The organism is Pseudonocardia charpentierae (genome assembly GCF_031845345.1).
GTDB lineage: Bacteria > Actinomycetota > Actinomycetes > Mycobacteriales > Pseudonocardiaceae > Pseudonocardia > Pseudonocardia charpentierae.
The window spans coordinates 1-56,374 of the sequence record NZ_JAVREJ010000013.1; the positions used below are offsets into that span (position 1 = coordinate 1).

Here is a 56,374-nt window from a genome sequence, read left to right on the forward strand (position 1 = left end):
TCCCGAGGCCCGGCACGCGCACAAGACCCGCGCCCACCATCAGGACGGCTACAAAGCGCACGTGAAGGTCGAGCCGGACACCGGGCTGATCACCGGGTGCGCGCTCACCCCCGCTTCCGGGCCGGAGTACTCCGACGCCGCGGTTGGCATCGAGCTGCTCGCCGAGGAGGCCGACCCGGTCGAGGTGTTGGGCGATTCGGCCTACGGCACCGGTGAGCTGCTGGCCGCGGCCGCCGACAGCGGCCACACCCCGATCATCAAGCCCTGGCCACTACGCCCGGCCGTGGACGGCGGGTTCACCCTCGACGCGTTCACCATCGATGAGACCGCCGCCACGGTGACCTGCCCGAACCACGTCACACGCCCGATCACCGCAACCCGGGCGGTGAATTTCAAGGCGGCCTGCCGAGACTGCCCGCTACGGGCCCGCTGCACCACCTCCGCCCGCGGCCGCACGCTGCGGCTACATCCCCACGACGCGCTGCAACGCGCACACCGGGCCCGAGCCACCGATCCCGGGTTCCAGGCCGTCTACCGCCAGCACCGGCCCATGGTCGAACGGTCGATCGCCTGGCTGGTCGCCGGACGCAACCGGCGGCTGCGGTTCGTCGGGACCCGGCTCAACGACCTGTGGCTGCACCACCGCGTCGCCGGGCTGAACCTGCGCCGCCTGCTCGCCCTCGGACTGACCCGCAGCGGCGGCTCCTGGGTGCTCGCCCCCACCTGAGACCCGGCCCAGCCGGTGGCTTGACCACCCAGACGCAGCGGCGCACCCTCGAACGCCGCGATGGGCAGGACAAACTCGCTGTCACCCCCGCAAAGGGGCGTTGCCCGTCGTACCGACGTCCCTGAGCGGCCCGCCCAACCCGCAGACCGTTGTTCAGCGGTCTCCCAACCCGCAGACCGTTGTTCAGCGGTCTCCTAGGGCGCCGGCCGCCGCGTCTACCGCTAGATGTTGATCTCGTCGACGTCGTAGGCGTCGTCCGGTTCCCGGGCGTCGTCGTCGGCGTCCGCAGCCGCGCGTCGTGCTGCCCGGGCGGCCGCTTCCTCCGCTTCCCGCTTGGCGTCGTCGGCGTCTCGAGCTGCGACCTCCGCCGCGGCCGCCCGGGCGCGCAGGACTGCCTCCCGCGTGAGGTCCTTTGCTGGCACGCGGTCCCGCGGGGCGGGGTCGCGTTCCGTCGGGTCGAGCGTCGCGGTGTCGCGGATGTCGGCGACGTCGGTCTCCACCCCGGTCGGTTCGTCGAGTGCGTCCGCGCCGGCGGGGCGGCGCCGGCGCGGCTGCTCGTCCGGCTCGTCCGCGGCCTCGGTCGGCTCCGCGTCGACGTCGGCCGGCGCGGCGGTGTCCTCCGCGGTGTCCTCTGTGGTGTCCGGCTCGGCGTCCGGGTCGGTGTCCTCCGCGGCGGCCGGCTCCGGCTCGGCGGCCGGGTCCGTCGCCGACGCCGTGCTGTCCTCCGGGGTGTCCGGCGCGGTGTCCGGTCGGGTGTCTCGGCGGCGCGTGGACCGAGGTGCCCGTGGACGAAGAGCGACGGGTCGGGCTGAACACCACGGTCGGATCCATCGTGACGCCGATAGCAGGTGACTACCGGCACCGCTGGCAGATCCCCGGCGAAGAGGTCGCACGAGCCCATCAGGAGGCCGCTTCCCCGCGGTAGCGGGCGTCGGGGGCCTCGTCGAGGGTCGGGTAACCGGGCAACTGATCCGTCTCTGCACGCAGCGATGCAGCGATGCAGCGTTCACCCAGCTAGCTGGGTGCCGAGACCGGGCTCCCGGCCCATCAGTCGACCGGCGGGGCGATCAGGTCGGCGATCATCTGCAAGGTGGCGGGCACCGCCCCGGTTGTAGGCCCAGACAACTCCTTTGTCCCGCTCGATGAGCCCGGCGTCGGTGAGCACCTTGAGGTAATGGCTGATGGTCGGCCCGAGTGGCTCGGTCGGCGCCGGCCCCCGCCCCCCGGGCGATCGGCGGCGTTCCTTCGCTCGAGGTCGGTGCAATAGTCGGCGAAAACAGCGGCAAGCTTCGCGATCTGTTTGCGGTCGAGCGCGCTCTGCTGGCTTGCGCAAGCTCGCCCATCAGATCGTGGTCGTCTACGTCATACGTTCTGCGACGGACGGATTGATGATCGCCGCGAGTGTGTGCGGATTCGTTGAACCAGTGGACACGCACTGACTGCGCCACCTGCGGGGGGCCTGCTCCTCATGCCGGACGACGAACCGCGCGCAGCCATCGCTCAACGAGGCCCCGCAACGAACGAATCTCCTCGGGAGATTTACGCCCAGCGGTGGCCAACCGCCTCGGCCACACTAACCCCGGTGACAGACGACTGGTCGACCCACGACAGGTCGTCAAACTCACCACGCTTGGCGCCGTCGAGCCATGCGGCGATCTCGTCGGGCGTGAACCGAAGCACCGGGCCGTCAGGGTCCTTTGAGTCCCGTACCTCGATCATCTCGCCGACCCGTCGCATCTGTACGCAGCTCCCCTGTGCATTGCTGACAGAGGCTTTGATCCATTGGCTCACGGGCTCCACTCCTCGATCGACACTGACTTATTGAGCAGGACGTCGAAGACGTGCTCGTACTCTTCGACCTGTGCTGACTGCTCGACGTAGCGGGCGCCCATGCTGAACTCGACGTAGGCGACCGTTGGATCGTCGTTCGAGTCGAAGTCGAGCAAGGCGAAGCTGCCTCTCATCGGGTATGCGCCGACCGACCAGGGCAGGAATCGGATGCTTGCCACCTTGTCTCGTGCCAGCTGACGCATGTGGTCGAGCTGAGCGGCCATGGCGTCGGGCGAGCCGACGACGAGCGAGAGGGCGCCGGCTCCCAGCACGACCGTCAGGTCAGGGTGTCCGTCGAGCACCCGACGCTGGCGGTCCATGCGGAACTGGAGTCGCTGGGCGATGACCTTGGGTTCGAGGGTGTCCTCGGACTCGATGACTGCTCGGGCGTAGTCCTCGGTCTGCAGCAGACCGTGGACAAGCTCGGGGTCGAAGCAGCGCAACCTCGACGCGGACTGCTCCAGACCGACGTAGAGGCCGAACCAGTCGGGCACAATGACGTTCTCGTAGGTCTCCCACCAGTCTTCCTGCTGGGTGCCGGGGGCGAGAGCGGCCAGCGCTTCGGTCGTCTCCGCAGAGGCGCCATACAACCAGCAGAGGGCCCGGACGTCGGCGATCTTGACCGGGCCCTTGCCCCCTTCGATCCGGCTCATCTTCGCCTTGCTGGCGAGTCCGGCGGTGACGACGTCGGCGACGTCCTTGCCTGCGGCGAGTCTGAGCTGGCGCAGCTTGCTCCCGAGCTGTCGCCGGACGACGGCGGAACCTGCTCCGGCCATGACCACCACCCCATCGTTTCACGGTGCAACCGCATGTTCGACCGCGCTTCTGGTGATCATCAGCACGGCAAGTCGGCTCGTTATGAGTGTTTCACGATGAGTTGTTGCACCATGAGCAGCTGCAGGTGAGGGTGGGGCCAAGCGGCACGGCCGATCTAAAGGGGGTCGTCCGTGCCGCTTCCATCACTACGGACGGACTCAAGGGCATGCAGCGGGTAGACGAGCGACAGGCAGCAAGGTCACTGGATGCAGCGGTGCACTTCATCGCCAGTCAGCCGGGCGGCGTTGATCGCATCCTCGCCGAGCACCGGCCCGATGCTCGCGGGCTGTGCCGCGGGTGCACGACTCCGGGAACCGGGCAGCCGCACCTGTCGTGGCCCTGCTCGGTGGCGAAGCTTGCTCAGGCGGCAGCTCGTGTCGCAGTGCTCGATTAGACGGCTCCTCGCTGTGTCAAGTGGATCTTGCATCAGGTTGTAGGGTCGGTCGTGGCGGGTTCGGGAAGGGACTTGTCCGAAGGGCCGGTGGTAGGGGTTGAGCCGGCCGCGCTGGAGTTCGTAGTCGCCCCCTGGCGTCCTCCCGGGCCCGCCCCGTTCTGCTGGTCGGCGTCGCGGATCAGGCACCGGTAGACCACGTCGGACAGCCGCCGCTTGAGGCAGCGCAGGGCTTCTTTGTGGCTCTTCCCGTCGGCTCGTTTGCGCAGGTAGTAGGTGCGGCCCGGGCAGTCGCGTGGAGTTGGGTGATGGCCATGGTGTGCAGGCAGCAGTTGAGCTGGCGGTCCCCGGTGCGGGAGAGTCGGTGGCGCACGACGTCTCCGGAGGACAACTCGATGGGGGCGGTGCCGGTGTAGGAGGCGAACGCGGCGGCGGAGCGGAAGCGGTGCACGTCCCCGACCCGGGCGAGGATCTTCCCGGCGTTCAGGTGACCGATTCCGCGCAGCTCGGTCAGGGTGCTGCGGCTGGCCTGGACAGCGTGGGTGATCTTGGTGTTCGCGACGCTGATGCGCCGGTCGAGGTGGCGTGATCTCGCTCGCGTGGCTGCATCAGGCATGCGCGTATCTCCGCGGCAGCTACGGGAGCAAACAGGGCGACGACCCACGGCGAGGGCGGCAGCCGCGAACCCAGTCGTGAGCACCTCGTTGTGCGGTCGTGCTAACCGCTCGCTAACGAACGGGCGAACACGGGCCGGAACCGGACGTCACCGACATGGCCGCGGACAATAACGGTGCTGCTCAGACGGCATCGACCCGCACCCGCCGACACTGGACAGGTGCGGCGTCGGGGAAGTTCAAGTCCCCCTCGGACACCGTGGGGTTCAACTCTCCCCGGGCTGCCCGGGACCTCCGCCGCCCGGACCCGCCCTCAGCGTCGCCGCAGATGCCGTCCTGACCACGCGGCTCGTCGGCGGGGTTCTCGAACCGCGCCCATTTCCGGCGCTCGCCGAGACCGCCACCCGACCCTCGGAAAGGCGCCCAGCCGATTACCCAACGTCTCTGCGACGACCAGCTCGGGTCGTTGACAACATCTTTCGGGCGCCCAGTTGCGTCCCCGGGTGTGGAGTGAACGACGGGTTGGACGTGGCCTGCTGGGGAACTCGACCCCCATGCCCTCGCTATCGCCCGACGAGCGGGCGTGGCCTGCGGTGCTCAAGGCCGGATGGCTCTGGCAGACCTTCGTGCACTGGCCGTTCCGCTCGGCGACGTGCAGGTGGTCCTTCCCAGGGGGCTGCTGGTGGACGAGTACGACGGCATGGCCTGGGTGAGCCTGACCCCGTTTCTGATGGCGGCCGTGCGACCGGCGGGTGTGGCGATCGAACCCGGCTTTTCGACATTCCCCGAAACGAACCTACGCACCTACGTCCGTCGGCCTGACGGACGCGACGGCATCTGGTTCCTGTCCCTCGAGGTCGGCAGCGCCGCAATGCTGGCGGCCCGCTGCGCCGTGGGCGCCCCCTACCATCTCGGCGACCTCAGCGTGTCCAAAAACCGCGGCACGGTGATCTACGCGGGCACTCGACGCGGCGGTAAGCCGTCCTACCACCTGGTGGTCCGGCCCGGCGATCCGATCCTCCAACCCTCCGACCGCGACATCTGGCTCACCGGCCGATGGCGCGCCTACACCCGCCGGTTCGGAATCCTGTGCGAGACCCCCGTCGAGCATGAGCCGTGGCCACTGGCCGCCGGCGTCGTCGAGGAGTTCACCGAAACGATGGTGACCTCCAGCGGCCTGCCGGCACCCAATGGTGCCCCCCTGGTCCACTTCTCGACCGGAGTCCGCGACGTCCACATCGGGGCCCCACGCCCCCTCTTCCACCGCACATGGCGCTGACACCGGTATGAGGACCGGTCCTCGCCGAGTATCAGAGCCGCACCCGGGCCGGATCAACAATCCGAGGAGCTGTTCATGGTCCTCGGCACAGCCCTGGTTCGGGACGAAGGGCGGGCGCGCTTCCTGCATGGCCGAGACGGGCCGGTCGCTCGTCATGACATGGTTGGCAGGGGCACGCGGATGGGGGTGAGGATCTCGGCGAGCAGGCGCGCCCAGCTCCAGATCTGCCTCATCCCTGAGCAACACTTGCCGTCATTATCCGGGAGTTTTCCGGGACAACGGAGATCAACAAGCACAGAGCGGCAGCGTTTCCGCTGGTAGAGCTCCTCCGACTGGACTCGAACCAGTAACCCTGCGATTAACAGTCGCATGCTCTGCCAATTGAGCTACGGAGGACCGTCAGGTTGCAGGTGGTGACCACCTGCTGGCAGAAAGAACTCTAGCGCACGCCTCTCCGGGCACTGATGCCCCTCCCCCATCCTCGGGCGCCCCTGCCCGGACTGCGGCAGGATGACCCGGGGGTGAACGGATCACCACCATGCTGGGAGGGCTCATGCTCAAGTTCCTGCTGGGAGCCGCCGTCGGCTACGTGCTCGGTGCGAGGGCCGGGCACGAGCGCTACGAGCAGCTCGTCCGCACCTACCAGCGCATCTCGGACCACCCGGCCGTGCAGGGTGCCGCCGGGGTCGTGCGAGCCCGGGTGGACGAGAAGCTCCCCGGGCACGCGCACGCCGAGACGTCGACGAACGGCCACCGCGGCTGAGGCGCCACGGCGAGCCACGGGCACAGCGTTGTGCCCGTGGCTCAGCCCTCGTCCGGATCCAGTGGGGCGGACGCTCCCGATTCCGTCATCGGCAGCGTCGCGCGGAAGACGGTCCGGCCCGGTACGGAGTCCACGCGCAGGTCTCCGTGGTGTCGGTTGACGATCACGCGGAAGCTGACGTCCAGCCCCAGCCCGGTGCCCTGTCCCATGGGCTTGGTGGTGAAGAACGGCTCGAAGATCCGGTTCTTGATCTCGGGCGCGATGCCGGCGCCGGTGTCCTCGAACTCGATCACGACACAGTCGTCCTCGCGGAACGTGCGGATCGTCAACGTCCCGGAGCCGTCCATGGCGTCGCGGGCGTTCTCGATGAGGTTCGTCCACACCTGGTTCAGCTCGGCGGGGTACCCGGGGATCCGGGGCAGGGACTTGTCGCACTCCTTGACCAGCTGGATGCCGCCGAGCTTGGGCTTCAGCATCGTCAGCGTGGCGTACAGGCCCTCGTGGATGTCGAGCCACTGGTGCGGGGCGCGGTCCATCTGCGAGTACTGCTTGGCCGCGTTGACCAGCGAGGAGATCCGGGTCGTCGAGTCGATGATCTCGCCGATCAGGCCCTCGGTCTCGACGGTGTAGGCCAGCCAGCGCAGCGTGCCCTCGAGCGGGCAGTCCGGGCAGGCCGCGAGCACGGCCTCCAGGTCGTCCACCCCGAGGCCGCCCGCCACGAAGATCGGCGCGAGCTGCCAGCCGTCGGAGACGCCGTGGTCGTCGATCCAGTCGGCGAGCTCGTCCTCGGCGTCCGAGGTCTGCAGCGACGTGAGGTCCGGCGCGTGGCGGGCCTTCTCCACGAACTTGTCCTGTGCGAGCACGAGCTTCTTGAGCTGCGAACGGTCCAGCGAGCCGTCAGCGATCATGGCCAGCTTGTGCCGCATGCCGGCCACGCGGTCGCCCAGGTCGTGGGCCGCCCGTCCGGCGGCTGCGGCGGGGTTGTTCAGCTCGTGGGTGAGGCCCGCCGAGAGCTTGCCCAACGCCAGCAACCGCTCCCGCTGCCCGATCACGGCCGCCGTGTTCTGCTGGCCGAGGAACAGTCCCTGCAGCAGGTGCACGGCCATCGGGTACCAGGCACGGAACACCTCGCGGAACTCCCGCGCGCGGACCGCCAGGAACATCGAGTTGGCCGTGGTGCGGACCGTCGCCCCGTAGATCTGCTCGGTCTGGTCGCCGAGGTAGAACTGCACCGCGCCGACGTATGACCCGCGGTAGTCGGTGCGGTTGATCTCCACCTGCTCGGCGCCGACCTGCCGCGACATGACCAGTGCGCCGCGGAGCAGAACGTAGAAACACTCGGCCGGATTGCCCTCGACGACCAGCTCTTCGCCGGCGGGCACGTCGACGACGTCGGAGTGCTCGCACACCCAGCTGAGCTGCTCATCGTCGAGGTGCTCGAACAGGAAGAGCCCGCGCAGCTCCTCAGGCGGGATCCGGCGCTTGGTGGTCTCGGGAACGGTCACTGCTCCTCCAGGTATCGATGGACGAGCGTCACGGCCATCGCACCCTCGCCGACGGCCGACGCCACGCGCTTCACGGACTCCGAGCGCACGTCACCCGCCACGAAAACTCCCGGCACGCTCGACTCCAGGTAGTACGGCTCGCGATCGAGGGGCCACCCTGCGGGCGGCTTGCCCTCGGTCATGAGGTCCGGACCGGTGCGGACGAACCCGCGGGCGTCGCGGACGACCACCCCGTCGAGCCAGTCGGTACGCGGCGCGGCCCCTATGAAGATGAACATCGGGCCGCTCTCGACTGTTTCCTGTTCACCGGTCTCGTTGTTGCGGAGCACGAGCCGCTCCAGGTGGTCGTCGCCCTGGGCCTCGACGACCTCGGTCCGCGTGCGGACGCAGACGTTCTCGATCTCCTCGAGCTGCTTGATCAGGTAATAGGACATCGACGACTCGAGCGACGCGCCGCGGACGAGCAGCGAGACCGACTTGGCGTGCCGGGAGAAGAACACCGCGGCCTGCCCGGCGGAGTTCGCGCCGCCGACGATGTAGACGTCGAGCCCCTTGCAGGTCGGCGCCTCCGTGGCCGCCGAGCCGTAGAAGACGCCGCGGCCGGCGAGGTCGCTGACGCCCGGCGCCTGTAGCGCGCGGTACGACACGCCCGTCGCGAGGACGACGCTGTGGGCCGCGATCTCGGTGCCGTCGCCGAACTTCACGACGCGGGCCGAGCCCCGTGGCTCCAGCCCGACGACGTCGCGGGCGGTGAGCACCTCGGTGCCGAACTTGGCGGCCTGGCGGCGCGCCCGGTCCGTCAGCTGCGCACCGGACACCCCGTCCGGGAACCCGAGGTAGTTCTCGATCCGCGAGCTCTGCCCGGCCTGACCGCCCGTGGCCTGGCGCTCGACGAGCACCGTGCGCAGACCCTCCGACGCCCCGTACACCGCGCTGCCGAGTCCTGCCGGACCACCGCCGATGACGATGAGGTCGTAGAAGTCGGTGGCCGGGGTCGTCGTGAGCCCGACGGCCGTGGCGATCTCCGACTCGGAGGGGGACCTGAGGACGCTGCCGTCCGGAAGAACCAGCACCGGGACGTCGTCCGCGGTGGCCCCGGCGGTGCCGAGCAGCCGCGCGCCGTCCGGCTCCTCGATGTTGTACCAGCGGTAGGGCACGGAGTTGCGGGCCAGGAAGTCGCGGGCCGCGAACGACTCGGCGGACCACCGGTGGCCGAGCACCTTGGTCTCCTCGACCGAGCGGTCGCCGACGGAGCGCCAGGTCTCGATCAGCGCGTCGACCACCGGGTAGAGCTTCTCCTCCGGCGGCTCCCACGGCTTGAGCAGGTAGTGGTCGACGTCGACGACGTTGATGGCGCGGATCGCCGCATCGGTGTCGGCGTAGGCGGTGAGCAGGGCGCGACGGGCGCGCGGGACGATGTCCATCGCCTGCTCGAGGAACTCGACGCCGTTCATCCCGGGCATCCGGTAGTCGGCCAGGATCGCGGCGGTGGGCTCCCCCCGCAGGGTCAGCTCCTTGAGCGCGTCCAGGGCGTCCGCTCCGGACTCGGCACGGACGATGCGGAAGTCACTCCCGTACTTCCGCCGCAGGTCGCGGGCGACGGCGCGGGAGACGCCGGGGTCGTCGTCGACGGTCATCAGGACGGGTCTGGACATGCAACTCCCTCAGGCGCCGGGGGCGGCCCCAACCGGTGTGGTGCGCGGCACTGCGCCGGACGCGCACGGCGCCGCCGTGCCAGGAGAAACGTAGTCCGACGACTGTCGTGGCGCGAGGGCCGCACACCGCGACGCTACGCTGTAATCATCCCCAGGAATCAAGGGGCACGCGGGCGACCGCGAAGATCCGGCGGAACGGGAACCACGTGGTGCCGTCCGCCTGGGCGGGGTAGGCCGCACGCAACCGTGGCGCCAGCTCGGCACGGAATGCCGAGTAGGCGTCGGGGTCCAGCGCGTCGCGCACCGGGCGCAGGGCCGTCGAGCTGATCCACTCCAGCACCGGGTCCGGACCCGTCAGGCGGTGCAGGTAGGTGGTCTCCCAGACGTCGGCCTCCGCGCCGGTGGCGCTGAGCAGCGCGGCGTAGTCCGCCGGCTCGGCCACCGTCTCGTCACCGCGCAGCTCCAGGCCCTGCTCCGCCGCGAGGTTGCGGACCAGGACGTGTGACGGCGCGCCGAAGTTGCCCGGCACCTGCATCGCGAGCTCGGCGCCGGCCGGCAGCGCCGCCACCCACCGCGGCAGCAACTCCCGGTGCGACGGCACCCACTGCAGCACCGCGTTGCTGATCACGACGTCCGTGTCGGGCCCCGGCATCCACTCGGCGACGTCCGCGCGGCGCGCGTTGATCCCCCGCCCCCGGGCGGCCTCGACCATCTCCGCCGAGCTGTCGAGCGCCTCGACGGAGGTGCCGGGCCAGCGGGCGGCCAGCAGGGTGGTGAGGTTCCCCGGCCCGCATCCGAGGTCGACGACGCGGCGCGGGGCGTCGGCGCCGATGCGGGCGAGCAGGTCGTGGAACGGGCGGCCGCGGTGGTCCGCGAAGGCGAGATAGGCCGTCGGGTTCCACGTGGTGCTCATCGACGGCTCCTGTCCCGCGCGCGGCCCGCCGTCACGGCTGCCGCAGTGATCGTGCGACGTCCGCGGCGAGCGCCGCCACCAGCGCCGGGTCCGTGCCCGGGTCCGGGCGCACCTGCAGCACCGTGCCGTCGCGGCCGGCGATCTTGCGCTGCACGAACCAGGCGCCGCCGCCGGGCAGGTCGCGGTGGTGGCGGCTGCGGAAGGAGCCCTCGACGCGGGCGTGCACGACCTCGGGGACCCGGTCCGGCTCCGTCAGCCGGAAGCGGCGGGCCGGACGGTCGGCGAGCAGCACGGCCCTCGGCCCGTCGCCCGAGGCGATCTCCTCGACCTCGTCCGCCTCCACCAGGGCCAACGCGCCGTTGCGCCACGACGCGCGGCTCACCAGGTGCCAGCCCACGCGGCGCACCCCGTCGCCGTCCGGGAACCACAAGCCCCAGGAGGTGACGACGAGATGCCCGCCGTCGGCCGTCGACGCCGTCGCGAGCACCCGCTCCTCGGGCTCCAGCCGGCCCGGGAAGCCGTCGGGCAGGCCGTCGCCATGAAGGAGGCGTCGCAGCGCGTCGCGGAGGGCGCTCACCCCACCGCTCCCATCGCCTTCTCGCGCAGGGCGATCCGGTACTGCTCGAGCGGCACGAGATCGCCGAACAGCTCCAGGTACGCGTCGGCGTCGGCCACCGGGTTCGTGCGCTGCAGCCGCGACTTGATCTCGGCGATCTGCTCGTCGACCAGCGCGAGCCGCAGACCGGCGACGACGCTCGCCACGTACCGGACCTCTTCGGTGTTCTTGCGCGGCAGCTCGAGGGACTCCATGGCCAGCTCGCTGACCAGGCCGCGCACCTCGGGCGGGCACTCGGCGACCACGGCGTCCAGCCACGCCGAGCCCTCCAGCCCGCCGCAGACGCCACCGGCCGCCTGCACCGCGCGGTGCACCTGCACGTAGGCGGGATGGGTGAACGCCTGCTCGGGTAGCTCGTCGTAGCCCGGCCCGGCGATCGCGGGCACCTGCAGCGCCGACTTGAGGGCCTCGCGCTGGCGGTGCAGGCGCGGATCGTCGCGGGGCGGGGCCGTGGTGGTGGGGCGGGCCGGGCGTGACCGCTCGGCGGGCGCCCCGGCCGACTCGCGGACCCGGCGGACGACCGAGAACTCGTCCGGCCACGCCGTCCACCCGGCGAGCCGGCGAGCATACTCGTCGCGCAGCTCCTCGCGCCGGATCTGGGCGACGAGCGGGACGCATCGCTGCAGGGCCGCGACCCTGCCCTCGGCGGAGTCGAGATCGTGCTCGCGCAGGATCGAGCGGATCGCGAACTCGAACAGTGGTTCCCGGCGGGCCACGAGGTCGCGGACGGCGGTGTCGCCCGACTTCAGCCGCAGGTCGCAGGGGTCCTGCCCGTCGGGGGCGACACACACGAAGGTCTGCGCCGCGAAGCTCTGGTCGCCGTCGAACGCCTTCAGTGCGGCGGCCTGGCCCGCGGCGTCGCCGTCGAAGGTGTAGATGACCTCGCCGCGGTCGAACGAGTCGTCGCCCATCAACCGGCGGATCACGCTGACGTGCTCCGTGCCGAAGGCCGTGCCACAGGAGGCGACGGCCGTGGGCACCCCGGCGAGGTGCATGGCCATGACGTCCGTGTAGCCCTCGACGACGACGACCTGGCGGGACTTGGCGATCTCGCGCTTCGCCAGGTCCAACCCGAACAGCACGTGCGTCTTACGGTAGACCGGCGTCTCGGGGGTGTTGAGGTACTTGGCCTCGATGGGGTCGTCGTCGTAGATCCGGCGTCCGCCGAACCCCACGACGTCGCCGCCGAGGTCGCGGATCGGCCACAGCAGGCGCCGGTGGAACCGGTCGATCGGGCCGCGGCGGCCCTCCTTGCTCAGGCCCGCCTTGATCAGCTCGTCCAGGCTGAACCCGGCAGCGAGCAGGTGCTTGGTGAGCGCATCCCAGCTCGCGGGGGCGAACCCGCAGCCGAAGCGCTCGGCGGAGGCGGCGTCGAACCCGCGGGCGGTGAGGAACTGGACCGCGGGCGCGGCCTCGGGGGTGTGCAGCGCGGCCGCGTAGAACTCGGCGGCCTTCTTGTTCGCCTCCAGCAGCCGGGAGCGGGTGCCGCGGTCGCGCTGGACCGAGCTGCCCCCGCCGGTGTAGGTGAGCCGGAAACCGATCTGGTCGGCCAGGCGCTCGACGGCCTCGACGAACCCGATGTGCTCCATCTTCATCACGAAGTCGATGACGCCGCCGCCCTCGGCACAGCCGAAGCAGTGGAAGCTGTTGTGCGAGGGCCGCACGGTGAACGAGGGCGTCTTCTCGTCGTGGAACGGGCAGAGCCCCTTCAGCGAGCCGGCGCCGGCACGGCGCAGCGCGACGTACTCGCCGACGACCTCCTCGATCCGGGTGCGGTCGCGGATCTCGGCAATGTCGCTGTCCCGGATCCGCCCTGCCACGTGGCCGAGTGTAGGCGCGGACACCGACGGTTCCGGGCCCCCCTGGAGTGACGTCTCACGGGGTCAGTGCTTCGGCGAGCACGGTGTCGGCGGCGGCGCGGGAGCCGGAGACGGTGAGGCGGGGGTCGTCGAGGTCGGTGCGGTGCCAGAGCAGCAGGAGCACGGCCTCGGCAGGCCCGGACACGGTCGCGTCGGCCACCGGACAGGGTGCGGTGCCGTCGCCCGCGAGGACCCACCGGCCGCCCTCGTCCGGCGCGAGTGCCAGTGCCGCCGGGAGCGGGGCGGTCCGGCCGAGCCGGACCTGGCGGGGGAACATCACGGTGACGACCTCGTCGATGCCGTCGAGGGCGAACGCGGGATCCATCAGGTCGGTCACCCCGGCGTCGTGCGCGTGCAGCACGGTCTCGTGCGCCTGGCGCCGGAACCAGAACCCGGCGATGTGCGGCTCGGAGGCGATGGTCCAGCAGGGCGCGGCGGGACCGGTCGACCGCAGCGTGTCGATCAGCGACCCGGCACCGACCCGGAACCAGTCGACGAGCTGGTCGCGCTCGACCGGGGCGTCGTCGAACGTCTTCTGGCCCGAGCGGCTCTCGGCGACGGCCGTACGGGCCCAGCGGTGGACCCCGCCGAGGTGGCGGCCGAGGTCGGTCAACGACCAGCCCGGGCAGGCCGGGACACGCGCGTCGAGATCGCCGGTCCGCAGGCGTGCGGCGAAGGCGTCGCACGCCCGACCGAGATGGGCCAGGTGGTCGTCGGGGGTCAGCGGTGTGAAGGCCACGCCGCAGTCTGCGCCACGGGGGCGGCCCATGTCTGCGGTGCGTCGGCGTCGACCACCCGGGTGCCCAGCGGTACCAGCGAGAGCACGGACAGCTTGAACGCCGCGATGCCGAACGGGATGCCGATGATCGTCAGACACAGGGCGATGCCGGCGGCGATGTGGGCGAGGCACAGGTGCCAGCCGAACAGCACGATCCAGAGGATGTTGCCGAGCACGGACGGGACACCGGCGTCGCGGGCGGCGACCACCGTCCGGCCGAACGGCCACAACGCGTAGCCGGCGAGGCGGAACGCGGCGATGCCGAACGGGATGGTCACGATCAGGACGAACGCAAGCAACCCGCACAGTGCGTAGTACAGCGCCAGCCACCAGCCGGCGAGCAGGAACCAGAGGATGTTGCCTATGGTGCGCACCTGGTCAGCGCCCCTTCCCGTGAAGAGCCCGACGCGGTGCCTGCGAGTGTGGCGCACGACGCAGCGGCAGGTCGAGGAGCAACGGGACGGCCGCCATCAACAGGATCAGGACGACTGCCGTGAGGGCGCCCACGGCGGCAAGCAACTGGGTCACGACGGCCATATGTCCACTGCCATATCTTCACTGTGCCTTCGGGGACCGTGACCGGACTGGGAATGCGCTGAGGAACCCCTGAGCAGCGGAGCTGAGCGCGACGGACTCCGGGAATCCGACAGGTATGCCGGCACGTCATCGCCCGATGGTGGCGGGGGCGTGTCGCTCCGTGACCGGGCGACGATCTCCGGAGATCATTTCGGCCGTGCGGAGAACGACGGCGCGGGCCGTGCTGACGATGGTGACGGCAGCAGCGCTCACGACGGGCTGCGGGACGGTGCTCGACCAGGTCGCGGTGGCGACCGGCGGTGGTCCGGTGGTGGCCGCGCCGGCTTCGGCGTCCGGCGACGCGGCCACTGCGCTGGCCAACCTTCCGATCAAGGGCCGGGCCCCGAAGACCGGGTACGACCGCGACCAGTTCGGATCTGCGTGGGCCGACGTCGACCGCAACGGCTGCGACACCCGCAACGACATCCTCAAGCGGGACCTCGAGGGCGAGACGTTCAAGCCCGGCACGCACGACTGCGTCGTGCTCACCGGCACGCTCAACGACCCGTACACAGGTAAGACGATCGCGTTCAAGCGGGGCCAGGGCACCAGCGAGGCCGTGCAGATCGACCACGTCATCGCCCTTTCCGACGCCTGGCAGAAGGGCGCGCAGCAGCTGTCGCCCGAGGCCCGGAGGAACCTCGGCAACGACCCGCTGAACCTCATGGCCGTGGACGGGAAGACCAACCAGGGCAAGGGCGACGGCGACGCCGCCACCTGGCTGCCGCCGGCCCGCTCCTTCCGGTGCACCTACGTCGCGCGGCAGGTGGCGGTGAAGGCGAAGTACCGCCTGTGGGTCACCCAGGCCGAGCACGACGCGATGCAGGGGATCCTCGCGGGCTGCCAGGGCCAGCCGCTTCCGGCAGACTCGACGTTGTCCGCCCCGAAGGCGTAGGACGCCCGCGGCACCGCGTGCCGGAGCGCAAGACTCGCGTGGGGATGGGCGCGAGTCTTGCGTTCGTGTACGCGAGTTCTGCGTTCGTGTACGTACGGACTTCAGCGGCGGACGAGGGCCGCGTGCCGGGCGACGGCCTGCTGGTCGGTCAGCAGCGCGACCTGGTCGACGACCACGCGCAGGCGCGCGGCGTCGTCGGGGGCGTCGTGCCAGTCCTGGGCGAGCACCGGGTCGAGTGAGCCGGGCGCACCCGCCAGCAACGCCTCTCCCAGCTCGGCGAGCAGCTCGCGCTGACGGGCCTGCATGGCGAGGCGCTGCGGGTCGCTCATCACGTAGCGCAGAGCGACCGCCTTCAGCAGCGCGACCTCGGCCCGTGCCGCGGGCGGGACGGCGAGGTCGGCGGCGTAGCGACGGAGCGGGCCGTCGCCGTGGATCGCGCGGGTCGCATCCGTCGCGGCGACGGCGAACCGGCCGACGAGTTCGCTGGTCAGGCGCTTGAGCGCGATGTGCGCGGCGGCCGGGGCGGAGGGCGCGTCGAAGCCGCGGACGGCGTCGACCGCCGGCAGCGCCAGCAGCGCGTCCGCCGCCGCCTGCAGCGCGTGCGGTTCGGCGCCGAAGTGCCGTGCGGAGAGCATGACGAGAGCGGCGCGTTCGCCGGGGACGGCCAGCGACGCGAGGTCGATGCGTCCGGCGAGGATGCCGTCCTCGACGTCGTGCACCGAGTACGCGACGTCGTCGGCCCAGTCCATGATCTGCGCCTCCAGGCAGCAGCGACCGGGCGGTGCACCGTCGCGGACCCACGCGAGCAACGCGGCGTCGTCCGCGTACGCCCCGAACTTGCGCAGGTGCGACCGGCGCAGCCAGGGGTACTTGGACGCGGCGTCGAGCGTCGCCCGCGTGAGGTTGAGGCCCGTGCCGTCGACCTTCGGTTCGAGCCGCATGAGGATCCGGAGCGTCTGCGCGTTGCCCTCGAAACCCCCGCAGGCGGCGCCGAACTCGTCGAGCGCCCGCTCGCCGTTGTGCCCGAACGGCGGGTGGCCGATGTCGTGGGCGAGGCCGGCCGTGTCGACGACGTCGGGGTCGGCGCCCAGCTCCTCGGCGACCGCCCGACCGATCTGGGCGACCTCCAGGGAATGGGTCAGCCGGGTGCGCGGCACGCCGCTGATCTCGGCGCCCTCCCCCGGCCCGACGACCTGAGTCTTGCCCGCGAGCCGGCGCAGCGCGGCGGAGTGCAGCACGCGGGCGCGGTCGCGGGCGAAGGGGCTGCGCCGGCCGTTGCCGGCGGCCTTGGGTGGTTCGGGTTCACGGCGGGCGGTGTCGTGAATGGAGTAACCGTCCACGCGGTGACTCAGCCCAGGCCCGACGTCTCGGTCTCCACCGGAGCCTTGGTGATCGTGTAGTAGAGCAGGGCGGCGGTCTCGCGGACGATGTAGCGGGCCTGGGTCTCGCGGGTCTGGACCACGGGGCCGCTGCGGGTGGGCGAGGTCCAGGCCTGCAGGCCGCTGTCGCGGGCCATCGTGCGGGCCCGCAGCGAGTGCCACGGATCGCTGACGACCAGGGCGCTGTCCCAGCCGTCCTGCTGCGCGCGGGCGTCGACGGCGCGCAGGCTGCCGAGGGTGTCGCTGCCCTCGCCGACGGCGATCACCGCGCCCGCGGGGACGCCGCGCCCGATGAGGTAGCGCCGACCGGCCTCGGCCTCGGTGTAGGCGTCGCCTGCGCGGCTGCCGCCGACCGTGACGATCCGCGGCGCCAGGCCGTCTTCGTAGAGCGCCTCGGCGTGGCGCAGGCGGGCGGCGAAGACGGAGCTCGGCTCGCCGTCGTACTGGGCGGCCCCGAGCACGACGACGGCGTCGACCGGCCGGCGGTCGTCGGCGCGGGCGACGTACCAGACCCGGAAGGCGGTGCCGCAGATCAGGAACGCCGCGACGAGCACCGCACCGACGACGATCCGGACGGGCCAGGTGGTGCGACGCATCCGCCGCGACCCGTCGGGGCGCAGCGGGGTGGTGGCCTGCCCCGCACGCCAGGACCGGTCCTGGCTGTAGTCGGTGGCGCTCATCCGCTGATCCGGCCCTGGCCGACGGCGAGTGCGGTGCCGGACCGGGCCGCACGCAGGGCGATGACCTGCGCGACGATCGAGACCGCCGTCTCGGCCGGGGTGCGGGCGCCGAGGTCGAGACCGACGGGGCCGTGCAGCGCGGCGAGGTGGTCGGCCGCGAGACCCGCGGCGAGCAGTCGTTCGCGGCGGGCCGCCTGGGTGTGGCGCGAGCCCAGCGCACCGAAGAATCCGCGCCCGCGGCGCAGCCCGTCGATCAGTACGGCGTCGAAGGCGGGGTCGTGGTCGAGCAGGACGAGCACGTCGGCGTCGGAGAAGCCCGCGACGGCGGCCTTCGCGTCGTCCACGTCCGTCACGTGGCGCACCGTCCAGCCCAGCAGCGCGGCCTGGGCGGTGAGTGCGTCGCCGATCGCTCCCACGCCCACGACCAGCACCGACGGCAGGGGCACCCACAGGTCCAGCAGCAGGTCCGCGCCCTGCACGTGCATCGTCTCGGTGATCGTGGCTCCGCGGCGCAGCCGGTTCCGCGCGATGTCGGCGGCGACGTCGTCGCGCGACTCCGTGCCGAGCGAGCCGTGCGCGTCCGCGAGGTCCGGGCCGGTCAGGACGAGTACGGCGGCGCCTTCCGCGGTCGAGAGCAGGGCGGCCGGCTGCCCGTGCTCCAGTGCGGTGCCGAGCGCGACGGCGAGCTCCGCCGTGAGCGGGTGGGCCAGCAGGCTGGCGCCGCCGCTGCACGCGAGGCCGGCATCGAGCGCGTCGTCTTCGGCGACATGGAGCTCGCGGACGATCGGCGGCGCGCCCGTCGCCTCGGCGATCGCGAGGGGGACGACGTGACGGTCGAGCGCTCCGCGCAGCACCGCGCCGGCGATGTCGCCGTCCGGAGCCGCGATGAGCAGCTGGCCGGCCTCGACGGTCCCGAACCCGTGCCGGTCGAGCACCCGGACGACGCCGACCGTGCCGGCGCCACCGTCGGTCCACCGGCGCATCGCGGCACCGACTTCCCGGTGCTCCGACGCGGACGCCGGAGGCGTCACAACGGGGACGGACGTCACGCAGAGCAGGGTAGCCGCGTCCGGCGGCAGTCCATCGCAGGCACCGCCGCACGGGTCGTCGCCCGAGCCCGGATCAGGGTCAGGCCGCTGCCTCGGACGCGGCGGCAGGGTCGGCGGCGACCCGCTCCCGGGCGAGCAACCGGACCGCGGCCAGCAGTGCGACGGCGAACGCCGCGGTGCTCACCGCGAAGCCGGCCGCGATGGCGTCCGCCGCGGCCTGGACGTCCGACCCCTGGGTGCCCCGGTGCTCGATCCCGAGCACCACCGCCCCAACCACCGCGACGCCCAGCGTGCCGCCGAGCTGCCGCACCGTCTGCAGCACCCCCGAGGCCTGCGATCGGTCCGCCGCAGCGACCCGGCTGAGCGCATCCGTGTTCGTCGGCGAGATCGTCAGGCCCAGGCCGAACCCGGTGAGCACCATCCCCGGCACCTGCAGCGGGTACGACAGGTACGGCAGCGCCAGCGTCCAGGCGAGCATTCCCAGCGTCGAGATCACGAGCCCGGCCAGCACCGGCGGTCGCACCCCGGCCCGGTCGAACCACCGGCCGCCGAGCTGGGCCGCCACCGTGATCGGCAGGACCATCGCCAGCACGGCGAGACCGGTCGTCAGCGGGGAGAACCTCAGCAGGTCCTGCAGGTACAGCGAGCTGTGCAGCACGGCGGCGAGCAGGCCGAACTGGACCAGGCCGTTGACCGCGACGTCGCCGAGGAACGCCCGCCGGCGCAAGAGGCGGACGTCGACGAGCGGGTCGGGCACCCGGGCCTGCGTGACGACGAACGTCGCCGTGGCCACCACCCCCACTGCGAGCACGACGAGGGTGAGCGGCGAGTCCCAGCCCCACGAGGCGGCTTCCTGCACCGCCAGCACCGTCGCGCCGAGGCCGCCGACGAGGAGCGCCAGCGCTACGGGGCTGATCCGCCCCGGTCGGGTGGCCTGCGCCGGCTTCGCGATCGCGACCAGCACGAGTGCGGCGATGCCGACCGGCACGTTCAGCCAGAACACCGCCCGCCACGACACCGACTCGGTGAGCGCCCCGCCGATCAGCGGCCCGATCGCGAGGAAGATCTGGCTGATCCCCGCGTAGGCGGCCATCGCGCGGCCGCGCTCCTGCACCGGGAAGGCCGAGATGACGATCGCCCCGGAGGTCGGCACCATCAGCGCCGCCGCCGCGCCCTGCAGCGCGCGGGCGGCGATGATCCACGCCTCCCCCAGCCCGCCGGCCGGGGCGAGGCCGCACAGGGCGGAGGCGACGAAGAACCCTGCGACGCCGACCCGGAAGGTGCGGACGCCGCCGACCCGGTCGCCAAGCTTGCCGCCGAAGGCGACCAGGGCGGTCAGGGCGAGCACGTAGGCGTTGACCACCCACTGCTGGCCGGCGGGACGCAGGCCGAGGTCGTCGCTCATCGCCGGGAGCGCCACCGTGACCACGGTCTGGTCGAGCATGATCATCGACAGCGACCCGGTCATCGCCACGAGGACCAGCCAGCGGTTCGCGGGGGCGCCCATAGTCACGCCGCTCGGAAGGTGGGCGCGCCCGCCGCGTCGCGACCCTGCGGCAGGTCGTACAGCAGGCAGTGGTTGAGCAGGGTCAGCTTGAAGAACGTCCCGAACACCGGGAACTGCAGCCTCAGCAGCAGCGCGACGATCGAGCCGGGCTCCGTCGTCGCGGCGAGGTCGGCGGCCAGGTCGTCGATGGTGACGCCCTCGGACCGCCGGCGCAGCGCGGCGTCGACCTCGGCCGTGAACTGGGCCGCTCCCCCGACGATCCCGCGCAACACGGCACGCGCCTCGTCGCCGCGGACCGGCAGCAGCGGGCGGTGTCCCGCGGCCAGCACGTCCAGGTCGCCCGCGTCCATCATCGCCAGCGCCCGCCGCGCCGTGGCCACGGCGTTGCGCGGGTCGCTGTCGGCCCAGATCGGGATCGACGTGGTCTCGTCGGCCATCATGAGGAACCGGTGCTCCGGGATGTGGAAGACGACCCCGCCCGCCGAGTGGCCTTCGGACAGAAGCACGTTCACCTCGCCGCCGTTGAGGCTCCAGCCGTTCCAGTCGGTGGCACCGATCCGGACGGTACCGGCCGGAGCGAGATCCTCGTAGTCCTCGATCGTCTCCTCGCTCAGGTACACCGTGGGGTAGGTCTGCATCAGCATGTCCACCAGCAGCGACGGCACGAACTTCCCCAACGCCGGAGTGATCCCCAGCTCGGTGATCCGCTTCCCGAGGTCGGCGACGTCGCTGTCGGTGAGCCCGGGGCCGGCGCCGACCGCGCGCAGCATCGACGCGACGGCCGCCGGGTCGATCGACAGCCCGGTGAGGTAGTCGAAGTAGGGCACACCGCGGTGGTACATCCGGCTGAAGAAGGCCTGGAAGTCCAGTCCCGGTCGGGCGGCACGCGCGAGCAGGTGCCGCCGCCGCTCCGCGGGGATCTCGGCCGACACGTCGTTGTTGCCGAGGTGGTCGATGTGGCCGTGGCTGTTGAGCAGCAGCACCTCCTCGGCGCCGCCGAGCTGCTCCGCGACCCGCAGCAGCGCCGCGCGCTGCTCGGGGCCGACGCCGGTGTCCAGCAGGTAGAGCGTCCGCTCACCGCGGTACACCGCGATAGTCGGCAGGTCGGGGTCCTCCCACAGCGCGTGCGGGTGGTGACCCTCGATCACGACGAGGTTGGGGGCGATCTCGTGCAGGTCTCCTGTGGTCATGGAGAAGACACTGCCGGACCGCTCTCACACCGATCTCACACGATGGTGTGACGAGGGTGGAAGGACCGCTACGGTCGCGTTCGTGCGGTTCCTCGACCTCGGACCGCTGGCCGTCGAGATCGACGGAGCGCCGCGGACCCTCGGTGGCCGGCGCGTGGAGTCCGTCGCCGCGGCGCTGCTCGTCAACCTCGGAGCCCCCCTGCCCGCGGTGGCACTGGTCGACGCCGTCTGGGGTACGGATCCGCCTGCCGGTGCCGGCGGGGCGCTCGACTCGCTGATCTGGCGGCTGCGCCGGGTACTGGAGCCGGGTCGCGCAGGCCGGGACGCTGCGCTGGTGCGCCGCGACGAGCAGGGCTACCGGCTCGTCGTCGCACCGGACACGATCGACTCACAGGTCCTCACCGCGGGGGCGGCCGCCGCGGGCGCCACCACCGACGCCGACGACGCGCTCCGTATCGCCGACGACGCTCTGGGCCGCTGGCGCGGGACGCCCTACGACGGCCTTCCGGACCCCAGCCTGGACCCGGTCCGCACCCGGCTCGCCGAGGTGCGCGTGACGCTCCAGCAACACCGCCTCGACGCCCTGCTCGCCGTCGGCCACCCGGACCGGGCCGTCGCCGACCTGGTCCCCCTGCTCGTCGAGCACCCCTACCGCGAGTCGCTGTGGGAGCGCAGGCTGCGTGCGCTCTACGCCTCCGGACGCCAGCAGGCGGCGCTCGCGGCGTTCCACGAGCTCCGCCGGACCCTCGCCGACGAGCTGGGCGTCGAGCCGGGGCCGCGGCTGCGCCGGTTGCACGAGCGGATCCTCGCCCACGACCCGGCGCTGCAGCCGCGCGTCGAGGCGCACGTGACCGCGGCCGTCCGACCGGGCCGTGCCGTCGAGGTGCACCTACCCCGGCGGAGCAACCCGTTCGTCGGCCGCGACGACGAGCGCCGCGAACTGATCGACCGGCTCACGGTCGACCGGGTGGTCACGCTGACCGGCCCGGGCGGCTGCGGCAAGACGCGGCTGGCGATCGAGGCCGCAGGCGAGGCGCACGACCACTTCCCGGACGGTGTGTGGTTCGTCGACCTGTCCGCGGTCACCGACGCCGACCCGGACCCCGTCGACCGGATCGCAGCCCGCCTGGCCGCCACTCTCGGCCTCGATCCCGGACCGCGCCGGACGGCGCTCGACGCGCTGCGCGACTTCGCCGCCGAGCGGGCCGTGCTCCTGCTGCTGGACAACTGCGAGCAGGTCGTCGACGGCGTGGCGGCGGTGGTGGAGGCGGTCGTCGACGCCGCGCCGGCGGTGGCGGTGCTCGCCACGAGCCGCCAGCCGCTGGGCGTCGACGGCGAGGTGGTCCAGAAGTTGGCTCCGCTCGCGCTGCCCGTCGCCGACACCCCCGATGCGCGCGTCGCGAGCCCGGCGGTCGCGCTGTTCGTCGAGCGGATCAGGGCCCGGGGTGAGCCGGCCGAGCTCGACGGGCCGGACGGCCCGGCGATCGCCCGCATCTGTGCGGCCGTGGACGGCCTGCCGTTGGGTATCGAGCTCGCCGCCGCTCGGGTGGGGACCTTCACCCTCGCCGAGATCGCCGACGGTCTGGGTCGCGAACCGGGCACGTTGTCCCGGCTGGGCCGCGGGCCGTCCCGGCAGCGGAACCTGCGCGAGGAGGTCGACTGGAGCTACCGCCTCGCCACCCCCGACGAGCGGATCGCGCACCGTCGGCTCGCCGTGCTGCCCCGGCCGTTCACGTTGGACGCCGCCGAGGCCGTCTGCGCGATCCCTCCCCTGCGTCCGGGGTCGGCGCTCGACCTCGTCGGCGGTCTGGCGCACCGTTCGCTCCTCGCCTCCGCACGCGCGTCGCGGTCCGGAGGTCCGACCTGGTTCGGCCAGCTCGACACCATCCGGGCGCACGCGCGGGGCGTGCTGCGCGAGTCCGGCGAGGAGGAGGCGGTGATCGAGGCCCGCACCGGCTGGGTGGTCGACCGGGTGGCGACGGCGCCCCGCTACGGGCGGCCCGGGCAGCCGGCCTGGTTCGACTGGCTCGACGACAACCGGGCCACGATCGACGCGACGCTGGATGAGGCCTTCGACCCGGACGCACCGTGGCGGCCGTTCGAGGAACTGCCGTTCACCGTCGTCCGGCTGGCGCGGTACTGGATCGACCGGATGCACGTCGTCACCGGTCGCAGACTGGTCCGCCTTGCCGCGGACGTGCCGTGGAGCGACCCGCTGGCAGCGGCGGTAGCAGCCGTGGCGCTCGGCGCGATCCAGGCCGTCGACCAGGACATGGACGAGGCGCGGCCCCGGCTGCTCGCCGCGCTCCCGGTGCTGCTCACGGCTCCTGAGGAGCGGTGGGCCGACGTCGGTGACCTGCTCACCGGGATGGCGGCGGCCGTCTGGACCGGCGACGACTGGTCCCTGGCGGCCGAGATCGCGCGGACCGCGGCCGAGTTCGGCGAGCGGACCGGCGACGTCCACGTCGTCCTCACCGCCCGCGCACTGGTTTCGGCCGCCGACCTCATCGTCGGTGACGCGCAGGGGGCGATGACGCTGGCCAGGGCCGTCCTCGCGGAGGAGGCAGGGATCGGCGACGACTTCGCCGCGCTGTTCGCCGCCGTGACCCTGGGCATCGGCTCGGGCTTCGCCGGAGACCCCGAGGCCGGACTGGCCTGGACCGAGGAGATCCTGCGCCGCCAGACGGCGCTGGGCATCCACGACGTGGGCGACGTCCTGGAGCAGCGCGGCGGGCATCTCGACGCGGTCGGACGTCCGGACGACGCGGTGCGCACGCTCTCGGCGTCGGCAGCCCGCCAGCGGCGCGTCGGCCGCACCTGGCCGCGGACGGAGGGGACGGGCGAGCGGCTCGAGCAGCTGCGCAGCACGCTCGGGACCGCCCGGTTCACCCTCGCCTGGCGGGCCGGGCAGGACCTCTCGGCCGTCGAGCTGCCCGGCCCGGTGGATCAGCAGCCGGGCAGCCGCGCCGCGAGGTAGCTCTCGACCTGGTCCAGCGCCACCCGCTCCTGCGCCATGGTGTCGCGCTCGCGGATCGTCACGGCCTGATCGGTCAGCGTGTCGAAGTCGACCGTCACGCAGAACGGCGTGCCGATCTCGTCCTGGCGACGGTAACGACGCCCGATCGCCCCGGCGTCGTCGAAGTCGACGTTCCAGTTGCGCCGGAGCGCCGCGGCGAGGTCGCGGGCCTTGGGCGACAGGTCCGCGTTGCGGGAGAGCGGCAGCACCGCGGCCTTGACCGGCGCGAGGCGGCGGTCCAGCCGCAGGACGACGCGCTTGTCGACGCCGCCCTTGGCGTTGGGCGCCTCGTCCTCGGTGTAGGCCTCGACGAGGAACGCCATCATCGAGCGCCCCACGCCCGCGGCGGGCTCGATGACGTACGGGCGGTAGCGGGTGCCCGAGGCCTGGTCGTAGAAGGACAGATCCGCACCGGAGTGGTTCGAGTGCGTGGTGAGGTCGAAGTCCGTCCGGTTCGCGATGCCCTCGAGCTCGCCCCACTCCTGGCCGGTGAAGCCGAAGCGGTACTCGATGTCGACGGTGCGCTTCGAGTAGTGCGACAGCTTCTCCTTCGGGTGCTCGAAGTGCCGCAGGTTCTCGCGGGACATGCCGAGGTCGACGTACCAGCGCGTGCGCTCGTCGATCCAGTACTGGTGCAGTTCCTCGTCGGTGCCCGGCTCGACGAAGTACTCCATCTCCATCTGCTCGAACTCGCGCGTCCGGAAGATGAAGTTGCCGGGCGTGATCTCGTTGCGGAAGCTCTTGCCCATCTGGCCGATGCCGAACGGGGGCTTGCGCCGCGAAGTCGTCTGCACGTTCAGGAAGTTCACGAAGATGCCCTGCGCGGTCTCCGGGCGCAGGTAGTGCAGACCCTCCTCGGACTCCACCGGGCCGAGGTAGGTCTTGAGCATCATGTTGAAGTCGCGCGGCTCGGTGTACTGGCCGCGGTTGCCGCAGTTCGGGCACGGGACGTCGGACAGGTCGCTCTCGGATGCCGCTTTGCCGGTGCGCTCGACGTACTCCTCGGCGAGGGTGTCGGCGCGGAAGCGCTTGTGGCAGTTCGTGCACTCGACCAGCGGGTCGTTGAACACGCCGACGTGGCCGGACGCCACCCAGACCTGGCGGGGCAGGATCACCGAGCTGTCGAGGCCGACGACGTCTTCACGGCCGGTGACCATCGCCTTCCACCACTGCCGCTTGATGTTCTCCTTGAGCTCGACGCCCAGGGGCCCGTAGTCCCAGGCCGAGCGGGTGCCGCCGTAGATCTCGCCGGAGGCGAAGACGAATCCGCGCCGCTTGCACAGCGCGACAATGGTATCGATCTTGGCTGACGAAACACTGCTGGCCACGGGCGGGCTCCTGGATGGCGGGACGGGCGTGCCACTCCAGCGTAGCGATCGGGTCCGGCGCCCCCGTCAGGCCTCTACAACCTGCCTTGCACGTCCTTGGCGAGCTCGATCGCCGTGTTCTCGTCCGCGTCGCCCTGGATGACGTCGGCCACCTGCACGCTGCAGTACCGGTCGCCTGCGACGAACTCGACCTGACCACCGCCGAACGTCCGCATGCCGTCCGGCAGCGTGCGCTCGGTGCCCATCGCCGGGTCCGCGGTGGGCAGGGCGCCGCCGGCCGCAGTGCCGCTGGCGCCGATGTCGACGGTGACCGAGTGGTAGTCGGCCTTGTTCTCCCAGGTGCAGCCGCCGCCGTCGCCCCCCGTGACACCGGGGGTCGCGGTGCGCTCGAAGTCGCCGATGAGGGCGCGGACCTTCGCCTCGTCGATCAACGCACAGGCGTCGACGGCGTCGGCGGTCGACGGACCGCGAGCCTCCGCCTCCGCGGCCAGCACCCCGCTCTGAGTGCTCAGGTCGGGGTCGGCCGCGCCGCCCTCGGAGCCGCCGCACCCGGAGAGGGCGAGCACGGCGAGTGCACAAGCCAGCAGACGGAACGACGAGGTCGGTCGCATGAGCCCTCCTGGGGCGCCGGAGCGTCCACTGTGGGCGCGAGGGCATTGTGGATCATGCTGGCCCGTCACGTCACCCCTCTGTCTGTCATCCTGGTCGCGTGGCCGATCCGGTGTGGGAGGCGGTGTCCGCGCGACCCGCGGGGCCGCTGCGCGCCGTCGTCGCCGAGCACCACGGGTATCGGCAGCGCGACGTGCCGCCCGCCCGCCACCTCGGGCTGCCGTCGCCGTACCTCACCGTGATCGTCACGCTCGACGAGCCGCTGCACGTCGCACGGCAACCCGACCCGGCGCAGGCGCCCGACAGCTACCGAGCCATGATCGGCGGTCTGCACACCACGCCCGCCGTCATCGAGCACGACGGCGCGCAGTCCGGCGTCCAGCTGCAGCTCAGCCCGCTCGGCACCCGCGCACTGTTCGGGTTGCCGGCCGGTGAGCTGGCCGCCCTCGACCTCCCCGCCACGGATCTGCTCGGCCGGCTCGGCGACGACCTGCACGAGCAGATGCGCGGCACCCGGACCTGGGCCGAACGGTTCCGGCTGCTCGACGTGGGCCTCGGCCGACTCCTCGACCCGTCGCGGCGACCGCCTCCCGAGGTGTGCCGGGCCTGGCACCTGCTGCACGCCTCGCACGGGACCGCGCGGGTCGCCGACGTGGCCCGGGCGGTCGGGTGGAGCGAACGCCACCTGGCCGCGCGGTTCCGCACCGAGATCGGCCTGACGCCGAAGGCCGCCGCGCGGGTGATCCGCTTCGACCGGGCGCGGCGGATGATCCCGGGCTGCAGCGGCGCCGTCGTGGCCGCGACGTGCGGCTACGCCGACCAGTCGCACCTCGTCCGCGACTTCGTCGAGTTCACCGGGCTCGCCCCGAGCGCGTGGCTCGCCGCGGAGGTCGGAAATCTTCAAGCCCCGGACGCGTCGGCGGGTCGAGACTGGGCGTCATGACCGACAAGACACCCCCGCCCACCGTGTGGCCCACTCTCCGCGCGAACGACGCCCGCGCGCTGATCCGCTTCCTCGTCGACGTCGTCGGGTTCGAGGAGACCGCCGTGTACGGCGAGGGCGGTGAAGATGGTGGAGTCGTCCACCACGCCGAACTCTCGTGGCCCCTCGGCGGCGGGATCATGCTCGGCTCCGCGCGCGACGACGGCGGCGAGGCGGGGCCGACCCCGCCGGGTGCATGCAGCGCCTACATCGTCGTCGACGAGCCCGACGCGCTGTGTGACCGCGTCCGAGCCGGCGGCGCGGAGATCACCGTCGACCTGCACGACACCGACTACGGGTCGCGCGACTTCGGGATCCGCGACCCCGAGGGCAACCGCTGGTACTTCGGCACCTACCGCGGCGCACCCCGCGCGTCCTGATCCACATCGTCCTCGCAGAGGCGGCGCACTCGTCGCAGAGGTGATCACCTCTGCGCGGAGGCCACGCGCTCTGCGAGGACGCGTGATCACCTCAACCGCGGGCGAACGCCCGGCGCAAGCGGGCGGCCGGGGCGTCGAACGAATCGAGCTCAGCCCAGATCCAGCGCACCACCTGGAGCCCGCGGTCACGCAACGCGTCTTCGCGCAGCTTCTCCTCGAAGACCGCGTCGCCGGCGTCCTGACCCGGCCGCAGGCACCGGCCGTACTTGATCCTCCCGTCGAACTCGGCGACGGTCCGATGCTCCTCCCAGCCGAAGTCGCACCTGACACCATCCACCGGGTGCTGCAGGACGGGCGCGGGCAGCCCCGCGCGCCGGATCGCGACTCTGCTGCGCGTCTCCCCCGGACTCTCGGCTCGGGCGTCGGCGAACGCGACGACCCGACGAGCGGCACCGTTGCGGGGCCGGTGGGCTCCCCGCTCGACGGCGGCGGCCAGCGCGTCCGGCGTGACCACCTTCCGGAACAGCGCCCCGTCCGCCGGGACGAGGGCGACCTCGAACGGGAGCTCCCGGCCGAGGTCCGCGATCGTGCGGGCGATGCTCGTCACCGGGACTCCGCCGACGACCGTGACCTCGTCCGGGAGCAGGACGGCCGCGTGCAGGTGGACGACACCGCTGCGCCGCGCGCCGGACGCGCGGCTGCGGGTGGCGTGCACCCGGTCCAGCCGGACCGCCCAGAGAGGGAGTCCGTGCACCACGGCCGCGGAGGTGTGGCTGATCACCGTGTCCACCCCGAGGCACGGCAGTGCGGCACGGATCTCCAGCAGGTGGCAGGCCGCCGCGTCGTCCGGCCCGGATCCGTGGAGGTAGGCGCCCGGCCGGACGGTGCTCAGCACGCCGCTCCGCCGCAGCCCGCGCAACTCGGCGTCCGTGAGGCCGTCGGCGAGCAGGTCGCGGCGGAGGTTGAGCCCGGGACGGAGAGGTCCATGCGGAGAACGTCGCGTGTGCCGCAGCACGTCGGGAGGGGCGGCGCCGATCTGTGGATGGCCCGCCGCACTTGTGGACAGTTCGCCGGCGCCGTCCGCGCAGAGCCCGCCGTGTCGTCGCAGGGCCGATCTCTGCGACGACGACGGGGGCTCTGCGAGGTGACCGAGGCCCCTGCGACGACGAGTCACGAGAGCGCTCGCAACGGCGTACGGTGCGCCCACAGAGGACGGAGGTGGGAATGACCGCACGGCACGGGGAGGCGCCGACCCTCGAGTCGGTCGCCGCGCGCGCCGGGGTCTCGCGGGCCACCGCCGGCCGCGTGCTCGCCGGGTCGCCCCGGGTCAGCGACCACGCCCGCGACGCCGTCCTGCGCGCCGCCGCCGAGCTGTCGTACGTCACGAACCGGGCCGCGCGCTCTTTGATGACCCGCCGCAGCGACTCGATCGCCTTCGTCGTGGCCGAACCGGAGGAGCGGTTCTTCGCCGACCCGTTCTTCTCCCTCGTCCTGCGGGGGGTGCACGCCGCCGTCGCCGCACACGACGTGCAACTCGTGTTCGCCGTGCTCACCGACGACGCCGAGCGCGAGCGGTTCGCCCGGTTCGCCCGCGGCGGCCACGTCGACGGCGTCGCGTTCGTGTCGCTGCACGGCGCGGATCCGCTGCCCCGGGAGCTCCAGGACGCCGGTGTGCCGGTGATGCTGCAGGGCCGGCCGTTGGGGACGGCGCGCGACGAACCCGCGCCCGTCGGATACGTCGACGCCGACAACCACGGTGGCGCGCGCGCCGCGACACGGCTGCTCGCCGAGGCGGGCCGCACCCGCATCGGCACCGTCACCGGGCCGCTCGACATGGCCGCCGCCGTCGACCGCTTCGACGGGTACCGCTGCGAGCTCGCGGCACTCGACCTGACGCCGGCCGCCGTGGCCCACGCCGACTTCTCCGTCGTCGGCGGACGCCGGGCGATGCACGCGCTGCTCGACGCGGAACCGCTGCTCGACGGCGTCGTCGTCGCCAACGACCTCATGGCGCTGGGTGCCCTGCAGGCGCTCAACGAGCGCGGCCGGCGGGTGCCCGACGACGTCGCGCTGGTCGGTTTCGACGACATACCGCTGGCCGGCGCGGCCGCTCCCCCACTGACGACCGTGCGCCAGCCCATGGCCGAGATGGGCCGGGCCATCGCCACGGCGCTGCTGGAGATGGTCGGCGACCGCTCGCCGCGCCCGCCGCTGGTGTTGCCGACGGAGATCGTCCGTCGCGTGAGCGCCTGACAGCGCCCCTTGACAGCAGACCCGCTCCGGGAGACCCTGCTTCCACTCGTGAGAGCGCTCTCACAACGTCGAGGAGCCCCGCCCATGCCCATTCGCCGCACGGCGACCGCCGCACTGCTCGCCGGATCACTCGCCCTCACCGCCTGCGGGTCGTCGGACCCCGCACCCGCCGCACCCGGCACGCCGACCGAGATCTCGGTGAGCCTGTTCGGAACCTTCGGCTACGACGAGGTCGGCCTGTTCAAGGAGTACGAGGCCGCGAACCCCGGCATCACGATCCGGTACGAGTCCACGCAGGGCGAGGACAAGTACTGGCCGGCCCTGCAGACCCGGCTCGCATCGGGCAGCGGCGTCGCCGACGTGCAGGGCATCGAGGTCGCGCGCATCGCCGACGTCGTGCAGAACCAGGCCGACCTGTGGACGGACCTGCGCGACACCCCGGCCAACGACGCCGTCGGCCGCTACATCGACTGGAAGGAGAAGGCCGCCACCACGCCGGACGGCGCGGTGCTCGGCCTCGGCACCGACATCGGCCCCATGGGCATCTGCTACCGCTCCGACCTCCTCCAGCAGGCCGGCCTGCCGACCGACCCCGCGCAGCTCTCGGCACAGATGCCCGACTGGAACGGCTTCCTCGCCCTCGGCGAGAAGTTCCAGGCCGCCGCACCGGCCGGCGCCGCCTGGCACGACTCGGCGGGCGGCCTCTACAACGCGATCATCTCCACCCAGCAGCAGATCTACTACGACGCCTCGGGCAACCTCGTCTACGCGTCCAACCCGGCCGTCCGCCAGGCGTTCGACACCGCCGCCAAGGCCGGGCAGGCAGGGCTGACCGCCAAGCTCGAGCAGTTCCTCGACCCCGGCTGGGACCAGGGCTTTGGCTCCGGCCGGTTCGCCACGATCGCCTGCCCGTCCTGGATGATCGGCTACATCAAGGGCAAGGCCGGTGAGGCCGGTGCCGGCAAGTGGAACGTCACGTCCCTGCCGGGCGGCGCGGGCGGCAACTGGGGCGGGTCGTACATGGGCATCCCCGCGTCCAGCCCGCACAAGGAGGAAGCGGCGAAGCTGATCACCTGGCTGACCGCGCCCGAGCAACAGGCGAAGGTCTTCGCGAAGGTGGGCAACTTCCCGTCGACGACCCAGGCCATCACCGAGGTCTCCGGCGCGACCGACCCGTACTTCAACGGCGCCCCGATCGGCCAGATCTTCTCCAAGTCGGCGACGTCGGCGCCCGTGCAGATCCTCGGCCCGCAGGACGGTGTCGTGAAGAACGCGATGACCCAGGCCCTGCTCGCCGTGGAGACCGGCGGTGCCACACCGGACGTCGCGTGGGCCGACGCCGGCAAGAAGATCGACAACCAGGTCGGCTGATGTTGATCGAGACCCGGGCGGCCGCGCCGCCCCTCGACGTCCCGGCCGCCGGGGAGCCCCTCCCCCCGGCGGCCGGGGCCCCACGCCGACGCTCATGGCGCTCCCGGCTGCACGCCGCGGAGGCGCGTACCGCCCCCTACGCCTACGTCGCCCCGTTCTTCGCGATCTTCCTGGCCTTCGGGCTGTTCCCGTTGATCTACACGGCGTGGATCAGCCTGCACCGTTACCGGCTCGGATCGCGGATGAGCTGGATCGGGCTGGACAACTACGTCTGGCTGTTCAGCAACCCGTCCTTCTACAACGCGCTGTGGAAGACGATCACGATCGGCGTGCTCTCGACGGTTCCCCAGCTCGCCATCGCCCTCGGCCTGGCCCACCTGCTCAACTACAAGCTGCGCGGCCGCACGTTCCTGCGCGTCGCCATGCTGATGCCCTACGCCACGTCCGTCGCCGCCGCGACGCTTGTCTTCGCGCTGATCTTCGGCCGCGACGCGGGCCTGGTGAACGGGTTGCTCGGCGCGGTCGGGATCGACCCCGTCGACTGGCGCAACGGCGACTGGACGGCCCAGATCGCCATCTCGGTGATCGTGATCTGGCGGTGGACCGGCTACAACGCGCTGATCTACCTCGCCGGCATGCAGTCGATCCCGGCCGACCTCTACAAGGCGGCCGCGATGGACGGGGCGAACCGCTGGCAGCAGTTCCTACACGTCACGCTGCCCGGTCTGCGCCCGACGATCCTGTTCACGATCGTCGTCTCGACGATCGGCGCCAGCCAGCTCTTCGGCGAGCCGCTGCTGTTCGGCGGCGGCCAGGCCAACGGCGGGCCCGCGAACCAGTATCAGACGCTGGGCCTGTTCATGTACCAGCAGGGCTGGCAGTTCGGGCAGCTCGGGCGGGCGGCGACCGTCGCGTGGGTCATGTTCCTGCTGATCATCGCGCTGGTGCTGCTCAATGCTTGGGTCGCCCGGCGGAGGACCGAGCGATGACCCTCCTCATCCCGCGCCGACGGCGCGCCCCGGACGCCGCAGGCCGTCCGACCTACCTCATTCTCGGGGCCGTCACGCTGCTGTTCCTGGCCCCCTTCTACTACATGCTCGTCGCGGCCAGCCGGCCGATGAGCGAGATGAACGTCTGGCCCCCGCCGCTGCTGCCCGGCGACGATCTGTGGACGAACGTCCTCACGGCGATCCGCCAGCAGAGCATCGGCCTGGCACTGGTCAACTCGCTGCTGGTGTCGGTGACGATCACCGTTGCGACCGTGCTGTTCTGCACGCTGGCCGGCTACGCCTTCGCGAAGATGCGGTTCCGCGGCCGCAACGTCCTGTTCGGCATCACCATCGGGACGATGATGATCCCGACGAGCCTGTCCGTCGTCCCGCTCTACTCGATCATGGCGGACCTCGGGTTGGCAGGAACGCTCCCGTCGGTGGTCCTGCCGTCGCTGGTCACCGCGTTCGGTGTGTTCTTCATGCGGCAGTACCTGCTGCAGTCGGTGCCCGACGACCTGATCAAGGCGGCCCGGATGGACGGGGCCACGTCGCTGCGCACGGTGTGGAGCATCGTGCTGCCGATCGCCCGCCCCGGCATGGCCGTGCTCGGGATGCTCACGTTCATGACCGCCTGGAACGACTATTTCTGGCCGGTCATCACCCTCAACTCGACCAACCCGACCGTCCAGGTCGCGCTCAACAACCTCGGCAGCGGCTACGTGCCGGACACCGCAGTGATCATGGCGGGCACCCTCGTCGGGACCCTGCCGGTGCTCGTGGTGTTCGTGCTGCTCGGCCGCCAGATCGTCGGCGGGATCATCGCCGGCGCCGTGAAGGGATGACCCGTTGACTCTTGCGTCGCCGGAAGCCGCCACCGACGTCCTGTCCTTTCCTCCCGGCTTCCTCTGGGGCGCAGCGACCGCGGCCTACCAGATCGAGGGTGCCGCCGCCGAGGGCGGGCGCACGCCATCGATCTGGGACACCTTCTCGCACACGCCCGGCCTCGTCGCGAACGGCGACACCGGCGACGTCGCCGACGACCACTACCACCGCTACGCCGACGACGTCGCGCTCATGGCCTCACTGGGTCTCACGTCGTACCGGTTCTCGGTGGCCTGGCCCCGGATCACCCCCCAGGTGACGGCCGACGCGCTCGGCCCCGTCAACGACGAGGGGCTGGCGTTCTACTCGACGCTGGTCGACACGCTGCTGGCCGCGGGGATCACCCCGGCCGTCACCCTCTACCACTGGGACCTCCCGCAGGCCCTGGAGGACGCGGGCGGCTGGGCGGCACGGGCGACCGCGGAGCGGTTCGGGGAGTACGCCGGCGTCGTGGCCGCCGCGCTCGGCGACCGGGTGCCGCTGTTCATCACGCTGAACGAGCCGTGGTGCAGCGCCTACCTCGGCTACGCCAGCGGCGCGCACGCACCGGGCCGCACCGACCCGGTCCTCGCGCTCGCTGCCGTCCACCACCTCAACCTCGCCCACGGGCTCGCCTCAGCCGCCATCCGGGAAGCTGCGCCGGAGGCGCGGGTGGGGGTCACGCTCAACCTGGCGTGGGTCCGTCCGGAGACCGACTCGTCGGCCGACCTCGACGCCGCCCGCCGCTGCGACGGCCTGCAGAACCGGGTGTTCCTCGACCCGATCCTGCGCGGCCGCTACCCCGTCGACGTCGTCGCCGACACGGCAGGGGTCACCGGCTGGGGGTTCGTGCAGCCCGGCGACATGGAGACGATCGCGGCGCCGCTGGACGTGCTGGGGCTCAACTACTACAGCCCCCTGCACGTGCGGCACTGGACGCGGGAGCGGCCACGGGAGACCGCCGACGGTCACGGCGACGCCGCGGCGACCCCGTGGATCGCCTGCGACGACGTCGAGTTCCCGCCCCGGTCGGGACCGACGACGGACATGGGCTGGGGCATCGACCCGCGCGGTCTGACCGAGCTGTTGCTGCGGGTGTCCGAGGAGCGCCCGGACCTCGAGCTCATGGTCACCGAGAACGGGGCGGCGTTCCCCGACGTCGTCGGCGCGGACGGCCTCGTGCACGACGACGACCGCATCGACTACCTGCGCGGGCATCTCGCCGCCGTGCACGCCGCGATCGGCGCGGGCGCGCGGGTGACGGGCTACTGCGTGTGGTCGCTGCTGGACAACTTCGAGTGGGCGTGGGGGTACGCGAAGCGCTTCGGGATCGTGCACGTCGACTACGCGACGCTGGAGCGCACACCGAAAGCCAGCGCACGGTTCTACGCGCAGGTGGTGAAGGAGAACGCAGTGCCGGTCCGGTGACGTGAGCGGGGTGCGATGGCCTAGAGGTACCCGCCCGGCTCGAACGGTGCGGGCAGCCGGCCCGGCACGATCCGGCGTCCGGTGACGACCTTCGGGATCAACCGGATCCAGTGGCCGTGCTCGCCCGGGGCCCACGGGTTTCCACCCGCGGTGCGCAGACGCTCGACCAGCTCCTTGCGTCGGTCACCCGTGACCTCCTCGGCGAGCGCCTGGACCAGCACGCTCCAGCCGCTGCGGGTGTGCTGGTCGACGTCGTCGACCTCGAAGGCGACCCTGGTGTGGTCGGCTGCCGCCGTGATCTTCGCGGAGTCGGTGCGGATCACGACAGCCTCGCCGTCGAGCACGTAGTTGACCGGGAGGATCACCGGGAACGGCCCGTCTGCGAGACCGATCCGGCCGAACTCCCGGGTCGCCAGCAGCCTGCGGCACTCCTCGGCGTGCAGCACGACGAGGGCCGGGTCGCGCTCCGTGTCCGGCACGGCCATGGTGCACCTCCTTGAACCCGCTCTTGCAGCACCATCGCAGGTGCTGCAGGCGGCCCACCAGAGTCGAAAGACCCGTCAGTTCTCGGCACGCAGGGACGGCAGCTCGTCGGCGTGCCCCGCCGACGCCGTCACCAGCGTCTCGAACGTCGCCGGTTCGTCTGCGAGCGCCTCCGACAGCAGCGGCACCACGTGCTCCCGCACCGGGAACGGGCTCAGCGCGCGGCGGTAGGCGTCGACGGAGGCGAACCGCACCGTCAGGACCCACCGGTCCGGGTCGTCGACCGCGCGCCCGGCCTCACCGCCCAGGCAGCCCGGCGCGGCGGTGAGCAGCTCCAACGCCCGGCGGATCCGGGCAGGGAACGCCTCCGCGGCGGCGGGGACGACGAAGCGGCAGACGAGCAGCACGCGGCACAGCCAAGCGCACACGATTATCACTGTCCATCTTCCGTCTACGATGGGTGACGTGATGCAGCCCGCCGAGCGTTCGACGGCGGTGCTGGCCGAGCCGGGCTGCGACCATCCCGGCGAGATCTGCCCGACGGTCCGGCCCGCGCGCAGCTCGCGGGCCTACGCGGCGGCCGGCGACCTGCTGCGTGCCCTGGCCGCCCCGGTGCGCATCGCCATCGTGCTGGAGCTGCGCGAGGCGCCGTGCTGCGTGCACGACCTCGTCGACGCGCTGGCCGTGCCCCAGCCCCTGGTCAGCCAGCACCTGCGGGTGCTCAAGGCGGCGGGCGTCGTGCAGGGCGAGCGGCGTGGCCGGGAGGTCGTGTACTCGCTGGTCGACGACCACCTCGCGCACATCGTCGTCGACGCCCTCGCGCACGCGGAGGAGCAGGAATGACGGAGCAGGAATGACTGAGCAGGAATGACTGAGCAGGAATGACGACGGCGCGGGCGATGCGGGCCACCCGGCAGCGGGCGGCGGTGTCGGGTCTGCTGGACCGGCTGGCCGACTTCCGGTCCGCGCAGGAGATCCACGAGGAGCTGCGCCGCGTCGGCGAGGGCATCGGCCTGACCACGGTCTACCGGACGCTGCAGGCGCTGGCCGACGCGGGCGAGGTCGACGTCCTGCGCACCGGCAGCGGCGAGTCCGTGTACCGGCGGTGCGCCACGGACGACCACCATCACCACCTGGTGTGCCGGCAGTGCGGCAAGGCCGTCGAGATCGCCGGCCCCGCGGTCGAGACGTGGGCGCAGCGGGTCGCCGACGAGCACGGCTACACCGATCTCAGCCACACCGTGGAGATCTTCGGGCTGTGCCGGGAGTGCAGCGTCCTGCCTGTGTCTCAGAACGAGTCATCGGGAACAGGCGCAGGCGGCTAGCGTCCGCGAGCGTGGCGGACAGCAACGGCGCCGCACCGCACGCGGTGCGCCGTCTCGACGGCAGCGAGGCGACCGAGCTGAGCGCGCTCGCCGCCGTCTTCGACGATCTCCAGTACTCGCTGCAGTGCTGCGAGCACCTGGTGGGCGCGCTCGCCCGACCCGAGACCGACACCGTGCTGGTGGAGGCGCTGTTCACCGGTGCGCTCGTCGCGTACGCGCGGTGCTTCTCCGGCCGGACGAAGATCCTCTCGGACGACGACCTCGACAAGCTGGAGCTCGACGGCGACGTCGCCGGCTTCCACCGCGTCCTGCTGCGGCTGCGCGACCACTACGCCTCGCGGCACACGAACCCGCGCGAGACGTTCACCGTCGGCGTCGCACAACGCAACAACGGCAGAGCGGCGGGGGTCGCGGTGGTCGGTGCACAGCAGCCGGCGGTCGACGACACCACCGTCCGCCAGCTCGGCCGGATCGCCTACGGGCTCAGCGGGCTCGTGGACGCGCGGATGCAGGCCGCGCAGCAGAAGGTGCACCTTGTCGCGCAGGACCTCGACGCCGCGCGGCTCATCGCGCTGCCGCTGGTGGACGTGCAGGTGCCCGCCTGACCGCGGTCCGTGCCGGCAGCCGGGCGCTCACCAGCAGGTACTCGTAGGCATAACTCGGCGGCCCGCCGACCGGGCCGGTGTCCAGGTCGGTGAAGAACTCCACCAGCTCGCGCTCGAACTCCGCCGCACGCGTGGAGTCCAGGTCTGCGACCGTCGCGACCAGCGGCGGGAAGTACCTCAGGTAGTGGGCGGCCAGCGCATCGGGCGGCCCGGAGAAGTCGATCTGCACCCGCCGAGGCTCGGTGCGCACCTCCGCTCCGTGCAGCAACGCGGTGGCATGCTCTGGGTCGCCCCAGGCGATGGGCGGCGGTCCGTCGCCGGAAGCGGGGTGATACCGGCTCACGAGTCGGAAGAATCGCCCGACCGCCCCGTCGGGCATCCAGTTCGCCATCGTGACCGTCCCACCGGGACGGCAGACCCGCAGCAGCTCGCGCGCCGCCGCGGACTGGTCCGGCGCGAACATCGCGCCGATGCACGACAGCACCGCGTCGAACTCCCCGTCGGCGAACGGAAGCTTCTCCGCGTCGGCCACCTGCCAGCGCAGGGTCAGGCCGCGGTCGCGTGCGTGCTGCTTCCCGATCTCCATCAGCTCGGGGGCCACGTCGGTGGCCACCACCTCGGCGCCGGTCGCCGCCGCCGGCAGGGCCGCGTACCCGGACCCTGCGCCGACGTCGAGCACCCGCATTCCCGGCCCGACCTGGGCGGCGGCCACGAGTGCACGTCCCTGGTCCGCGATGAGTGCCGCGACCCGGTCGTAGTCGCCCAGTGCCCACAGCTCCTGCGCTGTCCGTGTCGTCGTCATGGCCGTGACTATCGGCGGCGCGCAGCACCGGATGAAGTTCGAAAATCGGACTCCCGGACCCGCATCGCGCGGAGGATGGTGGACGCCGTGGAGGGATACGGGCAGTACTGCCCCGTCGCTCTCGGGGCCGAGGTGTTCGCGGAGCGGTGGACCCCGATCATCGTGCGCAACCTCATGGGCGGCGCCGAGCGGTTTGGCGACATCCTCGACGGCGCTCCTGGCCTTTCGCGGAGCGTTTTGGCCCAGCGGTTGCGCAGCCTCGAGCGCGCCGGCGTCGTCGAGCGGTGTCTCACCGGAGCCGTCCCCACCTACCGGCTCACGGTCTGCGGTCAGGAGCTCGCGGAGGTCTGCCTCGCGCTCGGCAGGTGGGGAGCTCGGTGGCGGGAGACCCTCCCGGAGCACCACGATCCCTACCTGGTCGTCTGGATGCTCTCGCGGATGGTGCACCTCGACGAGCTGCCCCGCCGTCGGGTCGTGGTCCGCTTCGACGTGCGAGACTCACGCCCCCCGAACCGGCTGTGGCTGGTCCTCGCGGCCGGCGAGCGGGAGGTGTGCGTGACCGATCCCGGCTACGGCGACGACGCCGTCGTCACGGCCGACATCGCGACACTGGTGGCCTGGCACTGCGGCCGCCTGTCCCTCGGTCAGGCGCAGCGCGCAGGGATGCATGTCGTCGCGACCCCGGCGGACGAGCGGATGCTCGCCGCCTGGGGGCGGCTGAGCCCGTTCGCCGAGGTCACCCCTATGCCTCGGTGAGCTCCGCGCGCATGCTCGAGGCGCTGGCGACCACCAGCATCAGCAGCGTCCCCATCGCCTTCTCCTCCAGCCCGATCGCCGGGAAGGCATAGCGGAGCGTCACGTCCCAGCCCTGCTCGCCGCGGATCACCCGCGGGGTGCCGAAGAGCCCCTCCCCGACGCCCATCGCGACCCGCGTCGGCACGTCATCGTCGGCGGGCAGGTCCCACGCGACGACGCAGGTCAGGTTGAGCACCGGGAGCCCTTCGTCCAGCTCGGTGCCCTGCACCGCGCAGACGACACCGCCGTGGGCGAACGTGAGCGTGCCGTCGTCGTCGACCGTGACGTCGTGGTAGCGCTCCAGCGCGGTCCGGGCGATGTCCAGCATTTCTTTCATCGGGCCTCCGTGGGCTTGTCGCGCGCCTTGTCGACCGCCGAGCCGAACCGGCGGTCGCGCCGCGCGTAGATCTCGACGGCCTGCCAGAGGTGGCGGCGGTCGAAGTCGGGGAACAGCGTGTCGAGGAAGACCATCTCCGCGTACGCGCTCTGCCACAAAAGGAAGTTCGACGTCCGCTGCTCGCCGGAGCTGCGGACGAACAGGTCGACGTCGGGCATCTCCGGCTCGTCGAGGTACCGCGCGATCGCCCGCTCGTCGACCTTGTCCGGGTTGATGCGGCCCTCGGCGGCCAAGCGGGCGATCTGCCGTACGGCGTCGACGATCTCGGCGCGTCCGCCGTAGTTGACGCACATGGTCAGGTTGAGCACGTCGTTGTGCTTCGTCTTCTCCTCGGCGATCTCCAGCTCGCGGATCACGCTGCGCCACAGCCGCGGCCGACGCCCGGCCCAGCGCACGCGCACACCCATCGCGTGCATCTCGTCGACCCGGCGGCGGATCACGTCGCGGTTGAAGCCCATGAGGAAGCGGACCTCGTCCGGGCTGCGCCGCCAGTTCTCCGTGGAGAACGCGTACGCCGACAGCCAGCGGACGCCGATGTCGATGCACCCGCGGGCGACGTCCATCAGTGACGCCTCGCCCATCCGGTGCCCCTCGATCCGCGGGAGCCCGCGGGCGTTGGCCCAGCGTCCGTTGCCGTCCATGACCAGCGCGACGTGGTTCGGGACCAGCTCGCGTGGGATCGCAGGGGGCCTGGCGCCGCTGGGGTGCGGCGGCGGGGGTTGCGGGGGCACGTCGGCCAGCCTACGAACTGCACCGCAGCGAGCGTCGCCTCAGGGTTGTTCCGACGGCCGTGGGGCGACGCCGGCGGTGATCTCGACGCCGCTGCGTGCCGCCGGGGTGGGCCGCCGCTCCACCAGCGGCAGCGACCGCAGCTGCCGCTCGAGGTGATACTGCAGGTGCGCGGCCACCAGCCCGCTGGTCTCGCGCCGCGCCGGGGAGCCGGCCGCGTCCGCCACCGTCCAGTCGCCGTGCAGCAGCGCGTCGAGGAGTCCGAAGGTCTCCGGCGCCGGTGTCACCGAGCCCGGCGGGCGACACCGCGGGCACACCGCTCCCCCGCCCGTCACGCTGAACGCCCGGTGCGGCCCCGGCGCGGCGCAGCGGGCGCAGTCGCTGATCGCAGGGGCCCAGCCGGCGTGCGTCATCGCGCGGAGAAGGAAGGCGTCGAGCACCAGCGACTGGTCGCGCTCGCGGTCGGCCAGGGCCCGGATCGCGCCGACGACCAGCAGGTACACCCGGAGCGCAGGCTCACCCTCCTCGGCGACGAGGCGGTCCGCGGTCTCCAGCACCGCGCACCCCGCGGTGTAGCGGGCGTAGTCGCCGACGATGCCCGCGCCGAAGGCGTCGACGGTCTGGGCCTGGGTGACGACGTCGAGGCTGCGGCCGGTGTAGCACTGCACGTCGACGTGGTTGAACGGCTCCAGCCGCGCCCCCCACCGCGAGCGGGTGCGCCGCACTCCCTTCGCGACGGCGCGCACCTTGCCGTGGCGACGGGTGAGAAGGGTGACGATCCGGTCGGCCTCGCCGAGCTTCTGCACCCGCAGCACCACGCCGGTGTCGCGGTACAGGGTCACGGGAAGAGCCTACGTCCCGGCCCCGGCGTGAGAGCCTTGACAGCGCCGCGCACTCCCGGTGAGGTAACCCTACTTCTCTGCCTGGAGGCCCGGTGACCCGAGCTGTCCCCGCGAACGGCAATCATCGCGTTCCAGAACACGCCCGCGCCGAGACCGCCCGCACGCTCGCGGCGACGCCGGGAATCCGCGGCGAGCCCTCCGACGCCGAGCGCGGACGGACCCTGCTTGCGGCGTCGCAGACCGGGGCGCTGGCGACCGTGGCCGTCGAGGGCGGGTTCCCGTTCGGCTCGCTGGTCGCCTACGCCGTCGACGACGCCGGACAGCCGCTCCTGTGCCTGTCCGACCTGGCCGAGCACAGCCGCAACCTGGCCGCCGACCCGCGGTCGTCGCTGATGGCCTACGAAACAGGACCGGGCGACCCGCTCGCGCTGGCCCGGGTCACCGTCCTCGGGTCCGTCGTCGAGCTGCGCGACGACGCCCGCGAGGCGGCGCTGCACACCTACCGCGAGCGGCACCCCGACGCCTTCTACGCCGCGTTCGACGACTTCCGCCTCTACCGGCTCGAGGTCTCCTCGGTCCGGTACGTGGGCGGGTTCGGCCGGATGAGCTGGGTGTCGGCGGACGACCACGCGTCGGCCGAGCCGGATCCGCTGCGACCACACGTCGCGGGGATCGTCGGGCACATGAACGACGACCACGCGGACGCGCTCGTCGCCTACTGCCGCGTGTTCGGCGGGCAGCCGGCGACGGAGCGGGCCGAGATGGTCGGCGTCGACCGCTACGGGTTCACGATGCTCGCCGCGGGTCCGGGCACGGACGAGCGGAAGGCGGTCCGGATCCCGTGGGGACGGCGCGTCGACACGGTCGGCGAGGTGCGCGCGGCGACGATCGCGCTGTTGCGGGGGGCGCGCGCGGCGGATTGACGCGCACGATCAGCCGGGCTGATCGTCCGGCGGCGATCCGGGGCGAATCGGGGGTCGTACCGCCCACACGATCAGCTCGGTTGATCGTGCGGCAACAACAGCGGGCGACGGCCGGCGGGCGTCAGAAGCCGAGTTTGCGCAGCTGGCGCGGGTCGCGCTGCCAGTCCTTCGCCACCGTCACGTGCAGGTCCAGGTACACCTTCGTGCCCAGCAACGCCTCGATCTGGCGCCGCGCCGCGGTGCCCACCGCGCGCAGCCGCTCGCCGCGGTGCCCGATGACGATGCCCTTCTGGCTCGACCGCTCCACGTAGACGGTCGCGTGCACGTCGATCATGTCGTCGCGACCCTCGTGCGGGAGCATCTCCTGCACGACCACGGCGATCGAGTGCGGCAGCTCGTCGCGCACGCCCTCCAGCGCGGCCTCGCGGACCAGCTCCGCGACGAGGGTCTCCTCCGGCTCGTCGGTCAGCTCGCCGTCCGGGTACAGCGGCGGGCCCTCGGGGAGGCGACCGACGAGCAGGTCGGCCAGCAGCCCGACCTGGAAGCCGTCGACGGCGGAGCACGGCACGACGTCCGCGAACTCCATCAGCCCACTGAGCTGGGTGAGCCGCTCCGCGACCTGCTCCGGACGGGCCAGGTCGGTCTTGGTGACGACGCCCAGGATCGGGGTGCGACCGGCCACGGAACGCAGCTCGGAGACGATGAACTCGTCGCCACGGCCCACCGGCTGGTCCGCCGGCACGCAGAACCCGATCACGTCGACCTCGGCCCAGGTCTCGCGCACGATGTCGTTGAGACGGCTGCCGAGCAGCGTGCGCGGCTTGTGCAGGCCCGGAGTGTCGATCACGATCAGCTGCGCGTCGGGGCGGTGCAGGATGCCCCGGATCGCGTGCCGGGTGGTCTGCGGCCGGCTCGAGGTGATCGCGACCTTCTGCCCGATCAGCGCGTTCGTCAGCGTCGACTTGCCGGCGTTCGGGCGGCCGACGAAACAGGCGAAGCCCGAGCGGAAGTCGTCGGGAACATCGGCGAACATCTACAGGGGCCCCAATTTCTCGCCGGTGAGCGTCTCGAGGATCTCGCGCCCGATCGGGAGTGCCGCGGTCGCGGCGGGTGACGGAGCGTTGAGCACGTGCAGCACCGCGCCGGTACCGGCGCCTTGGGCGACGAACAGGAAGTCGTCGACCAGCGTGCCGTCCGCCCGCACTGCCTGGGCCCGCACCCCGGCGCCGGCCGGATGCAGGTCGTCGGCGCGGACGTCGGGCAGCAGCCGTTGGATCTGGCGGACCATCGCCTCGCGGGACAGCGACCGGTGCATCTCACCGAGCCCGTAGCGCCAATGCTTCCGCGCCAGCCGCAGCATGCCGGGGTAGGCCAGCGTGCCGAGCAGCTCCTTGGGCTTGACTGCGCCCCACGAGTAGCCCTCGCGGGCCAGCGCGAGCACGGCGTTCGGGCCGGCGTGGACGCTGCCGTCGATGCCCCGGGTCGCGTGCACGCCGAGGAACGGGAACGCCGGGTCCGGCACAGGGTAGATCAGCCCCTTGACGAGCCCGGCGGCGCGCTCGCCCAGGCCGGAGTACTCGCCGCGGAACGGGATGACCCGCACGCCGGGATCGGCACCGGACGCCCTGGCCAGCTCGTCGCAACGCAGTCCGGCGCAGACCACGACCTGGGTGCCGAGGAGGTCGCCGCCGTCCGTGCGGACCACGACGTCGGCGCGGCGCCGCACGACGCTGCGGACCGCCCGCCCGAGGTGGATCTCGCCGCCGTCCTTCTCCACGAGCTCGCCGAGCTTCTCCGCGATCGCCCGGTAGTCGGTGATCCCGGTCGAGGGCACGAACAGGGCCGCGATCCCCCGGACGTGCGGCTCGTGCGCACGCATCCCGGCCTGGTCCAGCTCGTGGTTCTCGACGCCGTTCGCGTCGCCGCGCCGCTTGAGGTCGGCGAGGCGCGGCAGCTCGTCGGGCTCGGTGGCGACGACGAGCTTGCCGGTGACCTCGTGCGGCAGGTCGTGGGCGCGGCAGAAGGCGACGGTCTCGGCGCAGCCGGCGACGGCGAGGCGGGCCTTGTAGCCACCCGGGGCGTAGTAGAGCCCGGAATGGATGACGTTGGAGTTGTTGCCCGTCTGGTGGGCCGCGAGCCGCGGTTCGCGCTCGACGACGGCGACCGAGCGGCCGGTCCGCGCGACCGCGTGCGCCGTGGCGAGGCCGACGATGCCGCCGCCGACGACGACCACGTCGTACCGCGGGGTGGTCATGAGGCCTCCGGCGCCAGCACGGCGCGGACGGCACCGGTCGCGTCGGCGTGCAGCACGGGGGCGGACGGCGCGAGGTCGCGGACGGCGGCCAGCGAGGCCTCGTCGACGCCATCCGCGCCCGTCACGACCGCGGCCGCCTCCAGGCCCGGAGCGCCGCTGGACACCGCCGCCGCGACCGCCGCCTGCAGTGCCGTCAGCGACAGCGAGGGCAGGGCGACGGAGGCGGCCACGTAGGTGCGCCCGTCCGTGTCGCGCACAGCGGCTCCCTCGGCGGCACCGGTGCGGGCGCGGGCCGAGCGGGCCAGCGTCACGATCTTGGCGTCTTCGGGGTCGAGCTCAGCCGCGCCGGACATCGTCCTCCTCCAGCCGCCCGGCGTACGCACCGGCGGTGTCGTCTCGAGTGCTGCCCGTGGACCGGCCGTTGGTGGGGGTGTCGAGCTCGTCGATCGGGTCCGACGGAGCGAACGCGGTGTCCGGGGCAGCGTCGGCTCCGTCGTCGTTGCCCTCGTCGACGTCGTGCACCGGGGTGATCAGCACCGTCGTGATCCGCACCCGCCCGCGGGCGTCCTTCCCACCCTCGGCCAGCAGGTGCAGCCCGGCGACGCCGACCTCCGCACCCGGCAGCGGCACCCGGCCGAGCTGCTGGGCGAGCAGGCCGCCGAGCGTGTCGACGTTCGCCTCCTCCAGCACGGCCCGCAGCTCCGCGGCGGGGCCCTCGTCGTAGTCGCCGCCGTCGGGGAACAGGCCGTCGAGCTCCTGCAGGTCTTCGACCGGCAGCCGCGCCGCGACCCGGAGCCTGCCGTCGTCCAGCCGAGCGACGTCGGGCACCTCGTCGGCGTCGTACTCGTCGGTGATCTCCCCGACGATCTCCTCGAGGATGTCTTCGATGGTGACGACCCCGGCGGTGCCGCCGTACTCGTCGACCACGATCGCCATGTGGTTGCGGGTGCGCTGCATCTCCTTGAGGAGCTCGTCGATCCGCTTGCTGTCGGGGACGAACACCGCGGGGCGCATGACGGCGGTCAGCACGGCGGCCGGGTCGCCGTTCTGGACTTGCTCGCTCTGGGCCCGGACCAGGTCCTTGAGGTAGGCGACGCCGATGACGTCGTCGATGTTCTCGCCGAGCACCGGCAGCCGCGAGTAGCCGCTGCGCAGGGCCAGCCGCAGGACCTTGTCGACGGACGTGTCGCGCTCGACCCACACGACGTCCGGGCGCGGCACCATCACCTCGCGGACGAGCGTGTCGCCCAGCTCGAACACCGAGTGGATCATCTTGCGCTCGGTCTCGTCGACGACGCCGCTGGTGCTGGCCATGTCGACCAGCTCGCGGAGCTCGACCTCGGAGGAGAACGGGCCCTGACGGAAGCCCTTGCCGGGCGTCACCGCGTTGCCGATCAGGATCAGCAGCTTGGTCAGCGGGCCCAGCAGCGTCGCGAGCGCGCGGATCGGCGCCGCGATCGCGACGCCCAGCTCGTACGGGTGCTGGCGGCCGAGCGTGCGCGGGCCGACGCCGATCAGGACGTAGCTGACCACGACCATGATCGCGCCTGCCGTGAGGATCCCCGCCCACACGGGAGTGATCAGCCGGGCGAGCGCGACCGTGAGCAGCACCGTCGCCGAGGTCTCGGCCACCAGCCGCAGCAGGAGGAGCAGGTTGACGTGGCGGGGGCGGTCCGCGACGACGGCGGCCAGCGCGCGGGCGCCGGCGCGCCCCTCACGGACCAGGGCCTCGACCCGGGCGCGCGACACGGAGTTCAGGGCGGCGTCCGCCGCGGCGAACAGGCCCGCGAGCGGGACCAGCAGCGCGGCAATGATTATCAGTGCGACCGGGCTCATCGGATCAGGCGTCAGGAGTCTTCGAGGCCGACCGTGCCGAGCAGCCGCGAGTCGTGGCGGCGTTGCGCCTCCCGCGTGGCGGCCTCGTGCCGGGCGGCCTGCCATTCGGCGAGCAGCGCGTTCTGCAGGCTGAACATCTCGCGCTCCTGCTCGGGCTCGGCGTGGTCGTAGCCGAGCAGGTGCAGCACACCGTGCACGGTGAGCAGCGCCAGCTCGTCGGCGAGGCCGTGGCCGGCCTTACGGGCCTGCGCGGCGGCGAACGCCGGGCAGAGCACCACGTCGCCGAGCAGTGCGGGCCCGATCTCGGGTGCGTCCGGCCGGCGCGACTCGTCGACCAGCTCGTCCATCGGAAACGCCATGACGTCCGTGGGCCCGGGCTCGTCCATCCACCGCTCGTGCAGCTCGGTCATCACCTCGGTGGTCACGACCATGACCGACAGCTCGGCGGCGGGGTTCACCTGCATGGCGGCGAGCACGTGCTGCGCGACGGAGGCGAGCGCCGACTCGTCGACGGCGACGCCGGACTCGTTGGCGACCTCGATGCTCACCCGACCAGCCTACGGGCCTCGCTGATGCGTCGTACGCGCAGGCAGCCACCCGACGAGCGGCCCGTTCGTCGCCCAGGTTTGGACGAACGGGCCGGTCGTACAAAAGCGGACCGGGTCAGCGGCGGCGGACGCGGGTGCGGTCCTGCGGCGGGCCGGTGCGCGGCGCGGCCGTGAGGGTGTGCCGCTCGGCCGTGGAGTCGAACCGGGCGTAGGCGTCGACGATGTCGCTCACCAGCCGGTGCCGCACGACGTCCGTGCTCGTGAGGTAGGAGAAGTGGACGTCGTCGATCCCGTCGAGGATGTCGCGCACCACCTGCAACCCCGAGCGGGTGCTCCCGGGCAGGTCGATCTGCGTGACGTCGCCGGTGACGACGATCTTGCTCCCGAACCCGAGCCGGGTGAGGAACATCTTCATCTGCTCGGGCGTGGTGTTCTGCGCCTCGTCGAGAATGATGAAGGCATCGTTCAGTGTGCGGCCGCGCATGTACGCCAAGGGCGCGACTTCGATCGTTCCCGCCGCCATCAGTTTCGGAATGGACTCGGGATCCATCATGTCGTGCAGCGCGTCGTACAGCGGGCGCAGATACGGGTCGATCTTCTCGTTGAGCGTGCCCGGCAGGTAGCCCAGCCGCTCGCCCGCCTCGACCGCGGGCCGGGTGAGGATGATCCGGCTGACCAGCTTGCCCTGCAGCGCCTGTACGGCCTTGGCCATGGCCAGGTACGTCTTGCCGGTACCGGCGGGACCGATGCCGAACACGATCGTGTTCGCGTCGATCGCGTCGACGTAGCGCTTCTGGTTCAGCGTCTTCGGCCGGATGGTCTTCCCGCGACGCGAGAGGATGTCGAGGCTCAGCACCTCGGCGGGAGACTCTCCGATCCGCGTGACGTTGCTCGAGTCCGACAGCATCTCCACGGTGCGGCGGACGGTGTCCGTGCCGACGTGCTGCCCGCGCTGGGCGAGGGAGATCAGCTCACCGAACACGCGCTCGGCGAACGCGACCTCGGCGGGCGCGCCGGAGAGAGTGAGCTCGTTGCCGCGGACATGCACGTCCGCGTCGAGCAGGTCCTCGGCGGCGCGCAGGCTCTCGTCGCGAGAGCCGAGCAGCGCCAGCAGCGCGGTGTCGGGAACGGCCATGCGGGACCGGGCGGGGGCCGGCGTCAAGTCCGTCAAGAGCGCTGCTTCCTGCTCGGTGCGACCGCTCGTCCGCGGCCACTGTGCAATTTCGATCCTACCGCCGGGGTCCGACAGTCGCCCGGATTTCGCGCCGGGCGGACGGTGGCGGGCCCGTGCTGCCCCCCGGGGACCGGAGCCCGACGATCAGCTCGGTTGATCGTGCGGGCCGGATCCGGGCCGCTTCGGGCCGGATCGCCGCCGCATGATCAGCCAGGCTGATCGTGCGGCCCCACACGAGCCCGGGCCTCCCGGCGTTCCTCCCCGCACGATCAGCTCACCCACCTCAGTCCCCCAAGCTCAGTGCCCACGGAACGCCTCGGCGAGCCACCACGACCCGCCGTCGGAGGCGATCGGGGCGTGCACGAGCAGCGGCGCCCGGCGCGGGCCCGCCACCCAGTCGGCGACGCTCTTGAGGTCACCCGGCGTCCGGATCGTCACCGCCTCGAACCCGTATCCGCGTGCCACCGCCGCGAGATCGACGTCGGGGAAGGTGACCGTGGTGTGGTCCGCGTCCGGGAAGTGGTGCACCTCGGCGCCGTAGCCGTGGTCGTCGTAGACGACCACGACCATCGGGAGCCCCAGCCGCGCCACGGTCTCCAGCTCGGCGGCGGCCATCAGCGCGCCACCATCCCCCAACGCGGCGACGGCAAGCCGGTCCGGGCGCGCCAGCGCCGCGCCGATCCCCGTGGCCAGGCCCAGCCCGATCGACTGGAACGCCTGCGTGAAGCAGAACCCCGCCTCGTCGGGCACCGCGAGGTAGGCGCTCGGGTAGCCCATGAAGTTGCCGGAGTCGACGGCGACGGTGCGCTCGCGGGGCAGCACGTCGTCGAGGCCGATCGAGAGCGTCCGCGGGTCGATGCCCGCGGCGTCGGTCAGGTCGTCGTACGGGACGTCCCGCCAGCGGCTCCGGGTGGCGATCGCGGTCCGGACGGCGTCGGTCCGGTACCCGGTCCGCGGAGCCACCGTGGCCAGGACGTCCGTCGCCGTGGCTGCGACGTCGCCGACCACACCCAGGTCGACCGGCCGGTGCATCCCGATCGCGTCCGCCTCGAGATCGACCTGCACCACCCCGGCGGCCGGGCCGAGCAACGTGCCGTGCCGGGTCGTCCACATGTTCAACGCGCAGCCCCAGCCGACCACCAGGTCCGCGTCCCGGATCAGCTCGGCGGCCAGTGGCGAGGCGAACCCGCCGGAGATGCCGAGCGCGAACTCGTCGCCCACGAACAGTCCGTGGGCGACGGCCGACGTCGCGAGCAGGGCACCGGACGCCGCGCCGAGCGCCCGCAACTCACGGCCGGCCCCGCGCGCGCCGCGACCGGCGACGAACACCGGGCGCTCCGCGGCCGCGATCAGGGCGGCCAGCTCGTCGACCGCTCCGGCCGCCGGCCGGACCGGCGCCAGCACGGGAACCGCAGGCAGCCAGGCCTCTGGGACGGCGGCGGCCTGCACGTCGAGAGGCAGGTTGAGCACCACCGTGCGCCGCTGCTCGACAGCCGTCCGGTAGGCCCGGACGACGTCCGCGGACGCCGACTCCGGCGTGTGCACCCGATCCGCGACCGCGCCGACGGCCGTGGCCAGCGCGTCCTGGTCGATGCGGAAGTTCGAGCGGACGGCGGCCGCTCCGGTCTCGGCGGCGAGCACGAGCAGCGGGGTGCGGCTCTTCGCGGCCTCGGCGATGCCGGTCATGGCGTTGGTCAGCCCGCAGCCCTGGTGCACCGTCAGCACCGCGGGCCGGCCGGTCGTCCGCGCCCAGGCGTCGGCCATCGTCGCGGCGCCGCCCTCGTGCCGGGCCGCGACGAACGGGACCCCGGCGCCGCGCAGCGCGTTCGTGACGTGGAAGTTGCCGCTGCCCACGACGCCGAACGCGTGCCCGACGCCGAGCCGGGCCAGTGCCGTGCCGACGAACTCCGCGACCGTCACCTCTCGACCAGCGCCAGCACCCGCGCCGGGCTGCCGGATCCCGAGACGATCGGCAGCGGCCCGGCGATCACGACCGCACCCGTCGCGGGCAGCCGCGCGAGGTTCTGCAGCTGGGTGAGCCCGTACTTGCCGGCGCCGAGCACGTAGGAGTGGCACGGGAAGGCGGGGTCGAACGAGTGCGCGGTACCCGCGTCCGTCCCGACGGTCTCGACGCCGACCCCGATCACCGGTGCCTCCTCGGCCAGCCACTTCGCGCACTCGACCGAGACGCCCGGGGTGTGCGGACCGGTCTCGTTCGCGTTCAGGAAGGCGGCGGCGTCTTCGCTGCGGGCGTCCCAGCCCGTGCGGTAGAACAGCCAGCCGCCCTCGGGCAGCGGCCCGTGCTCGGCCTCCCAGGCGCGGACGTGCTCGACCTCCAGCAGGAAGTCGGGGTCCTTCGCGCTCTCCGCGGAGAAGTCGAGCACCGCGGCGGGCGCCACGAGCTTGGCCACCGGGACCTGCGAGATGTCCTCGCCGCCGCGCCCGGTGATCCAGTGGTTGGGCGCGTCGAAGTGGGTGCCGGTGTGCTCGCTGGTGGAGATGTCGTTCCAGTACCAGGCGGGGCCGCGCTCGTCGAAGTTGCTGATCTCGGTCAGGGCGAACGGCGACGCGTTGGCGAACGGCGGCGGCAGCTGCAGGATCGGCGTGCCGCTGTGCAGGGGCGCGGTGAGGTCGACGACCTCGACGCGGCCGGTGCGCAGCGCGTCCAGCAGGTCGGCCAACACGGGCATGGGAGCTCCTCACATGATCGGGAGCCCCAGCATCGCGCGCGGCGTCGCGTCAGGTCCAGCGGCTCGTCAACACGCCCAGCGCGCCGAGCGCCACCGCACCGGCGGTCGACGCCCGCAGCACCTCCGGACCCAGCCGCACCGACCGCGCACCCGCCACGACGAGGGCGTCCAGCTCGTCGTCCGCGATCCCGCCCTCGGGACCGACGACGAGCAGGAGATCGCCCTCCGCGGGCAGGTCGATCGACGCCAGGCCGTCCGTCGCCGACTCGTGCAGCACCAGTGCGACCGGGACGGCCGCGACCCGCTGCGCGAGCGCCGCCGTCGTCACCGGCTCCTCGACCACCGGCACCCAGGGGCGCCGCGCCTGCTTCGCGGCCTCCCGCGCCGTCGTCCGCCAGCGGGCCAGCGCCTTCTCCCCGCGCGGCCCGGCCTCCCAGCGCGCGACGCACCGCGCCGCCCGCCACGGCAGCACCGCGTCCACCCCCGCCTCGGTCGCGAGCTCGACGGCCAGCTCGCCCCGGTCGCCCTTGACCAGCGCCTGGGCGAGCAGCACCCGGGGTGCCGGGGGCGCCAACGAGCGCCGGTCGACGACGTCCAGCCGCAGCGCGTCCTTCTCGACCGCGGTCACGACGGCGTGGGCGAGCCCGCCCCGCCCGTCGGCCAGCACCAGGCTCTCCCCCGCCCGCAGCCGCTTGACCGTCGCGGCGTGCCGGCCCTCCGGGCCGTCGAGGACCGCGGTGTCGCCGGTCGGCAGCGCGTCGACGAGGAACAGGGGCGCAGTGGTCACGTGCGGGTCACTTGCGGCGGATCGGGATTCTCGTGGCCACCGGCTCGGTGGTGAGGAAGTCGAGCACGAGCCGGGCGACCAGGTCGGGCTTCTCGAGGATCAGGACGTGCGACGTGCCGGGGACGACGGCCAGCTCGGCGTCGGGAATGCCGCGGTAGAGCGCGAGCGTGTGCTCCAACCGCACCACGTCGTCGTCGCCCGACACGACCAGGGTGCGGGCCTGCACCCCGCGGAGCTCGGCGACGTCGAGCTGTGGTTCCTCGAACGCCATCCGCATGATCTTCTCGGCGACCACGGGGTAGTGCTCGGCGCCGTCCGGCGAGACGGCGGCGTACCGCTTCGCGAGCGGGCTCTCGACCATCCCCGCCGCGGCCGCCGCCAGGTCGTCGCCGAACAGGTCGGGCAGCAGGCCGTCGCGGTGGAACTGGCCGCTGATCATCACCATCCGACGCACCAGGTCCGGGCGGCGGAGCGCGACGTGCAGCGCGGCCGTCGCCCCGTCGCTGAAGCCGACGAGGTGGGCGGGCCCGCCGACGACCTGCTCCAGGAACGCGATCGTGTCGGCGGCGACCATCTCGAAGTCGAGGGGGCCCTCGACGTCCGCGGTACGACCGTGCGCGCGGCGATCCGGCGTGTACAGCCGGAAACGGGCCGCGTACTGCGCGTGCACCGGATCGAGCTCGTCGGAGTCGCTGAAGCCGCCGTGCAGGTACACCAGCGGCTCACCGGCTCCGTCGACCGCGTACCAGGTGCGCACCCCGCCGAGGTCGACCACCGCTTCCACGGCCGGGGACCCTAGCGCCCCCCGAACGAGTCGCGCAGCCGGGAGAACAAGCCGTGACCGTTGCGGTTGCCCATGCCCAGATCCGGCTGCTCCTCACCGCGGAGCTGGGCGAGCTTGCGCAGGAGGTCGGCTTGCTCCTTGTCCAGCCGCGTCGGGACGACGACGTCGACGTGCACCATGAGGTCGCCCTGGCCCTCGACCCTGCCGGTCGAGCGGAGTCGGGGCATGCCCTTGCCGCGCAGCGTGCGCACCGTGCCCGTCTGCGTGCCGGGCTCGATGTGCAGCTCCTCGCTGCCCGCGAGCGTCGGCAGCTCCAGGGTGGTGCCCAGGGCCGCGGCCGTCATCGGGAGCTGGACGGTGCAGTGCAGGTCGGCCCCGTCGCGGGTGAAGACCTCGTGCGGCACCTCGTCCACCTCGACGTACAGGTCGCCCGCCGGGCCGCCGCCCGAGCCGACCTCGCCCTGGTGGGCCAGCCGCACCCGCATGCCGTCGGCGACACCTGCGGGGATCCGCACACCGACGGTGCGCCGCGAGCGCACCCGCCCGTCGCCGCCGCACTGCTGGCACGGTTCGGGGATGACCTCGCCGAAGCCGCGGCAGTTCGGGCACGGCCGACTGGTGACCACTTGGCCGAGGAAGGAGCGCTGGACGCTCTGCACCTCGCCCCGGCCGCCGCAGATGTCGCAGCGTGTCGGCCGGCTGCCCGGTGCCGCCCCGGAGCCCGTGCACTCGGCGCACAGGACGGCGGTGTCGACCGCCAGGTCCCGGGTGACGCCCGTCGCGCACTCCTCGAGCGTGAGCTGCATGCGGATCAGCGCGTCCGCGCCGGGCTGCACGCGGCTGCGCGGGCCGCGGGTGCGGCCGCCTGCGGCACCTCCGCCGAAGAAGGCGTCCATGATGTCGCCGAGCCCGAAGGCGCTGAACGGGTCGCCACCCGCAGCACCGGCTGCGCCGTTACCCAGGGGGTCGCCCCCGAGGTCCACGATCCGCCGCTTCTCCGGGTCGGACAGCACCTCGTACGCTGCGCTCACCTCGGCAAAGCGCTCCTGCGCCGCCCCGTCCGGGTTGACGTCGGGATGCAGCTCACGGGCGAGCCTGCGGTACGCCCGCTTGATCTCGTCGGGCCCGGCGTCGCTCCCGACACCCAGGATCCCGTAGTAGTCCCTCGCCACCCCTGCGTTCCCCATGGTCCTTCTCAGTCGGTCCTTCTCCAGCGATGAAAGCGTCTGACCGGCGTCAACGCCCTGCCAGGATCTCACCCACGTAACGGGCGACGGCGTGCACCGCCGCGATCGTGCCCGGGTAGTCCATCCGGGTGGGTCCGACGACGCCCATCCCGCCCAGCACCGTGTTGGCCCCGTAGCCGATCGATACGACGGACGTGGCGCGCATCTGCTCGGACTCGTTCTCCTCGCCGATCCGCACCGTCACGGTACCGGGGTCCTGCGCGGCGGCGAGCAGCTTGAGCACCACGACCTGTTCCTCCAGCGCCTCCAGCACCTGGCGCAGGGAGCCCGGGAAGTCGGCGGCGTTGCGCGTGAGGTTGGCCGTGCCGCCCAGCACGAGGCGCTCCTCCGGATGCTCGACCAGCGTCTCGATCAGCACCGACGACACCGTGGTGACCACGCCCCGCAGCTCACCCGGCGCCGTGAGCGGCAACTCCGCGACGGCGGCCGACGCCGCAGCGAGCGGCCGGCCGACCAGGGCACCGTTGATCATGTTGCGCAGCGCGGCGACATCCGTGTCGGTCAGCACCTCGCCCAGGTCGACGACGCGCTGGTCCACCCGGCCGGAGTCGGTGATCAGCACGAGCATCAGCCGGGCCGGGGTGAGCGCGACGACCTCGAGGTGCCGGACGGTCGAGCGCGTGAGCGTCGGGTACTGGACGACGGCGACCTGGCGGGTGAGCTGGGCGAGCAGCCGGACGCTGCGCCGCAGCACGTCGTCAAGGTCGATCGCCCCGTCGAGGAACGCCTGCACGGCCCGGCGTTCGGCCGGGGACAGCGGTTTGACCTGCGCCAGCTTGTCGACGAACAGCCGGTAGCCCTTGTCGGTCGGGACCCGCCCGGCGCTCGTGTGCGGTTGGACGATGAGCCCTTCGTCCTCCAGCGCAGCCATGTCGTTCCGGACCGTCGCGCTCGACACGCCGAGATTGTGCCTGTCGACGATCATCTTCGAGCCGACGGGCTCCTGGGTGCGTACGAAGTCGGCGACGATCGCACGCAGTACCGCGAACCGGCGCTCCTCGGCGTTCACCCGCACCTCCCCGCCCAGATCCTGTCCTGCAGATCGTCGCCGCAGCGAAGCAAGGCGGCGGTCCGCAGGTGGAGTGACTGACCCTGTGGTCCCATTCTAGATGGCACTCGGCGCGGGCAAGTGCCAGAAGTTCGGCGCTCCCGGTGGCTGCGCGCCCACATCGGCCTCACGCCGCGGATGGCAACGTGGCGTGACGTGGTGTCGGTACGCCCGGTGACCGGGCGAGGCGTGAGCAGGCGCTGGCTGCTGGTCGCCGCCGGAGCTGCGGCTCTCGTCGGGGCGGTTCCGCTGCGCGACGCACTACCCGTCGGTGCCGGCGCGACCGAGGCGGACGACCTGCGCCGGCGGATCCTCGGCAGCAGCACGCAGCCGTGGGTCGGGCTCGCCGAGGCGACCGGGCGGATCGCGCTGCCCGAGCTGCCGGCCCTGGAGTCGACGACGGCGCTGTTCACCGGCGTCACCCGCATCCGCGGCCAGGTCGCGGGCCCGGAACGGTGGCGGGCCGACGAGCTGACGCCCGTCGGCGAGCGCGACGTGTACCGCGTCGACGGCCGCGAGTACGTCTGGGACTTTGGATTCGACCAGCTCACGGTGCTTGCCGGCACCGCCTCCCTGCGGTTGCCCCGGGCCGCCGACCTGCTGCCGCCCGAGCTGGGCAGGCGTCTGCTCCGGCAGGCACCCGACGACCTCGCCACGACGCTGCCCGCCCGCCGGATCGCCAGCATGCCCGCCGCCGGGCTGCGGCTCTCACCGGCCGACCCGGACACGACCGTGGGGCGGGTCGACGTGTGGGCCGATCCGGGCACCGGGCTGCCGCTGCACGTCGAGGTCGCCCCGAAGACCGATCCCGGCGTTCCGCTCCTGATCAGCACGATGCAGGAGGTCGCACTGCGCGCCCCGGACCCCGCCGTGCTCGTCCCCCCGCGGCCGCCGGGCAGCAGCCGGGTCCGGGCCGCCGCGGCGGACCTGGGCGGCGCGCTCCGCGTGCTCGACGCCCCCGCCCCGCCCGCACAGCTCGCCGGCCGCCCACGCGTCGCGCTCACCGGCGACGAACTGCCGGGCGTCGGGGTCTACGGCGCCGGGCTCGCGGGATTCGTGCTCGTTCCCGTCAGCCGCGGCATCGCCGGGCGGGTGCTCGACGGGGCCGCGGCGGCCGGCGGCGTGGCGATCAGTGTGCCGCGCGGGCGGGCCGTCCGGATCGGCACGCCCCTGCTGTCGCTGGCGGTGCGCGGTGGCCGGGGAGGGAGCGTGCTGCTGGTGGGCACCGTCGAGCCCGAGGTGCTGGAGCGGGCAGTGGTCGAGCTGTCGGGGGCACGGGCGTGACCGATGTGATCGTCACCCGCGGCCTGGTCAAGCGGTTCGGGCGCGTCACGGCCGTCGCCGGGGTGGACCTGCGCATCCCCGCCGGCATCCGGTTCGGGCTGCTGGGGCCCAACGGCTCGGGCAAGACGACGCTCGTGCGGGTGCTGCTCGGCCTCGTGCACGCGACGGCGGGCGAGGTGGAACTGCTCGGCGAGCCCATGCCGCGCCGCGCGGCGCGGGTGCTCCCCCGGGTCGGAGCCATGGTCGAGGGCCCGGCGGCGTGGGGGAACCTGTCCGGGCGCGCGAACCTGCGCCTCATCGACGCGGCCGGACCGGGCGGCGGACGGGGCAGGCGGCAGCGGGTCGACGAGGCGCTCGAGCGGGTCGGCCTCGGCGGGATCGACCGGCGCCCCGTCCGGGCCTACTCGCTTGGTATGCGCCAGCGCCTGGGCATCGCCGCCGCCCTGCTGCGCGCGCCCGAGCTGCTGCTGCTCGACGAGCCGACGAACGGCCTCGACCCGCGGGGCATCGGCGAGATGCGCGACCTGCTGGTCGCGCTCAACGCGGCCGGCACCACGGTCGTGCTGTCCAGCCACCTGCTCGGTGAGGTCGACGCGCTGTGCCACCGCGTCGGCGTGATGGATGCGGGGCGGCTCGTGCTCGAGGAGGACATGACCGTGCTGCGCGCCCCGACCGGACGGGTGCTGCTGCGGACCCCGGACCCGGCCGCGGTCGTCGCCGAGCTGGACGGGCGGGTCGTCGAGCGCTCCGGTGACCTCGTCGTCGTGCGCCACGACGACCCCGCGGCACTGAACGCCCGGCTCGTCGCGGCCGGCGTCCGCGTGGCCGAGCTGGCGCCGGAGCGTCGGAGCCTGGAGCAGGTGGTGCTGGAACTGACCGGACAGGGAGCGGACCGGGTGGACACGAGCGGGAACGAGGCGCGTCGATGACCGGCGTCGAGCTGAGCCTGCTGCTGCGCCGCCGCCGGGTCTGGCTGTGCTGGGCGCTGCTGTGCGCGCTTCCGGCGCTGGTCGCCGTACTCCTTGCCGTGACCGGCCTGGCCCCGCCGCCCGGCCGCGGCGGCGCGTTCCTGTCGGCGGTGGTGAGCAATGGCCAGCTCTTCCCTGCTGCGGCCCTCGCGCTCGTCCTGCCGGTGTTCCTGCCGATCACCGTCGCGATCGTCGCCGGCGACGCCGTGGCCGGGGAGGCGAGCGCCGGCACCCTGCGCTACCTGCTCGTCCGCCCGGTCGGACGGTTGCGTCTCCTCCTGGCCAAACTCGTGTCGATCATGGTGTTCGTGCTGCTCGCGGTGCTGTTCGTCACCGTGACCGGGTACGTCGTCGGGGTCGCGCTCTTCGGCTTCGGGCCGGACGCGGAGCTCGGCGGGGCGGGCGGGGTGACGTCGCTGTCCGGGGCGGTGCTGAGCCCGGTCGACCTGCTGGGCCGCACCGCGCTGGTCGTCGGCTACCTCGCGCTGTGCATGCTCGCGCTCGGTGCCGTCGGGCTGTTCTTCTCCACGCTGACCGACTCACCGCTCGCCGCGGCGCTCGGCGTGCTCGCGCTGGTCGTCGCCAGCGCGGCGCTGCAGCCCCTCGACGCC

At 72.6% G+C, this 56,374-nt stretch carries 58 protein-coding genes and 1 tRNA gene (1 of these 59 cut by a window edge); 21 read left to right on the forward strand and 38 right to left on the reverse strand.

The genetic code is table 11. The features are described from left to right. A partial coding sequence (locus RM445_RS18155; protein ID WP_311557779.1) for a transposase occupies positions 1 to 727 on the forward strand: 727 nt, incomplete at its 5' end. Positions 728 to 948: 221 nt separating this feature from the next. Here RM445_RS18155 and RM445_RS18160 read toward each other — a convergent pair. From RM445_RS18160 to RM445_RS32405, 4 genes are all read right to left on the reverse strand, one after another. Then, on the reverse strand, positions 949 to 1,620 hold the full coding sequence (locus tag RM445_RS18160; protein WP_311557781.1) for a hypothetical protein: 672 nt from the start codon (positions 1,618 to 1,620) through the stop codon (positions 949 to 951). A 646-nt stretch (positions 1,621 to 2,266) separates the two neighbouring features. Further along, positions 2,267 to 2,518: a DUF397 domain-containing protein gene (locus RM445_RS18165; RefSeq protein ID WP_311557783.1), complete on the reverse strand. Its 252-nt coding sequence runs from the start codon at positions 2,516 to 2,518 to the stop codon at positions 2,267 to 2,269. Further along, complete coding sequence (locus RM445_RS18170) at positions 2,515 to 3,333, reverse strand: helix-turn-helix domain-containing protein (RefSeq protein ID WP_311557785.1); 819 nt, start codon at positions 3,331 to 3,333, stop codon at positions 2,515 to 2,517. Before RM445_RS18170 ends, RM445_RS18165 begins: the two co-directional genes overlap by 4 nt. A gap of 612 nt (positions 3,334 to 3,945) precedes the next feature. Next, a complete protein-coding gene (locus RM445_RS32405) occupies positions 3,946 to 4,236 on the reverse strand; it encodes an IS110 family transposase (protein ID WP_397469360.1) in 291 nt (96 codons plus the stop codon). Between RM445_RS32405 and RM445_RS18175 the strand changes: the two genes are divergently transcribed. Both RM445_RS18175 and RM445_RS18180 read left to right on the forward strand, forming a co-directional pair. Further along, the gene (locus tag RM445_RS18175; protein ID WP_311557787.1) at positions 4,129 to 4,353 is read left to right on the forward strand and encodes a hypothetical protein; all 225 of its coding nucleotides are present in this window, start codon (positions 4,129 to 4,131) and stop codon (positions 4,351 to 4,353) included. The genes RM445_RS32405 and RM445_RS18175 overlap by 108 nt on opposite strands. 632 nt (positions 4,354 to 4,985) lie before the next feature. Beyond that, a complete protein-coding gene (locus RM445_RS18180) occupies positions 4,986 to 5,657 on the forward strand; it encodes a YqjF family protein (protein WP_311557788.1) in 672 nt (223 codons plus the stop codon). Between the two features lie 323 nt (positions 5,658 to 5,980). On the opposite strand, the gene RM445_RS18185 is transcribed toward RM445_RS18180, so the two are convergent. After that, positions 5,981 to 6,053 (reverse strand) — tRNA-Asn (locus tag RM445_RS18185). A 157-nt stretch (positions 6,054 to 6,210) separates the two neighbouring features. Here RM445_RS18185 and RM445_RS18190 point away from each other — a divergent pair. Then, entirely contained in the window at positions 6,211 to 6,420 is a 210-nt protein-coding gene (locus RM445_RS18190; protein WP_311558043.1) for a hypothetical protein, read from the forward strand. Positions 6,421 to 6,461: 41 nt separating this feature from the next. On the opposite strand, the gene RM445_RS18195 is transcribed toward RM445_RS18190, so the two are convergent. From RM445_RS18195 to RM445_RS18225, 7 genes are all read right to left on the reverse strand, one after another. Further along, a complete protein-coding gene (locus RM445_RS18195) occupies positions 6,462 to 7,925 on the reverse strand; it encodes an ATP-binding protein (protein ID WP_311557790.1) in 1,464 nt (487 codons plus the stop codon). After that, a complete protein-coding gene (locus tag RM445_RS18200) occupies positions 7,922 to 9,580 on the reverse strand; it encodes an FAD-dependent oxidoreductase (RefSeq protein ID WP_311557791.1) in 1,659 nt (552 codons plus the stop codon). The genes RM445_RS18195 and RM445_RS18200 overlap by 4 nt, the downstream gene beginning before the upstream one ends. Positions 9,581 to 9,725: 145 nt before the next feature. Continuing rightward, entirely contained in the window at positions 9,726 to 10,493 is a 768-nt protein-coding gene (locus tag RM445_RS18205; RefSeq protein ID WP_311557793.1) for a trans-aconitate 2-methyltransferase, read from the reverse strand. A 31-nt stretch (positions 10,494 to 10,524) separates the two neighbouring features. Continuing rightward, a complete protein-coding gene (locus RM445_RS18210) occupies positions 10,525 to 11,070 on the reverse strand; it encodes a hypothetical protein (protein ID WP_311557795.1) in 546 nt (181 codons plus the stop codon). Continuing rightward, on the reverse strand, positions 11,067 to 12,929 hold the full coding sequence (gene dnaG, locus RM445_RS18215; RefSeq protein WP_311557797.1) for a DNA primase: 1,863 nt from the start codon (positions 12,927 to 12,929) through the stop codon (positions 11,067 to 11,069). The genes RM445_RS18210 and dnaG overlap by 4 nt, the downstream gene beginning before the upstream one ends. A 55-nt stretch (positions 12,930 to 12,984) precedes the next feature. Beyond that, complete coding sequence (locus RM445_RS18220; RefSeq protein ID WP_311557799.1) at positions 12,985 to 13,707, reverse strand: maleylpyruvate isomerase family mycothiol-dependent enzyme; 723 nt, start codon at positions 13,705 to 13,707, stop codon at positions 12,985 to 12,987. Continuing rightward, complete coding sequence (locus tag RM445_RS18225) at positions 13,689 to 14,120, reverse strand: YccF domain-containing protein (RefSeq protein ID WP_311557801.1); 432 nt, start codon at positions 14,118 to 14,120, stop codon at positions 13,689 to 13,691. The genes RM445_RS18220 and RM445_RS18225 overlap by 19 nt, the downstream gene beginning before the upstream one ends. Before the next feature lie 359 nt (positions 14,121 to 14,479). Here RM445_RS18225 and RM445_RS18230 point away from each other — a divergent pair, with 359 nt between their 5' ends. Further along, the gene (locus RM445_RS18230; RefSeq protein ID WP_311557803.1) at positions 14,480 to 15,217 is read left to right on the forward strand and encodes an HNH endonuclease family protein; all 738 of its coding nucleotides are present in this window, start codon (positions 14,480 to 14,482) and stop codon (positions 15,215 to 15,217) included. A gap of 101 nt (positions 15,218 to 15,318) precedes the next feature. Here the strand turns inward: RM445_RS18230 and RM445_RS18235 are convergent, their stop codons facing one another. From RM445_RS18235 to RM445_RS18255, 5 genes are all read right to left on the reverse strand, one after another. Further along, complete coding sequence (locus RM445_RS18235; protein ID WP_397469352.1) at positions 15,319 to 16,557, reverse strand: deoxyguanosinetriphosphate triphosphohydrolase; 1,239 nt, start codon at positions 16,555 to 16,557, stop codon at positions 15,319 to 15,321. Positions 16,558 to 16,565: 8 nt separating this feature from the next. Continuing rightward, complete coding sequence (locus RM445_RS18240) at positions 16,566 to 17,192, reverse strand: YdcF family protein (protein ID WP_311558045.1); 627 nt, start codon at positions 17,190 to 17,192, stop codon at positions 16,566 to 16,568. Between the two features lie 80 nt (positions 17,193 to 17,272). Further along, on the reverse strand, positions 17,273 to 18,325 hold the full coding sequence (locus RM445_RS18245; RefSeq protein WP_311557805.1) for an XdhC family protein: 1,053 nt from the start codon (positions 18,323 to 18,325) through the stop codon (positions 17,273 to 17,275). Positions 18,326 to 18,404: 79 nt separating this feature from the next. Further along, a complete protein-coding gene (locus tag RM445_RS18250) occupies positions 18,405 to 19,832 on the reverse strand; it encodes an MFS transporter (RefSeq protein WP_311557807.1) in 1,428 nt (475 codons plus the stop codon). Positions 19,833 to 19,834: 2 nt separating this feature from the next. Continuing rightward, positions 19,835 to 21,022, reverse strand: a complete 1,188-nt coding sequence (locus RM445_RS18255; RefSeq protein WP_311557808.1) for an MBL fold metallo-hydrolase — start codon at positions 21,020 to 21,022, stop codon at positions 19,835 to 19,837. 82 nt (positions 21,023 to 21,104) lie between these two features. Between RM445_RS18255 and RM445_RS18260 the strand changes: the two genes are divergently transcribed. Further along, positions 21,105 to 23,999 carry an AfsR/SARP family transcriptional regulator gene (locus RM445_RS18260; RefSeq protein WP_311557809.1) on the forward strand — a complete coding sequence of 965 codons (2,895 nt, stop codon included), beginning with the start codon at positions 21,105 to 21,107 and terminating at the stop codon, positions 23,997 to 23,999. On the opposite strand, the gene RM445_RS18265 is transcribed toward RM445_RS18260, so the two are convergent. After that, positions 23,969 to 25,366, reverse strand: a complete 1,398-nt coding sequence (locus RM445_RS18265) for a glycine--tRNA ligase (protein WP_311557810.1) — start codon at positions 25,364 to 25,366, stop codon at positions 23,969 to 23,971. The two genes, RM445_RS18260 and RM445_RS18265, sit on opposite strands and share 31 nt — an antisense overlap. 74 nt (positions 25,367 to 25,440) lie before the next feature. Further along, complete coding sequence (locus tag RM445_RS18270) at positions 25,441 to 25,977, reverse strand: DUF3558 family protein (RefSeq protein ID WP_311557811.1); 537 nt, start codon at positions 25,975 to 25,977, stop codon at positions 25,441 to 25,443. Positions 25,978 to 26,075: 98 nt separating this feature from the next. Here RM445_RS18270 and RM445_RS18275 point away from each other — a divergent pair, with 98 nt between their 5' ends. Together RM445_RS18275 and RM445_RS18280 are read left to right on the forward strand one after the other, a co-directional pair. Continuing rightward, positions 26,076 to 26,918 (forward strand): AraC family transcriptional regulator, encoded by an 843-nt coding sequence (locus tag RM445_RS18275; RefSeq protein ID WP_311557812.1) that lies wholly within the window; start codon positions 26,076 to 26,078, stop codon positions 26,916 to 26,918. Continuing rightward, positions 26,915 to 27,337: a VOC family protein gene (locus RM445_RS18280; RefSeq protein ID WP_311557813.1), complete on the forward strand. Its 423-nt coding sequence runs from the start codon at positions 26,915 to 26,917 to the stop codon at positions 27,335 to 27,337. Before RM445_RS18275 ends, RM445_RS18280 begins: the two co-directional genes overlap by 4 nt. Positions 27,338 to 27,428: 91 nt before the next feature. Here RM445_RS18280 and RM445_RS18285 read toward each other — a convergent pair whose 3' ends face one another. Next, positions 27,429 to 28,352: a hypothetical protein gene (locus RM445_RS18285; protein WP_311557815.1), complete on the reverse strand. Its 924-nt coding sequence runs from the start codon at positions 28,350 to 28,352 to the stop codon at positions 27,429 to 27,431. Between the two features lie 209 nt (positions 28,353 to 28,561). Between RM445_RS18285 and RM445_RS18290 the strand changes: the two genes are divergently transcribed. From RM445_RS18290 to RM445_RS18310, 5 genes are all read left to right on the forward strand, one after another. Continuing rightward, positions 28,562 to 29,590, forward strand: coding sequence for a LacI family DNA-binding transcriptional regulator (locus RM445_RS18290; protein WP_311557816.1), 1,029 nt, complete (start codon positions 28,562 to 28,564; stop codon positions 29,588 to 29,590). An 84-nt stretch (positions 29,591 to 29,674) separates the two neighbouring features. Further along, positions 29,675 to 30,961: an ABC transporter substrate-binding protein gene (locus tag RM445_RS18295; RefSeq protein ID WP_311557818.1), complete on the forward strand. Its 1,287-nt coding sequence runs from the start codon at positions 29,675 to 29,677 to the stop codon at positions 30,959 to 30,961. Next, the gene (locus RM445_RS18300) at positions 30,961 to 31,950 is read left to right on the forward strand and encodes a carbohydrate ABC transporter permease (RefSeq protein WP_311557819.1); all 990 of its coding nucleotides are present in this window, start codon (positions 30,961 to 30,963) and stop codon (positions 31,948 to 31,950) included. Before RM445_RS18295 ends, RM445_RS18300 begins: the two co-directional genes overlap by 1 nt. After that, positions 31,947 to 32,795 carry a carbohydrate ABC transporter permease gene (locus tag RM445_RS18305; protein WP_311557820.1) on the forward strand — a complete coding sequence of 283 codons (849 nt, stop codon included), beginning with the start codon at positions 31,947 to 31,949 and terminating at the stop codon, positions 32,793 to 32,795. The genes RM445_RS18300 and RM445_RS18305 overlap by 4 nt, the downstream gene beginning before the upstream one ends. 4 nt (positions 32,796 to 32,799) lie before the next feature. Continuing rightward, positions 32,800 to 34,242, forward strand: coding sequence for a GH1 family beta-glucosidase (locus RM445_RS18310; RefSeq protein WP_311557822.1), 1,443 nt, complete (start codon positions 32,800 to 32,802; stop codon positions 34,240 to 34,242). Positions 34,243 to 34,262: 20 nt separating this feature from the next. Here RM445_RS18310 and RM445_RS18315 read toward each other — a convergent pair whose 3' ends face one another. Together RM445_RS18315 and RM445_RS18320 are read right to left on the reverse strand one after the other, a co-directional pair. Next, on the reverse strand, positions 34,263 to 34,727 hold the full coding sequence (locus RM445_RS18315) for a pyridoxamine 5'-phosphate oxidase family protein (protein WP_311557824.1): 465 nt from the start codon (positions 34,725 to 34,727) through the stop codon (positions 34,263 to 34,265). A 75-nt stretch (positions 34,728 to 34,802) separates the two neighbouring features. Then, complete coding sequence (locus RM445_RS18320) at positions 34,803 to 35,153, reverse strand: antibiotic biosynthesis monooxygenase family protein (protein WP_311557826.1); 351 nt, start codon at positions 35,151 to 35,153, stop codon at positions 34,803 to 34,805. Between the two features lie 28 nt (positions 35,154 to 35,181). On the opposite strand from RM445_RS18320, the gene RM445_RS18325 reads away from it, so the two are divergent. From RM445_RS18325 to RM445_RS18335, 3 genes are read left to right on the forward strand one after another with little or no spacing between them, the layout of a single operon-like run. Beyond that, a complete protein-coding gene (locus RM445_RS18325) occupies positions 35,182 to 35,568 on the forward strand; it encodes an ArsR/SmtB family transcription factor (protein WP_397469353.1) in 387 nt (128 codons plus the stop codon). 38 nt (positions 35,569 to 35,606) lie between these two features. After that, complete coding sequence (locus RM445_RS18330) at positions 35,607 to 36,050, forward strand: Fur family transcriptional regulator (protein WP_311557827.1); 444 nt, start codon at positions 35,607 to 35,609, stop codon at positions 36,048 to 36,050. An 11-nt stretch (positions 36,051 to 36,061) separates the two neighbouring features. Next, on the forward strand, positions 36,062 to 36,655 hold the full coding sequence (locus RM445_RS18335; protein ID WP_311557829.1) for a hypothetical protein: 594 nt from the start codon (positions 36,062 to 36,064) through the stop codon (positions 36,653 to 36,655). Here the strand turns inward: RM445_RS18335 and RM445_RS18340 are convergent. Continuing rightward, the gene (locus tag RM445_RS18340) at positions 36,615 to 37,457 is read right to left on the reverse strand and encodes a class I SAM-dependent methyltransferase (RefSeq protein WP_311557830.1); all 843 of its coding nucleotides are present in this window, start codon (positions 37,455 to 37,457) and stop codon (positions 36,615 to 36,617) included. The genes RM445_RS18335 and RM445_RS18340 overlap by 41 nt on opposite strands. A 75-nt stretch (positions 37,458 to 37,532) precedes the next feature. Here RM445_RS18340 and RM445_RS18345 point away from each other — a divergent pair, with 75 nt between their 5' ends. After that, entirely contained in the window at positions 37,533 to 38,213 is a 681-nt protein-coding gene (locus tag RM445_RS18345; RefSeq protein ID WP_311557831.1) for a winged helix-turn-helix transcriptional regulator, read from the forward strand. Here RM445_RS18345 and RM445_RS18350 read toward each other — a convergent pair. From RM445_RS18350 to recO, 3 genes are read right to left on the reverse strand one after another with little or no spacing between them, the layout of a single operon-like run. Next, a complete protein-coding gene (locus tag RM445_RS18350) occupies positions 38,200 to 38,589 on the reverse strand; it encodes a hypothetical protein (protein WP_311557832.1) in 390 nt (129 codons plus the stop codon). The two genes, RM445_RS18345 and RM445_RS18350, sit on opposite strands and share 14 nt — an antisense overlap. Continuing rightward, complete coding sequence (locus tag RM445_RS18355) at positions 38,586 to 39,380, reverse strand: isoprenyl transferase (RefSeq protein ID WP_311557833.1); 795 nt, start codon at positions 39,378 to 39,380, stop codon at positions 38,586 to 38,588. The genes RM445_RS18350 and RM445_RS18355 overlap by 4 nt, the downstream gene beginning before the upstream one ends. A gap of 39 nt (positions 39,381 to 39,419) precedes the next feature. After that, positions 39,420 to 40,220 carry a DNA repair protein RecO gene (gene recO / locus RM445_RS18360; protein WP_311557835.1) on the reverse strand — a complete coding sequence of 267 codons (801 nt, stop codon included), beginning with the start codon at positions 40,218 to 40,220 and terminating at the stop codon, positions 39,420 to 39,422. Positions 40,221 to 40,312: 92 nt separating this feature from the next. Between recO and RM445_RS18365 the strand changes: the two genes are divergently transcribed. After that, positions 40,313 to 41,143, forward strand: a complete 831-nt coding sequence (locus RM445_RS18365; protein ID WP_311557836.1) for a HugZ family pyridoxamine 5'-phosphate oxidase — start codon at positions 40,313 to 40,315, stop codon at positions 41,141 to 41,143. A 121-nt stretch (positions 41,144 to 41,264) separates the two neighbouring features. Here the strand turns inward: RM445_RS18365 and era are convergent, their stop codons facing one another. The 12 genes from era to hrcA form a co-directional block, all read right to left on the reverse strand. After that, the gene (gene era / locus RM445_RS18370; RefSeq protein WP_311557837.1) at positions 41,265 to 42,176 is read right to left on the reverse strand and encodes a GTPase Era; all 912 of its coding nucleotides are present in this window, start codon (positions 42,174 to 42,176) and stop codon (positions 41,265 to 41,267) included. Next, positions 42,177 to 43,397, reverse strand: a complete 1,221-nt coding sequence (gene lhgO, locus RM445_RS18375) for an L-2-hydroxyglutarate oxidase (protein ID WP_311557839.1) — start codon at positions 43,395 to 43,397, stop codon at positions 42,177 to 42,179. Beyond that, positions 43,394 to 43,750, reverse strand: a complete 357-nt coding sequence (locus RM445_RS18380; protein ID WP_311557840.1) for a cytidine deaminase — start codon at positions 43,748 to 43,750, stop codon at positions 43,394 to 43,396. Before RM445_RS18380 ends, lhgO begins: the two co-directional genes overlap by 4 nt. Then, positions 43,734 to 45,233, reverse strand: coding sequence for a hemolysin family protein (locus tag RM445_RS18385; protein ID WP_311557841.1), 1,500 nt, complete (start codon positions 45,231 to 45,233; stop codon positions 43,734 to 43,736). The genes RM445_RS18380 and RM445_RS18385 overlap by 17 nt, the downstream gene beginning before the upstream one ends. An 11-nt stretch (positions 45,234 to 45,244) precedes the next feature. After that, entirely contained in the window at positions 45,245 to 45,781 is a 537-nt protein-coding gene (gene ybeY, locus RM445_RS18390) for an rRNA maturation RNase YbeY (protein ID WP_311557843.1), read from the reverse strand. A gap of 115 nt (positions 45,782 to 45,896) precedes the next feature. Beyond that, positions 45,897 to 46,916 (reverse strand): PhoH family protein, encoded by a 1,020-nt coding sequence (locus RM445_RS18395; RefSeq protein WP_311558047.1) that lies wholly within the window; start codon positions 46,914 to 46,916, stop codon positions 45,897 to 45,899. Between the two features lie 336 nt (positions 46,917 to 47,252). Beyond that, entirely contained in the window at positions 47,253 to 48,875 is a 1,623-nt protein-coding gene (locus RM445_RS18400; protein WP_311557845.1) for a thiamine pyrophosphate-binding protein, read from the reverse strand. Further along, positions 48,872 to 49,645 carry a cyclase family protein gene (locus tag RM445_RS18405; RefSeq protein WP_311557846.1) on the reverse strand — a complete coding sequence of 258 codons (774 nt, stop codon included), beginning with the start codon at positions 49,643 to 49,645 and terminating at the stop codon, positions 48,872 to 48,874. The genes RM445_RS18400 and RM445_RS18405 overlap by 4 nt, the downstream gene beginning before the upstream one ends. A 49-nt stretch (positions 49,646 to 49,694) precedes the next feature. Further along, the gene (locus tag RM445_RS18410) at positions 49,695 to 50,432 is read right to left on the reverse strand and encodes a 16S rRNA (uracil(1498)-N(3))-methyltransferase (protein WP_311557847.1); all 738 of its coding nucleotides are present in this window, start codon (positions 50,430 to 50,432) and stop codon (positions 49,695 to 49,697) included. 7 nt (positions 50,433 to 50,439) lie between these two features. Continuing rightward, on the reverse strand, positions 50,440 to 51,216 hold the full coding sequence (locus RM445_RS18415) for an alpha/beta fold hydrolase (protein ID WP_311557848.1): 777 nt from the start codon (positions 51,214 to 51,216) through the stop codon (positions 50,440 to 50,442). Between the two features lie 11 nt (positions 51,217 to 51,227). Next, positions 51,228 to 52,388, reverse strand: coding sequence for a molecular chaperone DnaJ (gene dnaJ / locus RM445_RS18420; protein WP_311558048.1), 1,161 nt, complete (start codon positions 52,386 to 52,388; stop codon positions 51,228 to 51,230). 64 nt (positions 52,389 to 52,452) lie between these two features. Next, a complete protein-coding gene (gene hrcA, locus RM445_RS18425; protein WP_397469354.1) occupies positions 52,453 to 53,472 on the reverse strand; it encodes a heat-inducible transcriptional repressor HrcA in 1,020 nt (339 codons plus the stop codon). 228 nt (positions 53,473 to 53,700) lie between these two features. Here hrcA and RM445_RS18430 point away from each other — a divergent pair, with 228 nt between their 5' ends. The 3 genes in view from RM445_RS18430 to RM445_RS18440 are tightly spaced (each overlapping or abutting the next) and all read left to right on the forward strand, a layout consistent with a single transcriptional unit that may run on beyond the window. Next, positions 53,701 to 54,795, forward strand: a complete 1,095-nt coding sequence (locus RM445_RS18430; protein WP_311557850.1) for a hypothetical protein — start codon at positions 53,701 to 53,703, stop codon at positions 54,793 to 54,795. Next, the gene (locus RM445_RS18435; protein WP_311557851.1) at positions 54,792 to 55,724 is read left to right on the forward strand and encodes an ABC transporter ATP-binding protein; all 933 of its coding nucleotides are present in this window, start codon (positions 54,792 to 54,794) and stop codon (positions 55,722 to 55,724) included. Before RM445_RS18430 ends, RM445_RS18435 begins: the two co-directional genes overlap by 4 nt. Further along, on the forward strand, positions 55,721 to 56,374 hold the 5' portion of the coding sequence (locus tag RM445_RS18440) for an ABC transporter permease (RefSeq protein ID WP_311557853.1). 177 nt of this gene lie beyond the right edge of the window; 654 of the gene's 831 nt are visible here — the first part of the coding sequence; the start codon lies at positions 55,721 to 55,723; its stop codon lies off the right edge, out of view. Before RM445_RS18435 ends, RM445_RS18440 begins: the two co-directional genes overlap by 4 nt.

Bases quoted from the DNA above. Each gene is read 5' to 3' on its own strand.
- RM445_RS18170 (WP_311557785.1), bottom strand. From the start codon at position 3,333: ATGGCCGGAGCAGGTTCCGCCGTCGTCCGGCGACAGCTCGGGAGCAAG.
- RM445_RS18180 (WP_311557788.1), top strand. From the start codon at position 4,986: ATGGCTCTGGCAGACCTTCGTGCACTGGCCGTTCCGCTCGGCGACGTG.
- RM445_RS18190 (WP_311558043.1), top strand. From the start codon at position 6,211: ATGCTCAAGTTCCTGCTGGGAGCCGCCGTCGGCTACGTGCTCGGTGCG.
- RM445_RS18200 (WP_311557791.1), bottom strand. From the start codon at position 9,580: ATGTCCAGACCCGTCCTGATGACCGTCGACGACGACCCCGGCGTCTCC.
- RM445_RS18205 (WP_311557793.1), bottom strand. From the start codon at position 10,493: ATGAGCACCACGTGGAACCCGACGGCCTATCTCGCCTTCGCGGACCAC.
- RM445_RS18240 (WP_311558045.1), bottom strand. From the start codon at position 17,192: ATGCGTCGCACCACCTGGCCCGTCCGGATCGTCGTCGGTGCGGTGCTC.
- RM445_RS18250 (WP_311557807.1), bottom strand. From the start codon at position 19,832: ATGGGCGCCCCCGCGAACCGCTGGCTGGTCCTCGTGGCGATGACCGGG.
- RM445_RS18255 (WP_311557808.1), bottom strand. From the start codon at position 21,022: ATGACCACAGGAGACCTGCACGAGATCGCCCCCAACCTCGTCGTGATC.
- RM445_RS18270 (WP_311557811.1), bottom strand. From the start codon at position 25,977: ATGCGACCGACCTCGTCGTTCCGTCTGCTGGCTTGTGCACTCGCCGTG.
- RM445_RS18280 (WP_311557813.1), top strand. From the start codon at position 26,915: ATGACCGACAAGACACCCCCGCCCACCGTGTGGCCCACTCTCCGCGCG.
- RM445_RS18290 (WP_311557816.1), top strand. From the start codon at position 28,562: ATGACCGCACGGCACGGGGAGGCGCCGACCCTCGAGTCGGTCGCCGCG.
- RM445_RS18295 (WP_311557818.1), top strand. From the start codon at position 29,675: ATGCCCATTCGCCGCACGGCGACCGCCGCACTGCTCGCCGGATCACTC.
- RM445_RS18300 (WP_311557819.1), top strand. From the start codon at position 30,961: ATGTTGATCGAGACCCGGGCGGCCGCGCCGCCCCTCGACGTCCCGGCC.
- RM445_RS18305 (WP_311557820.1), top strand. From the start codon at position 31,947: ATGACCCTCCTCATCCCGCGCCGACGGCGCGCCCCGGACGCCGCAGGC.
- RM445_RS18315 (WP_311557824.1), bottom strand. From the start codon at position 34,727: ATGGCCGTGCCGGACACGGAGCGCGACCCGGCCCTCGTCGTGCTGCAC.
- RM445_RS18325 (WP_397469353.1), top strand. From the start codon at position 35,182: ATGGGTGACGTGATGCAGCCCGCCGAGCGTTCGACGGCGGTGCTGGCC.
- RM445_RS18330 (WP_311557827.1), top strand. From the start codon at position 35,607: ATGACGACGGCGCGGGCGATGCGGGCCACCCGGCAGCGGGCGGCGGTG.
- RM445_RS18340 (WP_311557830.1), bottom strand. From the start codon at position 37,457: ATGACGACGACACGGACAGCGCAGGAGCTGTGGGCACTGGGCGACTAC.
- RM445_RS18345 (WP_311557831.1), top strand. From the start codon at position 37,533: ATGGTGGACGCCGTGGAGGGATACGGGCAGTACTGCCCCGTCGCTCTC.
- RM445_RS18350 (WP_311557832.1), bottom strand. From the start codon at position 38,589: ATGAAAGAAATGCTGGACATCGCCCGGACCGCGCTGGAGCGCTACCAC.
- era (WP_311557837.1), bottom strand. From the start codon at position 42,176: ATGTTCGCCGATGTTCCCGACGACTTCCGCTCGGGCTTCGCCTGTTTC.
- lhgO (WP_311557839.1), bottom strand. From the start codon at position 43,397: ATGACCACCCCGCGGTACGACGTGGTCGTCGTCGGCGGCGGCATCGTC.
- RM445_RS18380 (WP_311557840.1), bottom strand. From the start codon at position 43,750: ATGTCCGGCGCGGCTGAGCTCGACCCCGAAGACGCCAAGATCGTGACG.
- RM445_RS18385 (WP_311557841.1), bottom strand. From the start codon at position 45,233: ATGAGCCCGGTCGCACTGATAATCATTGCCGCGCTGCTGGTCCCGCTC.
- RM445_RS18395 (WP_311558047.1), bottom strand. From the start codon at position 46,916: ATGGCCGTTCCCGACACCGCGCTGCTGGCGCTGCTCGGCTCTCGCGAC.
- RM445_RS18405 (WP_311557846.1), bottom strand. From the start codon at position 49,645: ATGCCCGTGTTGGCCGACCTGCTGGACGCGCTGCGCACCGGCCGCGTC.